The 57,541-nt window shown below is 39.0% G+C and carries 51 protein-coding genes, 1 tRNA gene, 8 pseudogenes and 1 other annotated feature; of the genes and pseudogenes, 26 read left to right on the forward strand and 34 right to left on the reverse strand.

Annotation, left to right across the window (positions count from 1 at the left end; translation table 11 throughout):
• From FTU83_RS08160 to FTU83_RS08170, 3 genes are all read left to right on the forward strand, one after another.
• The coding region (locus FTU83_RS08160) for an FAD-dependent oxidoreductase (RefSeq protein WP_180106080.1) at positions 1–443 on the forward strand (443 nt) is incomplete at its 5' end.
• Between the two features lie 266 nt (positions 444–709).
• Positions 710–952, forward strand: coding sequence for a hypothetical protein (locus FTU83_RS08165; protein WP_180106079.1), 243 nt, complete (start codon positions 710–712; stop codon positions 950–952).
• 236 nt (positions 953–1,188) lie between these two features.
• Positions 1,189–1,383, forward strand: a complete 195-nt coding sequence (locus tag FTU83_RS08170; protein ID WP_180106078.1) for a hypothetical protein — start codon at positions 1,189–1,191, stop codon at positions 1,381–1,383.
• A 69-nt stretch (positions 1,384–1,452) separates the two neighbouring features.
• Here the strand turns inward: FTU83_RS08170 and FTU83_RS08175 are convergent, their stop codons facing one another.
• A complete protein-coding gene (locus FTU83_RS08175) occupies positions 1,453–2,100 on the reverse strand; it encodes a LysE family transporter (protein WP_180003124.1) in 648 nt (215 codons plus the stop codon).
• A 146-nt stretch (positions 2,101–2,246) separates the two neighbouring features.
• Positions 2,247–2,819 carry an FxsA family protein gene (locus FTU83_RS08180; protein WP_180106077.1) on the reverse strand — a complete coding sequence of 191 codons (573 nt, stop codon included), beginning with the start codon at positions 2,817–2,819 and terminating at the stop codon, positions 2,247–2,249.
• A 132-nt stretch (positions 2,820–2,951) separates the two neighbouring features.
• Here FTU83_RS08180 and ruvC point away from each other — a divergent pair, with 132 nt between their 5' ends.
• Entirely contained in the window at positions 2,952–3,497 is a 546-nt protein-coding gene (ruvC, locus tag FTU83_RS08185; RefSeq protein ID WP_078189034.1) for a crossover junction endodeoxyribonuclease RuvC, read from the forward strand.
• Positions 3,498–3,567: 70 nt separating this feature from the next.
• Here the strand turns inward: ruvC and FTU83_RS08190 are convergent, their stop codons facing one another.
• Both FTU83_RS08190 and FTU83_RS08195 read right to left on the reverse strand, forming a co-directional pair.
• On the reverse strand, positions 3,568–3,843 hold the full coding sequence (locus tag FTU83_RS08190) for an acylphosphatase (protein ID WP_078192889.1): 276 nt from the start codon (positions 3,841–3,843) through the stop codon (positions 3,568–3,570).
• Between the two features lies 1 nt (position 3,844).
• Complete coding sequence (locus tag FTU83_RS08195) at positions 3,845–5,332, reverse strand: NAD(P)H-hydrate dehydratase (protein ID WP_180106076.1); 1,488 nt, start codon at positions 5,330–5,332, stop codon at positions 3,845–3,847.
• Positions 5,333–5,352: 20 nt separating this feature from the next.
• Here FTU83_RS08195 and queG point away from each other — a divergent pair, with 20 nt between their 5' ends.
• Both queG and bioB read left to right on the forward strand, forming a co-directional pair.
• Positions 5,353–6,447 (forward strand): tRNA epoxyqueuosine(34) reductase QueG, encoded by a 1,095-nt coding sequence (gene queG, locus FTU83_RS08200; protein ID WP_180106075.1) that lies wholly within the window; start codon positions 5,353–5,355, stop codon positions 6,445–6,447.
• 277 nt (positions 6,448–6,724) lie between these two features.
• Positions 6,725–7,717: a biotin synthase BioB gene (gene bioB, locus FTU83_RS08205; RefSeq protein WP_180106074.1), complete on the forward strand. Its 993-nt coding sequence runs from the start codon at positions 6,725–6,727 to the stop codon at positions 7,715–7,717.
• A 130-nt stretch (positions 7,718–7,847) separates the two neighbouring features.
• On the opposite strand, the gene FTU83_RS08210 is transcribed toward bioB, so the two are convergent.
• Both FTU83_RS08210 and FTU83_RS08215 read right to left on the reverse strand, forming a co-directional pair.
• Positions 7,848–8,072: a hypothetical protein gene (locus FTU83_RS08210; RefSeq protein WP_180106073.1), complete on the reverse strand. Its 225-nt coding sequence runs from the start codon at positions 8,070–8,072 to the stop codon at positions 7,848–7,850.
• A 532-nt stretch (positions 8,073–8,604) separates the two neighbouring features.
• Positions 8,605–10,809 (reverse strand): OsmC domain/YcaO domain-containing protein, encoded by a 2,205-nt coding sequence (locus FTU83_RS08215; protein ID WP_180106072.1) that lies wholly within the window; start codon positions 10,807–10,809, stop codon positions 8,605–8,607.
• A gap of 368 nt (positions 10,810–11,177) precedes the next feature.
• On the opposite strand from FTU83_RS08215, the gene FTU83_RS08220 reads away from it, so the two are divergent.
• Both FTU83_RS08220 and FTU83_RS08225 read left to right on the forward strand, forming a co-directional pair.
• Positions 11,178–11,254: transfer RNA gene (locus FTU83_RS08220), tRNA-Ile, on the forward strand.
• Between the two features lie 194 nt (positions 11,255–11,448).
• A complete protein-coding gene (locus tag FTU83_RS08225; RefSeq protein WP_180106071.1) occupies positions 11,449–12,666 on the forward strand; it encodes a tyrosine-type recombinase/integrase in 1,218 nt (405 codons plus the stop codon).
• Between the two features lie 99 nt (positions 12,667–12,765).
• Here FTU83_RS08225 and FTU83_RS08230 read toward each other — a convergent pair whose 3' ends face one another.
• Positions 12,766–16,815: a hypothetical protein gene (locus tag FTU83_RS08230; protein ID WP_180106070.1), complete on the reverse strand. Its 4,050-nt coding sequence runs from the start codon at positions 16,813–16,815 to the stop codon at positions 12,766–12,768.
• A 1,891-nt stretch (positions 16,816–18,706) separates the two neighbouring features.
• Here FTU83_RS08230 and FTU83_RS08235 point away from each other — a divergent pair.
• Entirely contained in the window at positions 18,707–19,705 is a 999-nt protein-coding gene (locus FTU83_RS08235; protein ID WP_180106069.1) for a hypothetical protein, read from the forward strand.
• Positions 19,706–19,736: 31 nt separating this feature from the next.
• On the opposite strand, the gene FTU83_RS08240 is transcribed toward FTU83_RS08235, so the two are convergent.
• Positions 19,737–20,075 (reverse strand): helix-turn-helix transcriptional regulator, encoded by a 339-nt coding sequence (locus FTU83_RS08240; protein ID WP_180034666.1) that lies wholly within the window; start codon positions 20,073–20,075, stop codon positions 19,737–19,739.
• 127 nt (positions 20,076–20,202) lie between these two features.
• Here FTU83_RS08240 and FTU83_RS08245 point away from each other — a divergent pair, with 127 nt between their 5' ends.
• The 16 genes and pseudogenes from FTU83_RS08245 (at position 20,203) to FTU83_RS08315 (ending at position 36,296) form a co-directional block, all read left to right on the forward strand.
• Positions 20,203–20,925 (forward strand): hypothetical protein, encoded by a 723-nt coding sequence (locus FTU83_RS08245; protein WP_180106068.1) that lies wholly within the window; start codon positions 20,203–20,205, stop codon positions 20,923–20,925.
• Positions 20,926–21,180: 255 nt separating this feature from the next.
• Positions 21,181–21,807 (forward strand): hypothetical protein, encoded by a 627-nt coding sequence (locus FTU83_RS08250; protein ID WP_227591811.1) that lies wholly within the window; start codon positions 21,181–21,183, stop codon positions 21,805–21,807.
• A gap of 11 nt (positions 21,808–21,818) precedes the next feature.
• Positions 21,819–22,316, forward strand: coding sequence for a hypothetical protein (locus FTU83_RS08255; RefSeq protein ID WP_180081522.1), 498 nt, complete (start codon positions 21,819–21,821; stop codon positions 22,314–22,316).
• 54 nt (positions 22,317–22,370) lie between these two features.
• Positions 22,371–22,928 (forward strand): hypothetical protein, encoded by a 558-nt coding sequence (locus tag FTU83_RS08260; protein WP_180034662.1) that lies wholly within the window; start codon positions 22,371–22,373, stop codon positions 22,926–22,928.
• Between the two features lie 909 nt (positions 22,929–23,837).
• Positions 23,838–25,406: a type I restriction-modification system subunit M gene (locus FTU83_RS08265; protein ID WP_180124313.1), complete on the forward strand. Its 1,569-nt coding sequence runs from the start codon at positions 23,838–23,840 to the stop codon at positions 25,404–25,406.
• Positions 25,406–25,909 (forward strand): annotated as a pseudogene (locus FTU83_RS17675) (restriction endonuclease subunit S); the annotation flags it as partial. The gene FTU83_RS08265 and the pseudogene FTU83_RS17675, both read left to right, overlap by 1 nt.
• A pseudogene (locus FTU83_RS17680) lies at positions 25,886–26,638 on the forward strand (restriction endonuclease subunit S); the annotation flags it as partial. The pseudogenes FTU83_RS17675 and FTU83_RS17680, both read left to right, overlap by 24 nt.
• A 61-nt stretch (positions 26,639–26,699) precedes the next feature.
• Positions 26,700–27,551 carry a hypothetical protein gene (locus tag FTU83_RS08275; protein ID WP_180106065.1) on the forward strand — a complete coding sequence of 284 codons (852 nt, stop codon included), beginning with the start codon at positions 26,700–26,702 and terminating at the stop codon, positions 27,549–27,551.
• Between the two features lie 30 nt (positions 27,552–27,581).
• Entirely contained in the window at positions 27,582–27,950 is a 369-nt protein-coding gene (locus FTU83_RS08280) for a DUF4431 domain-containing protein (protein WP_180034658.1), read from the forward strand.
• 16 nt (positions 27,951–27,966) lie between these two features.
• Complete coding sequence (locus FTU83_RS08285; protein ID WP_180106064.1) at positions 27,967–29,100, forward strand: PD-(D/E)XK nuclease family protein; 1,134 nt, start codon at positions 27,967–27,969, stop codon at positions 29,098–29,100.
• A 32-nt stretch (positions 29,101–29,132) separates the two neighbouring features.
• Complete coding sequence (locus FTU83_RS08290) at positions 29,133–32,009, forward strand: type I restriction endonuclease subunit R (protein ID WP_180106063.1); 2,877 nt, start codon at positions 29,133–29,135, stop codon at positions 32,007–32,009.
• Positions 32,010–32,144: 135 nt separating this feature from the next.
• Positions 32,145–33,005, forward strand: coding sequence for a hypothetical protein (locus tag FTU83_RS08295; protein ID WP_180106062.1), 861 nt, complete (start codon positions 32,145–32,147; stop codon positions 33,003–33,005).
• Positions 33,006–33,124: 119 nt separating this feature from the next.
• On the forward strand, positions 33,125–33,340 hold the full coding sequence (locus FTU83_RS17685; protein WP_373686447.1) for a helix-turn-helix transcriptional regulator: 216 nt from the start codon (positions 33,125–33,127) through the stop codon (positions 33,338–33,340).
• Positions 33,327–34,367, forward strand: a complete 1,041-nt coding sequence (locus FTU83_RS08305) for an AAA family ATPase (protein WP_180106060.1) — start codon at positions 33,327–33,329, stop codon at positions 34,365–34,367. Before FTU83_RS17685 ends, FTU83_RS08305 begins: the two co-directional genes overlap by 14 nt.
• Before the next feature lie 853 nt (positions 34,368–35,220).
• Positions 35,221–35,541 carry a hypothetical protein gene (locus tag FTU83_RS08310; RefSeq protein WP_180003135.1) on the forward strand — a complete coding sequence of 107 codons (321 nt, stop codon included), beginning with the start codon at positions 35,221–35,223 and terminating at the stop codon, positions 35,539–35,541.
• Positions 35,510–36,296, forward strand: a pseudogene (locus FTU83_RS08315) (integrase core domain-containing protein). The gene FTU83_RS08310 and the pseudogene FTU83_RS08315 overlap by 32 nt, the downstream one beginning before the upstream one ends.
• Positions 35,785–35,898, forward strand: a sequence feature (AL1L pseudoknot). It overlaps the preceding pseudogene by 114 nt.
• A 38-nt stretch (positions 36,297–36,334) precedes the next feature.
• Here FTU83_RS08315 and FTU83_RS08320 read toward each other — a convergent pair.
• The 22 genes and pseudogenes from FTU83_RS08320 to FTU83_RS08425 all read right to left on the reverse strand — a co-directional run.
• Positions 36,335–36,742, reverse strand: a pseudogene (locus FTU83_RS08320) (helix-turn-helix domain-containing protein); the annotation flags it as partial.
• A gap of 85 nt (positions 36,743–36,827) precedes the next feature.
• Positions 36,828–36,953 (reverse strand): annotated as a pseudogene (locus tag FTU83_RS08325) (transposase); the annotation flags it as partial.
• Positions 36,954–36,987: 34 nt separating this feature from the next.
• Positions 36,988–37,422, reverse strand: coding sequence for a hypothetical protein (locus tag FTU83_RS08330; RefSeq protein WP_005090826.1), 435 nt, complete (start codon positions 37,420–37,422; stop codon positions 36,988–36,990).
• Positions 37,423–37,439: 17 nt separating this feature from the next.
• The gene (locus tag FTU83_RS08335; protein WP_227515218.1) at positions 37,440–37,802 is read right to left on the reverse strand and encodes a hypothetical protein; all 363 of its coding nucleotides are present in this window, start codon (positions 37,800–37,802) and stop codon (positions 37,440–37,442) included.
• A gap of 57 nt (positions 37,803–37,859) precedes the next feature.
• Positions 37,860–39,092 carry a beta-ketoacyl-ACP synthase gene (locus FTU83_RS08340; RefSeq protein WP_180003137.1) on the reverse strand — a complete coding sequence of 411 codons (1,233 nt, stop codon included), beginning with the start codon at positions 39,090–39,092 and terminating at the stop codon, positions 37,860–37,862.
• The gene (locus FTU83_RS08345; protein WP_180003138.1) at positions 39,092–39,817 is read right to left on the reverse strand and encodes a 3-ketoacyl-ACP reductase FabG2; all 726 of its coding nucleotides are present in this window, start codon (positions 39,815–39,817) and stop codon (positions 39,092–39,094) included. Before FTU83_RS08345 ends, FTU83_RS08340 begins: the two co-directional genes overlap by 1 nt.
• Positions 39,814–40,251 (reverse strand): 3-hydroxylacyl-ACP dehydratase, encoded by a 438-nt coding sequence (locus FTU83_RS08350; RefSeq protein WP_180003139.1) that lies wholly within the window; start codon positions 40,249–40,251, stop codon positions 39,814–39,816. Before FTU83_RS08350 ends, FTU83_RS08345 begins: the two co-directional genes overlap by 4 nt.
• Positions 40,248–41,444 (reverse strand): beta-ketoacyl-[acyl-carrier-protein] synthase family protein, encoded by a 1,197-nt coding sequence (locus FTU83_RS08355; RefSeq protein ID WP_168369540.1) that lies wholly within the window; start codon positions 41,442–41,444, stop codon positions 40,248–40,250. Before FTU83_RS08355 ends, FTU83_RS08350 begins: the two co-directional genes overlap by 4 nt.
• Complete coding sequence (locus tag FTU83_RS08360; protein WP_168369541.1) at positions 41,437–41,994, reverse strand: DUF3261 domain-containing protein; 558 nt, start codon at positions 41,992–41,994, stop codon at positions 41,437–41,439. The genes FTU83_RS08355 and FTU83_RS08360 overlap by 8 nt, the downstream gene beginning before the upstream one ends.
• Entirely contained in the window at positions 41,984–43,285 is a 1,302-nt protein-coding gene (locus FTU83_RS08365) for an NAD(P)/FAD-dependent oxidoreductase (protein ID WP_168369542.1), read from the reverse strand. The genes FTU83_RS08360 and FTU83_RS08365 overlap by 11 nt, the downstream gene beginning before the upstream one ends.
• Positions 43,286–43,303: 18 nt before the next feature.
• Positions 43,304–45,628, reverse strand: coding sequence for an MMPL family transporter (locus FTU83_RS08370; protein WP_180003140.1), 2,325 nt, complete (start codon positions 45,626–45,628; stop codon positions 43,304–43,306).
• A complete protein-coding gene (locus FTU83_RS08375; protein ID WP_168369544.1) occupies positions 45,603–46,244 on the reverse strand; it encodes an outer membrane lipoprotein carrier protein LolA in 642 nt (213 codons plus the stop codon). Before FTU83_RS08375 ends, FTU83_RS08370 begins: the two co-directional genes overlap by 26 nt.
• A gap of 7 nt (positions 46,245–46,251) precedes the next feature.
• Entirely contained in the window at positions 46,252–46,671 is a 420-nt protein-coding gene (locus tag FTU83_RS08380) for a thioesterase family protein (protein ID WP_005012597.1), read from the reverse strand.
• Positions 46,672–46,680: 9 nt separating this feature from the next.
• On the reverse strand, positions 46,681–48,213 hold the full coding sequence (hutH, locus tag FTU83_RS08385; RefSeq protein WP_168369545.1) for a histidine ammonia-lyase: 1,533 nt from the start codon (positions 48,211–48,213) through the stop codon (positions 46,681–46,683).
• Between the two features lie 5 nt (positions 48,214–48,218).
• Positions 48,219–49,133: an acyltransferase gene (locus tag FTU83_RS08390; protein WP_168369546.1), complete on the reverse strand. Its 915-nt coding sequence runs from the start codon at positions 49,131–49,133 to the stop codon at positions 48,219–48,221.
• A gap of 17 nt (positions 49,134–49,150) precedes the next feature.
• On the reverse strand, positions 49,151–49,885 hold the full coding sequence (locus FTU83_RS08395) for a glycosyltransferase family 2 protein (protein WP_168369547.1): 735 nt from the start codon (positions 49,883–49,885) through the stop codon (positions 49,151–49,153).
• A gap of 14 nt (positions 49,886–49,899) precedes the next feature.
• On the reverse strand, positions 49,900–51,561 hold the full coding sequence (locus FTU83_RS08400; RefSeq protein WP_180007370.1) for an AMP-binding protein: 1,662 nt from the start codon (positions 51,559–51,561) through the stop codon (positions 49,900–49,902).
• Positions 51,562–51,639: 78 nt separating this feature from the next.
• Positions 51,640–52,194 (reverse strand): septation protein IspZ, encoded by a 555-nt coding sequence (locus FTU83_RS08405; protein WP_005090850.1) that lies wholly within the window; start codon positions 52,192–52,194, stop codon positions 51,640–51,642.
• Positions 52,191–52,439, reverse strand: a complete 249-nt coding sequence (locus FTU83_RS08410; RefSeq protein ID WP_005090852.1) for an acyl carrier protein — start codon at positions 52,437–52,439, stop codon at positions 52,191–52,193. Before FTU83_RS08410 ends, FTU83_RS08405 begins: the two co-directional genes overlap by 4 nt.
• A 9-nt stretch (positions 52,440–52,448) precedes the next feature.
• Positions 52,449–52,709, reverse strand: coding sequence for a phosphopantetheine-binding protein (locus FTU83_RS08415; RefSeq protein WP_005090854.1), 261 nt, complete (start codon positions 52,707–52,709; stop codon positions 52,449–52,451).
• Positions 52,693–53,505, reverse strand: a complete 813-nt coding sequence (locus tag FTU83_RS08420; RefSeq protein WP_005090856.1) for a 1-acyl-sn-glycerol-3-phosphate acyltransferase — start codon at positions 53,503–53,505, stop codon at positions 52,693–52,695. Before FTU83_RS08420 ends, FTU83_RS08415 begins: the two co-directional genes overlap by 17 nt.
• Positions 53,499–54,119, reverse strand: a complete 621-nt coding sequence (locus FTU83_RS08425; protein ID WP_180007391.1) for a beta-ketoacyl synthase chain length factor — start codon at positions 54,117–54,119, stop codon at positions 53,499–53,501. The genes FTU83_RS08420 and FTU83_RS08425 overlap by 7 nt, the downstream gene beginning before the upstream one ends.
• 205 nt (positions 54,120–54,324) lie before the next feature.
• Between FTU83_RS08425 and FTU83_RS08430 the strand changes: the two are divergent.
• Positions 54,325–55,188: pseudogene (locus FTU83_RS08430) on the forward strand (IS3 family transposase); the annotation flags it as partial.
• On the opposite strand, the pseudogene FTU83_RS08435 reads toward FTU83_RS08430, so the two are convergent.
• The 4 genes and pseudogenes from FTU83_RS08435 to FTU83_RS08450 form a co-directional block, all read right to left on the reverse strand.
• Positions 55,187–55,564: pseudogene (locus FTU83_RS08435) on the reverse strand (transposase); the annotation flags it as partial. The pseudogenes FTU83_RS08430 and FTU83_RS08435 sit on opposite strands and share 2 nt — an antisense overlap.
• Positions 55,565–55,727: 163 nt before the next feature.
• The gene (locus tag FTU83_RS08440; protein WP_180003145.1) at positions 55,728–56,393 is read right to left on the reverse strand and encodes a flagellar biosynthesis protein; all 666 of its coding nucleotides are present in this window, start codon (positions 56,391–56,393) and stop codon (positions 55,728–55,730) included.
• Positions 56,394–56,528: 135 nt separating this feature from the next.
• Positions 56,529–57,014: pseudogene (locus FTU83_RS08445) on the reverse strand (IS3 family transposase); the annotation flags it as partial.
• 79 nt (positions 57,015–57,093) lie between these two features.
• Positions 57,094–57,541: group II intron maturase-specific domain-containing protein (locus FTU83_RS08450; RefSeq protein WP_180106059.1), on the reverse strand; the 448-nt coding region annotated here is incomplete at its 5' end.

Genomic DNA, 57,541 nt, shown 5'->3' on the forward strand with positions numbered 1-57,541 from the left:
CAGGTATTGTGGAACATGTAACGCTAGTTGAGTTTGATACTAAGCTTCGTGCTGACCAAGTGCTTCAAGACAAGTTAAACAGCTTACCGAATACCACTGTGATCATGAATGCATTGTCTACAGAAGTAGTTGGTGATGGTTCACAAGTGACTGCACTGAACTATAAAGACCGTGCAACAGATGAAATCAAAACGATTGAATTGGCAGGTATCTTTGTACAAATTGGTTTGTTACCAAACACGGATTTCTTAAAAGAAACAGCTGTAGAACTTTCAAACCGTGGTGAGATCGTAATTAACGAGCGCAATGAAACCAATGTAAAAGGTGTATTTGCTGCCGGTGACTGTACAACAGTACCGTACAAACAAATCATTATTGCGACAGGTGAAGGCGCGAAAGCATCATTATCTGCTTTTGATTACATCATCCGTTCTGGTCAATAATTCAGTTTAGACAGAACAGCAAAAGCCAGTTTTCGAACTGGCTTTTTTTATGACTGAATATTCATGTCTTGTTTCATTTATAAATTAGCAATAAAACAAATATTTAACTCTATGACGCTTTTCACTTACACAATAATGAGCAAAACAAACCGTTTAAAACTTGTACAGTAGCTTATTTGCACATTAAGATAAAACAATCATCACGGATTGATGGTTGACAATAACAACAAGAATGTTGGTCAAATTCGACTAAATGGAGAAACGCAATGCACTATCAATATCACTGTGCTTGTTGCAATAAAGTATTGGTTTCAAGCGATAAAGAATGTTCCGAATGTGGCTCGCATAATATCCGTAGCCCATATGGCTTTTGGATATTTTGCATACTCAGTTGTTTGGCTGTTGCCATTCTATTTAAGAGTGTCCAAGTGTATTTGCAACAGCACGATACTGAAGCGACAACCCAACTCAACATCTTTGAAGTACTCAAGCAGGATGATAAAAATTAAGCTTTTTTGACAACAGCCAAATACAGCCCTATGAACAAGCTGGCAATGTGTAAAATTTTAGCCAAGCTGAATCTAAGCGCTTTTATCAAGTTACTTTAAAGTCATTCAAAGCGAGAAATTAAAATGATGAAAGCCTGAATGATTTCAGGCTTTTTTATGCGCTTGCATCGCCCTGCTCACTTATCTTCACAAGGAAAATTCTTTAAACTATGGCAATAGCAATGAGGTTCTAGACGATGGTGCAGTTAATTAAAAAAGGTGGTTTACGTGAGCGCGCCAATCGTAGCAGATCATACAAAGGCTCTGAAAATACCGAAACCAGACTCAAACCGAACCGTTATCGTGATCATGCTGAAACTACCGACGTTGCACAAGATCCATCAAATACAACACCATCCAAAGACCAAGATCAAACCAATCCAGAGCAATAAAATTGGCACATAAAAAAAGCCAAGTTCTAATACTTGGCTTTCGCTTTGCTGACAGCAATATGTTTGCAGCTATTGAAGATTGAACATTCTAATTGCGTCGAACCACAGCCAAATCGCAAAAATTAAAAATAACGCCCCTGAAACCACATCAATATAACTACCCGAACGTTGGTAGAGTGCTTTAATTTTAGGCAAAGACATAATCATCATAAACAGACTAAACACAATAAAAGTTTGAATCGGAATGATGACAGCAAGCTGTGCTTTTAGGTTACTACTGGCTGATGAACTCAACGCCAGTGAGAACACACTACTAAAATAGATCAGTGTTTTCGGATTGGCTAAATTCGTAAATAAACCTAATAAGAAATAATTTTCAGTATTCTGCTGACTTAAGGCCTGCCCATCTTCTAAATTGGCTGTTTGATTTAAACTTTTAAGCCCACCACTAAACATCGCCCAACCCATTTTCGCCAAGAAAAATCCACCAACAGCCATTAAAACTTGTTGTATCCATGGAAATTGCTCAACCAGAACCGTAAAGCCCAATAAGGTTAAAACGACCCACACCACAATCCCGACAGAGATCCCCGCAATAATTTTTAAGGTATTTGCACGCGTTGTTGATGCTGCACTTTTAGCAATTAATAATACGTCTGGACCTGGACTCAACTGCGCAACAAAATGTAGCGCACAGATGGTGAATAACAGTGACATGCAAGCTGATTCATTTGAATTAAAACGTGAAGATTATATCGCCTGTTCAATTTTTTTGTTGGCAACACAAGGTTTATTTTTAGGCCGTATCAAAATTTACGCAAAAAAAAAGCCGAATACACATTCGGCCTTTCATACTGAGTTAATTATTTTTTATTGACATCTTTCAGTTCAATTTGTTTCGCATCTGGCGTCACTTCACGAGCTTCACCATCAATAACGGATGAATCACGACCTGATTGCTGATTTTGCATATCTTGCATTTGACGCATCATATCTGCAAATGGGTTCTGACCTTGAGCACCGCCCATGCCTCCCATATCGCCCATCATGCCACCCATCATTTTTTCCATCATGGCTTGCTGACGCTTCATCATTGTTTTCATCATGACTGCTTTCATGGCATTTTGTACAGGTGGAATCAAAATAAGTAATGCCATAATATCTGAGATTAGACCCGGTAACAGCAATAAGAAACCAGCCAAAATTTTTGGTAAATTTCCAGTTAAAGCTGGATCATTACTTATTTGACCTGCTTGCATTTGCTGCATTTGAGGCATCAGACCTGATGAATATTTACGGATAATATTCATCCCTATAAAGAAGGCCGCCACGAACCAGAAAAAGACATACCACATGCTGCCGACGAGGTCGCCCACACCGATCCAGACAAACACTTCCAGGATCAAGCCTGCTAAAATCAGAAGAAATAATTTCATGAAAATTAAACAAATCTCAGTAAATTAATTTAAGGTGTTGCGTTCAACTGCTCAATCACTATCAAGCTTTTTTGACACGCTTATGTAACAATATGGGCATTATTTTATTTTTAAAGGGCAAATAGGGCAAACATGTCATTAATTATCGGTATTGACCCTGGGTCTCGCCTAACTGGTTACGGCATCATCGAGAAGGATGGCTCTAAACTACGTTTTGTCGATGCTGGCACCATTCGTACCGAAACAACAGAAATGCCTGAACGCTTAAAACGTATCTTTGCTGGTATTGATCGCATCGTAAAGTTTCACGGGCCTACTGAAGCTGCTGTTGAACAAGTCTTTATGGCTCAAAACCCTGACTCAGCCCTAAAACTAGGTCAAGCACGCGGTGCTGCCATTGCCGCTTTAACCAATTTAGATTTACAAGTCGCTGAATATACTGCACGTCAAATCAAACAATCTGTGGTCGGCTATGGGGCTGCTGATAAAGAGCAAGTCCAAATGATGGTTATGCGCATTCTGAACCTAAGCATCAAACCCCAGCAGGATGCAGCCGATGCTTTGGCTGCCGCAATTTGTCATGCGCATGCGTCTGGTAGTATGAGTAAAATGGCTGTACTGAATGCCTTAGGTGGTATGGCTCGCGGCCGAAGTCGTGTAAGCACTCGACGTCGGTAAATAATCGTCAAATCATATAGTTCAGTAATTCATTCTGTTTTCAAAAGCCCACCTAATCTAGTGATCAAATTTAGCGAATCATTTTAAAACCGCTATAGTCTAATTCATGCATTGGAATTTCTTGCTGATCGATTTTAGTTACGTCTGCTCGTAAAGGCCCCACCAGACTGTGTTTCAGTATTTTATGAATGGCGTCTTCAGTTCCTATAATCAGTGCTTCAACTTCGCCCGTCGCTAGATTTTTCACATAGCCATTTAAACCAAGTGCAATCGCTTGCTGTTCAAACCAACGACGATAGCCAACGCCCTGCACTTTACCTTGAATTCGCAATTTAACTGCATGCATTTTAGTCTTCAACTCCTGAATGATTAACCACATGATAAACCGCTTGGGCCATATCCTGTGCCTGCAAACCACGCATCCCCGACTTCGCCAATACATCACCTGCTAAAGCATGCAGGCTTACGATTTCATGCAGATGTATTTGCTGATGGAATTGTGCTTTTAAACTTGCAATCATCCCTGCAAGCACATCTCCCATACCGCCTGTACCCATTCCTGCATTACCTGCGGTGCAAATCCAAAGCTGATCTTCAAGTATTAAGCTGCCTGCCCCTTTAAGCACCCATTGACCTTCAAATTTTTCTTTTAATTGTTGAATTGCTTGTACACGATCTGCTTCAACTTCAGCAGTAGTAATATCCAATAATTTTGCAGCTTCACCCGGATGTGGCGTTGCATAGGTTCGTGCATTCAAATTTTTAGGTGCTTCAGCTAGAAACCATAAGGCATCTGCATCCAAAACAATTTCCAAGGTTGACTGCTGAATCAATGGAAACCATGACTGAAACTGCTGTTGTGCCCAATCGTCACGACCAAGCCCCATGCCAAAGCTAATCGCATCGACTTGATCGATCAGTTGCCGAATCGCTTCTGTAGTTAATGCATTGATATCGCGTAGCATAATATTCGGTGCGCGCGCCAAAATAGCGGTGTGATGTCGTGCATCACAAACAACCGTAACCTTACCTGCACCTGCATGAAATGCTGCCTCAGCAGCCATAATCACCGCCCCACCCATTTCAGCATGCCCACCAACCACCAAAACATGGCCATAACTGCCTTTATGACCAAAAGCTTGACGTGCAGGTAAAGTGATTTTCTGTGGCGACAAATACGCAAGTGGTTCAAGCTCAGCATCAGTCGGTATGCATGCTATCACCGAAACTTCACCTGCATATTCCTTCGCTTGACCTGTAAATAGCCCTGCTTTTAGACCCAATGCCGTAAAGGTATAATCGGCTTGAAATGCGATGGGTAAAGGCTGCCCTGTATTGGCAGGTAAACCGCTTGGAATATCAATCGCAACTTTGAGTCCCGTGCATGCATTCAATCGTTGAATAATGGCTTGCCATTCGCTAGAAAGTTCACGATTGAGCCCTATACCAAATAATGCGTCGATATAAACGTCATAGTCATGCTGAAAATCAAAATGTGTATAGATCTTGAGCTTGTGATCTATCGCTTCTTGTACAGCAGAATGTAAATCTTTCGATGCTCCAATTTCAGCGGCGTAAATATCGACTTGAAAGCCTGCTTGCTGTAGGTATTGCGCTGTAAGATAGCCATCTCCTGCGTTATTGCCCTGTCCACAACATACAGCGATATTTTTTAAATTTTGCTGCTTTAACCTTGGAATGAGTTGCTGAGCAATCGACCATGCGACCTGCTGCATCAGACCATAACTGCTATTGTGCTGAGCAAACCAACGCTGCTCCCAAGCTTGAATACTTTGGCTAAGATAAACAGGGCTATGGTAAACTTGCAGACGCATTGTTTTTCCTTGTTATGATTATGGCCGCTTCAACTCCTGCACAAAAAATTCCTGTCGATCAATATGATCCAGAAACCATAAAAGCATGGATTAAAGCACAAGCCTTAAATTTAGGTTTTTCTGATTGTGTCATCGCAAAGCCAGATGCTCAAGAGGAACTCCCTCGTTTTAAAGAATATTTAGAACGTGGTTATCATGGCGATATGAAATTCCTAGAGGAAAACCTTGAAAAACGTGCCAATCCTGCACTTTTAGTCCCCGGCACCCGCAGTATCATTTGTGTCCGCATGGATTATTTGGTCGAAACCCCAAAACCACGTTATGTTCCTGATGAGCCAAATGCAGCCATCATTGCACGCTATGCACGAGGTCGTGACTACCACAAAGTCATGCGCGGTCGTCTAAAAACCTTGTCGAATATTATCCGTGAAAAAATTGGAGATTTTGAATCTAGACCCTTTGCCGACTCTGCCCCAGTGTTTGAAAAATCCTTAGCTGAAAATGCAGGCATGGGCTGGACAGGCAAACACACCTTACTGATCCATAAAAAATCAGGCTCATTTTTTGTATTAGGTGAGCTGTTTACATCACTCGATTTGCCTTTTGATTCTCCGACAACCAAACATTGTGGTTCATGCACAGCCTGTATTGATATCTGTCCAACTCAGGCCATCGTTGAACCCTATATGTTAGATGCACGTAAATGCATTGCCTACTTAACCATCGAATACAAAGGCATCATTCCTGAAGAATTACGCCGTGGCATTGGCAACCGTGTGTTTGGTTGTGATGACTGTCAGCTCATCTGTCCATGGAATAGCTTTGCGCATAAAACTCAAATTGAGGACTTTTATCCACGTCATGGCCTCGACCAAGTGAGTTTATTAGATCTTTGGCAATGGGATGAAGCCACTTTTTTAAGCTGTACTGAAGGCAGTCCTATCCGACGAACAGGCTATCAAAGCTTTATGCGAAATATCGCGATAGGCTTAGGCAATGCACCATACAGTTCAAATATTGTTCAATCATTAAAAAATTCTCGCGAAAAACATGACGCGATTGTGCAAGTTCATATTGATTGGGCAATTGCAGAACAAAACTCAAAAATGCTTTAAGGACTTTTATTCTCTATTTTCCAGATCCTTACTAAGTTTTCATTTAAGCTAAAACTTAGTGACGTAATCCAAGAAAATTAATTTTTTAGCTCAAAATAAACATTGCAGCGATTGTGCTGTCATTTAGCATAACTTTGCAAGCATCTTAAATATCAAAAGTTCTTTGAAAAAGTCATTTCAATGCATTTTAGCTAAATTGCAATGTTACAAAATAGTCTTGGAAGTCTGCAAATTTTACGTATGATGATCTGCATTAGGCAGAAAATATGGATCATTTATGAGCTACCGAAATGACTGGACACATCCAGAAATACAAGAGTTGTATCAACAACCATTGATGGATTTATTATTCCAAGCACAGACCATTCACCGTGAATATTTCCAAGCCAATCATATTCAAGTCAGCACCTTACTTTCGATTAAAACTGGTAAGTGCCCTGAAGACTGTAAATATTGCTCACAGTCCGCACATTATGACTCTGGATTAGAGGCTGAAAAACGTCTGGCTGTGGAAAAAGTCATTAATGAAGCGAAAGCTGCGCTTGCCTCAGGTTCTTCGCGTTTTTGTATGGGCGCTGCATGGCGCAATCCACATGAACGGGACATGCCCTATGTGTTAGAAATGGTGCGTGAAGTCAAAGCGCTTGGACTTGAAACCTGTATGACCCTTGGCATGCTGAATCAGTCTCAAGCAGAGCGCTTACATGAGGCGGGCTTAGATTATTACAACCATAACCTCGATACTTCTCGTGAGTATTATCCCAATGTCATTAGCACGCGTAGCTATGATGACCGTTTAACGACGCTAGACTATGTTCGCCAATCTGGAATGAAAATCTGTAGCGGCGGAATTGTGGGCTTAGGTGAAAGCCGTGATGACCGTATCGCCTTTTTGATGGAGTTGGCAACGCTGCCGATTCATCCTGAATCCGTGCCGATTAATCTCCTTGTCCCTATTCAAGGTACCCCACTTGCAGAGGTTGAGAAACTTGATGTGATCGAATGGATTCGCACCATTGCAGTCGCACGGATCATTATGCCAAAAAGCTATATTCGACTCTCTGCAGGTCGTGAATCCCTGAGTGATTCAGAACAAGCTTTGGCATTTATGGCTGGTGCAAATTCACTATTCTCCGGTGAAAAACTGCTGACCACACCAAACGCAGGCGAAGGCAAAGATCAGCTTTTATTTAGCAAACTCGGTTTAGTGGCTGAACAACCCAAACCAAGTGCTGCACAGCTTTCAATTGATGCCATGCAAATGGCTTAAAAACTAAGCCCCGAAGTTCGGGGCTTAGTTCAATTGAATGATCAGTGATAGGTTTAAATGTGCAATACAAGAGATGGTGCGAATAAATAAATGAATGGTTGAATCACGATGAGTATGGAAAATATATCGATTACTTAGCGAAGTTATGTGCTGTTATTAAAATTCCATAGCCTGCATTTAAATAATCCCCTTCACGAATAATATCTTGACCATTGGCATGTTGAACCACCAATTGCTGCTGAATCGCATCATAATGAAAAGATTCAAAGCAATCTTGATGTTGTAATAACCATGCAATGGTATCTGCCATATTGGCATCGACGGTATAACGCTCGGCTTGAAAATCTTTATTCATATCTGCATAAAAACTGTGAATGTATTTCTATTTTAATGATTTCAATATTGACCGGCATTAAAAAAGTGAGCTTTCGCTCACTTTTTTTGGCTGAGACTGCATTACTTTGTCACACCGCACTTACGACATTCCTTGTGCGAACCGATTTCTTCCATTTGCTCGTATTCGTAAATATGCATGCAAAATAGTTTTCTGAATAATTGAAGCATGTTGTTAAAACTCCCGTTTATTTATTAATGTGCTTCTGAATATTTCGTCCTGAAATATTATGAACATGCCTAAACACGCCATAGCTAATTTATTATCATATTTTTCCAATGAGTCAAATATCTTTACTTTAAAATGACACAATTTCGGATAATCGGTTATTTTTAAGCCTACCTTATATTCATCTGAGTTCTAAGGGTTTTTATTAATATCAGCATCACAGATATAGATTAATTTTCAGCAAATTTCGCACAAAAAAACTCCCCCTTAGGAGAGTTTTTTCAAATAGATGATCACATGAGTAACGTTATTCACAAGCCCAGATTTAAACGTTCTGACTGGCAAACTTCGCACGTGCAGCATGCAATTTTTTATAGCTATCAATCAGACGTAAATGACGATCTAAACCTTCAAGTTGCATATTGGTTTCAGTTAAACCGTAGAAGCGAAGACTGCCATCCATTGAACCAATCACTGCATCCATACGTTCGTCACCAAACATACGACGGAAATTATGTTCATAGTCATTGAGATCTAAGTCATCGTCCAATTCAACTTCTAAAACCACATTCATGCATTGATAGAACAAACCACGTTCAACTGTATTAGTGTTGTACTGAAGGAAGGTTTCGACCAACTCTTTTGCTTCTTCAAATTCTTGTAAGGCAATATAGATCAGTAGTTTGAGCTCAAGAACCGTTAATTGACCCCATACGGTATTGTCATCAAACTCAATCCCGATGAGCGTCACAATATCCGTGTAGTCATCCACTTCAAGCTCTTCTAAGCGCTCAACCAGTGACACTAACTCGTCTTCATCTAGACGATGAATGTTTAAAATATCTTCACGGAAGTCCAAAGCTTTGTTGGTGTTATCCCAAACCAAGTCTTCAACCAAATACACTTCAGAATAACCCGGAACTAAAATACGACATGCCGTAGCACCAAGATGCTGGTAGACCACCATATACACTTCTTTGCCCATGTCTTCTAGAATCGCAAACATCGCTGCAGCTTCTTCCGCATTGGCATTTTCACCTTCAGATGTGAAATCCCACTCTACAAAATCATAGTCTGATTGTGCGCTAAAGAATTTCCAAGATACCAAACCACTTGAGTCAATAAAGTGTTCTACAAAGTTATTTGGCTCAGTGACTGCATTCGAGCTAAACGTTGGTTTTGGTAGATCGTTTAGACCTTCAAAGCTTCGGCCTTGTAGAAGCTCGGTTAAGCTACGCTCTAAAGCCACTTCGAGTTTAGGGTGCGCACCAAAAGATGCAAAAACCCCACCAGTACGTGGGTTCATTAAGGTTACACACATCACAGGGTACCGACCACCAAGTGAAGCATCTTTTACCAATACAGGAAAACCTTGTTCTTCAAGCCCTTTAATACCTGCAACAATACTTGGATATTTGGCTAAAACCTCTTCAGGAACATCTGGTAATGCCAATTCACCTTCCAAAATCTCACGTTTTACTGCACGTTCAAAGATTTCAGATAAGCATTGAACCTGCGCTTCTGCCAAGGTATTCCCTGCACTCATCCCGTTTGACAAGTATAAATTTTCAATCAAGTTTGATGGGAAATACACTGTTTCACCATCTGACTGACGGACAAAAGGAAGAGAGCAAATACCGCGTGCTGTATTTCCTGAATTGGTGTCATATAGATGTGTGCCTAATAACTCATTTTCTGGGTTATAAATTTCACGCGTATAGTCATCTAAGATTTCAGTAGGTAACTCGCCTTCTGGGCCGGGTTGGAACCATTTTTCATCTGGGTAATGCACAAAGTCAGCATTGGCAATCTCTTCACCCCAGAACTGGTCGTTATAGAAGAAGTTGCAATTGAGACGTTCAATAAATTCACCCAAAGCCGAGGCTAAGGCACTTTCTTTGGTTGAACCCTTACCATTGGTAAAACACATTGGTGATTGTGCATCACGAATATGTAGTGACCAAACATTCGGCACGATGTTACGCCAAGACGCGATTTCAATCTTCATGCCTAAACCAGCCAAAATACCTGACATATTGGCAATAGTTTCTTCTAAAGGCAGATCTTTACCCGGAATAAATGTGGTACTTTCTGACGCTAAATTTGGCATAAGTAAAGCTTGTGCATCTGCATCAATGCTTTCTACTTCTTCAATGACAAACTCAGGACCAGTCTGAATCACTTTTTTAACCGTACAGCGGTCAATTGAACGCAAAATGCCTTGACGGTCTTTTTCTGAAATATCCGCAGGTAGTTCGACTTGGATTTTGAAAATTTGCTTATAGCGGTTTTCAGGATCAACAATATTGTTTTGAGATAGGCGAATATTCTCTGTCGGAATGTCTCGTGCTGCACAATACACTTTTACAAAATAAGCTGCACATAATGCTGATGACGCTAAAAAGTAGTCGAATGGTCCGGGAGCAGAACCATCACCTTTATAGCGAATAGGTTGGTCGGCAATTACCGTGAAGTCATCAAATTTGGCTTCTTGTCGAAGGTTATCGAGATAATTAACCTTAATTTCCATGTGGGCACCTAAATATTCTTATGTGTCAGTGCAACACATAAAAATGAAAACATAAGCCGAATAACTGTAGGACATTGACTTAAAAATGTGAGGCCAGTACCAATCTAAGCGCTTTTGGGCACGGTACTGACAAGAATGGGCATTATTATAAGGTTATTTTGACTGTTTGATAACTTTTGTCGTGATTTACATCACGATAGGATTCGACACTTTGTGCATTTTGGTCGAATCCAAGCTCAACTGCTGCAACTACAGCCAATTTGTTGTGTTAGTGTGCAGCCGTGAAGAAAAAGGCTTGTCTTTTAAAAAAATCTTCGCTAGTATGCTTTGCGTCTGAACTTGTTGATAAATAACACATTCAGAATATAGGGCCTATAGCTCAGTTGGTTAGAGCAGCGGACTCATAATCCGTTGGTCCACAGTTCAAGTCTGTGTGGGCCCACCAATTTTTTGTAATCATATGCACAGCTTTGCAATGATTTCACATATAAACCCATGAATTATAATGATTCATGGGTTTTTTATTTATACTTTTTGCACAACTATGTTTGGCTATGCACAGCTTTATTTGGCCCTCTTGTGTATCCAATCTTGTATCCGATACTCTTTCTGCATTACTCGGATACAAGGTATTTAGCTATGAAAAGAACTGCCCTAAATGGCATCAAACAGATAAAAGACTCGCATTTATATAATCTTGAATCTGAGGATAAGGAGTATCGCATTTCATGTGATGCTGGACTTTATTTTCGTGTATCACCAAAAGGAAAAAAGTCTTGGCAAGTCCGCTTTAAGGATGAAGTTGGGAAGTGGAAATGGCATAGTATTGGAAGTTATCCGCAGTTATCGCTTGTAGCAGCTAAACTTGAAGCTTCAACTATTTTTCTCAAGTTACAGCAAAATGAAAAAGTATTAACAAAAAAAGAAATTGAATTGCAAAGGATTGAGGAGCAACAACTTAATTTAAAAAGCTTGATGTATGACTGGCTTGATACTAAGAAAACAACTTGGGCTGTAATAACAATAAAGAAAGAAACTCAATCGATTGAAAAACGTATCTTATCTGTTTTTGGTGAATTGGATTTCACCAAAATTTCACCTCAACAATGGCTGACATTTTTTCAGGATATGCTTAGAAGTGAAAGTATTTACAATCGTGTAAAGAAACTAGTTTCACATTGTCGCAATGCCTATGATCTTGCAAAGTTTCATGGACAAATAGAGTCGAACCCTTTGGATGGAATTTTGAAGTATCTTGATAAAGGCAGTAAAGGGAATATGAAGCATGTCAGTCTTCAGGAATTGCCCGAGTTGGTGCAGTCTATTCGAGGCTATAGAAATTCGCATACAGCAATTGCTTTGGAATTACTCGTTATTCTTTTCCCACGACCACAAGAGTTGCGCTATGCAAAATGGCAAGATTTTGACTTTGAGAAAAAGATCTGGATAAAGCCTGCCGAAACCATGAAATGTGGTATTAGCCATGTTGTACCTTTACCTAAACAGGCAATAGAACTGTTATTTAAATTAAAAGAAATTAGGACAGTATCGGATTTTTTATTTCCTAGTAGAGATAGCCTTATACAGCCAATGAGTGAAGCAACTTTAAATAATGCTTTGAAAAATCTTGGTTATCGAGGCCGTCAAAGTCCACATGGATTTCGACATATTGCTAGCACTGCTTTAAATAACCAATTTAGTGATAAAGAACAGGTAATAGAAGCTTGTTTGGCGCATAAAAAACATGGTGTAAAAGCTGTTTATGATAAATCCACCCATTTAGATGAACGAATTGAAATTATGCAATGGTGGGCTAATCATTTAGAAGAAATATGTTCGACTAAAAGAATTATATAGTTTGGTTTAGGGGAGGTATTCATACTAGCTCAAACTAAATCTGACAGATACGTTACTAAACTACGATATCTTGTCAAATTTAGTTTGAATAACTGTAAACTAGATTGATATATCCAAAACAAAAATATCAATAAGACCATTTAATTCGATTGGCAGTTGATTTTCTAAGTGTAATTTAAGCTCTTGAGCTGAGCTAATCCCGTGCTTAGTACGATTAGCTACTTTTTCATTCTTGCCAAACCATAATACAAAATAAATTCCTTGCTGTTCAGCATCTGGATGGATCGAATATCTCTCAGCTAGTTGCGTTGATGCGGCATTATATAATTCTTTGTGCCATTGGCCTTTGGATTCTAGTACTAGAAGTTTTCTATGGTTATCAATTACTTTAGCAAAAGTTATGTCACATCGATTAGCATGTTGCATCTGATGTTCTAAAGTTACAACAATCCCCTTTCTTGAAAGTCTTAATTTCAATCTATCTGCAACAATTTTGGTAGCATCAACCTCATTTAAATGAATATATTCTGAAATAGTCGATTCATCATATTGCTTATGATAAAAAAGTGAAGGTGATGTTGTATCTCCTCCACGGAGATCATTTTGATAAAACTCTAACTCTTCTAAAATTAATGCTCTTAAACCCTCCACTGTAATCACACTATCATTATCTAAAAAATTAACGATTTCTTCTGAGGATGGAGCCTTAAAATTAACTAAAGCAAGGTTTCGAATAAGGGTTGAACGTATACTCTTTAAATCTAATAGCATGCCTTCAAACCTTGAATCTGCAATTAAGTTATTCACAATTGATAAAGTAGTTTCAGAAATATGCTTGGTAAAGTTCCAAATTAAGTTACTTAAAAATCTGTAAGCTGTTTCATTTGGTGGATCTCCCATACCCCAAGAATCGGGTAAATCAACCTTTGGCCACTGTTCTACAAACTCATCTAAAATCCACCATATTTTAGTCGGTGTTAATGCTGGCCAAAATGGATGATCACCATGACGAAGACCTTCACTTCTATCATTTAAAATAAATATGATTTTTTCTTGTAACTTTAAATAATTCCAATAAGGCTCTATTTCCATTTCATCAAGAAAGAAAAATGCCCTAACAAACCAGAATATTACTTTCGAATTTATACTTTCTGAATCAGCAGTATGAGTTGTTAGTTGTTCATTTAATTGTTCACAACGTAATACAATTAATTTATTTAATTCATTTCGATCGCAAAATTGTGCACTTAAATCGAATAGTGTTTTTGTAGTTTCTATACTGATATCTTGGTATTGATGCAGCCATTCAAGAGGTAAAGTTGCTTGAAACTCTTTAAATGTATCACTGTAACGTAACCAACTGACTTGTGTATGTTGACAGCCGCTATATGTAAGCTGAGGTTCAATATAATCTTTTATAAATTGTAGTCGACTCTTAGAATCTGGAAAAAGGATTCGGTCAACTTCATTCTTTAGTGCGTCTCGTTCTTCATTAGAAACAGCACTATAATGCATATCAATACCAGTGCGTAATGCCTTGAGCAGCTCTAACTGAACACCTTCAATACTTCCATGCTCTCTGAAGATTTGAATACATGCAGCGTATAATATAACCTCTGAGTGATAACTAATAGAAGAACATTGAGCTTTCGCAAGCTCACTTAAACTAGGAACGTGAGACTGTATAAATGGTAAACAGTTTTTTAGAGCATTCCTTACTAAGTTTTCATCACCAAACTCTATTTCTATTCTTTCAGGCTTATTTAAAATATGTGTTGCAAATCCAATCAAGCAATTCCAATGCTTTCCACTTTCTACAAATTCACGATTTTGTTTTATATAAAGAATATTTTCATTTCTAATCTGTTGTCTTTTGAACTTTCCATTTTTTATACGACGTCTATTCACTATTCTTTGTGTTTCCAAATAGCTTTTTTTAGCAGCTAAATTTTTTTTAGTCCATGCCTTTAAAAATTCATTCTTTTCTCTCGCCTGAATCTTTGCATATCTGCGTAATTCATATATAGGTTCATTTCTATTTGTTGCATGAAAATGATGAGTCTGAACAAAATAAGACCATAAATTTGTATTATTATTTTTAAAAGCCCAATCTAAAATGAAGTAATAGTCTTGTAACCTCAAGTTCAAACCAGAATGGGTATAAGATGATAACGTTTTCCAACTTACTTGATGTATATCTTCAATTGAAGTTATACCATCAAATGCTAACCTGATAAGGTTTTGGCGTAGGTTATCATCGTTTTGTAATACTTTTACAGCAACGCTATCTTCTTCACGCTTTCCACCATGGAAATTTAGATTTTTTAACCAAAACCATATTTTTTGTGGATCATAAGAATTTTTTTCTAGTTCAAAATAACGATCAAGAAGCACTCCGATAATTTTACTTATTCCATTTCGACAATAACAATCATATTGTTCTTTCTTACACGTACAATTAAGATCATGAGATAATTTATCTAGAAGATTTACAACTAGTTCGTAATTAAGATTGGTAATGAAATTTTTAATAAAATAACGTTGACCTATAGTTATCTCTCTTCCAACATTTTCATTTGGATATAAGAAAGTACATTTTTCTAAAAATTTTAAAATTACTTCAAAAGAAAAGGATTTGATATTAATTCTTTCTATCAAATGCGCAACAATATTTAAGGATGATTTTGTGCCTTGTTCTATAAGTCGATTAATGGTCTGTGTTGCTTCATAATTTACTATTTCTGTTAATCTTATTCCTGCTAATTCTCTTATATAATTATCAATGGCCTCGTTCATTAGAATTTCTTCCAATTCAGGTAACAAAGATTCAAGAATTATAGATTTTTCTATTAATTCTAAAACTAACCCACGCAACAAGCCTTTATCTGATTCTGCTAATATGTACTTAACAGTGGTTACGGAATCATTGTCAAAAAATCCTGAAATAGAAAAAGTTCTCCACATATCACTTCTACGGAAATATGGATCCTCTTCAACAAGACATATTAATTTTTCTAATAAATATTTTTTTGATGATGGTAGGAGCTGAGAAGGATCTCCGTTGGCTAATACTGCATAAGGATCAATATTAATTAATGTCTCTTGTATAGATTTATCACCTAAAGCTGCCATCCAAGCCACAAGACCTCTTAACTCATCCCGTACAATTCCATTAGGTGCAATTATTGAAAGACATTGATGCAGTGAAATATTGTTACGATCGGCATTAATTTTTTTAACTAAATAATTAGCAGCTGTAAATTCAGCAATAATTTTATGACTTGGCTGATGTATACTCTCATTTTCTGCTAACTGAAAAAGCCTGCTAGATAATACTGATGAATATAGATCTGTATTATCTAATCTAATTAATGAGTCTATTCGGGGGTACAATGTATCTGAACCATTTACATTAGTACTTACACCCTCTGAGCCAGATAACAGTAATTTGGCAAATATTTCTTCAGTACTTTCTATTTTTTTTACTAATGGTAATTCATTTCTTACATTGAAAGTACTATTTGTCTCTCTTGCCAAAGCCTTAACTGCTTGATTAAAGATAGATTTTCGATCGGAAAATACTCTATTGCTTTCAATATAGGCATCTGCAAAAATCTTTAAAAATTGAGGATTTGAAAGTAATTGTTCTAAATTATATTTCTTTACTTCAGATACAAATATTTGGAAGTTTTCTTCAGCTTTATAATTTTCAAAAATTAGTTGTTGTTCGGATTCATTAAATGGAAATAAACGAAAAACTCTAGGTTCGATTTCAAAAATATCTCTAACTAAACTAGTATAAGACTCTTCCCATTCACTTGACCTACTGGAAATAATTAATTTTGTTGGCTCTAAGTCAGCAGCCTTTCCAAGTAAATTATTGACAGCTGATTGATCTATTCTTACTAACTCATCTAGCGCATCAATAATTAAAATTGAATGTTTATCATGATTATTTCTACTGTTAAATATATTAGCTGTTTTCTTTTTTATACTTAAGTGACTCGAAAAATTCTCTAAAAGTGATGACTTACCTGCACCAGGCTCAGCTAAAATAATGATTATTTGAAATGCTTCTATAACCTCTAGTTCAGTGTATTCTTTTTCATGATCATAAAGCTTTCTTGGTAGATAGAAGTTAGGGGTCATATCAAATAGTTAAAAAATATCAATAAGATCCTTTTTACATTGAAACTTTTTTTGTGTCCATCGTGATATATCATTTTAAAAATAATTTTAGCTTAGATTTTTACAATAAATTGATTTTTACTAAATTGCTTTAGTTTGACTTAAAAGACAAGGCTCGTCCCTAAGGGATCGAGCCTAATGCATTTGTTAACGCTCTTTGTTGAGCAGATGATTACGCCTGTACTGGCGGTTCAATTTTTTCATGCCGACTTAGGCCATATTCCATTTCATATTTCTACTGCTAGGCAATAGTTTTATGCTTGTCTAATCTGGAAGGACAAGCCACGATTTTTTCATGCTGGTGTAGCATTATCCCGATTTAGGTCTCAGGCAAACCCGTATAAATATATTTTCATCAGTGACCAAACTTCAGAATACTTACACTGTACCAATCTCGGCCTAGTCAAGGAGACCAATCCCCGACTGAGAAACACGACCAGTGTTTCATTAACCTTTCTTTTCTACATATTGTCCAACATGCTCACGCATGTGCCGACTCAAGTTTTCGCAATGAGCATCCCGACTGAAAAAATCGAAATGTTTTAGGATTCGCTTTAAGCTAGCTATCTCATTTTATCCAACCGACCTAAAAAACAGAGTGTTTTTAAAAATTACTAATGTTTAAAACATCACTAATAATTAAATATTATTTAGGTCGGGAATTACAATTTCCACAATTCATCTTGAACTAAAGTACCTCAAGTTTAATTGTTTTATATGCGCTACTCACCATCGCTCCCACACTGAAAAAAATACAGCAGACTTTTAACCAATTTAAGCCTTTTTATTCAGTGCTTCCCAAGTTATTTCAAAGTGTCTTAATGTGCAGACCGCTTATCCTCTCGCCTGTATACATGCTTCCTGTTTCCCCCGACCGTAGTTCCTTAAAAATATCGGGATATGATGTATACATAACTTTGTAAAGGGTAAAACTCTTACACTCCAATCAGCATCTATCGATTAATGCCGTTACACGTTTAAGCTATCCAACGACCCATTCAGCTTGCGCAGAATGGTGCCAGCTTTTCCAGCGTTAGCCTCAAAGCCCTAGTACCTTACGGCACTCTCAGCAGCCATCGTGATTGGAAATGAGCATACTTTTCCAAGTAAAAAACTTGTTCGATCAAGCATACACATTCAGCTATTAACGGAGACTATCGTACATCCTGTACTGCTCCTGACTGTATCACTTTGAACAGGATTTCAATGATCTGCTAATGAATTAGCTTCACATCTAATTTGGCTATTTCTAACCAAATGACCATTTCACGAATAAATTCGCTTATAGGCTTCCGTTTCCTTGTCGCCCAACCACTTTTATTTGCTTGGAACTCTTAAAAGTGAATTGGATAGAAGAAGAGTATTTCAACTCTTCAGCCCCCATTGCAGCGTACCGAGCGAGATTTCTCCAGCAGTCCGCTACATCGGCAGTATGAAGATGGTTAGTCTTATACTCAGGGCAATATGTATCAAAGTTTTTGAATGGTGGTCAGCCATTCAAACAACTTCAAAAAAGAAAGTTGGAATGGATGGTCAATCCACAATTCGATTGATATGCAGTCATATTATCAGAGTCAATTTATTATATCAATAATATTGATATAATATTTAAACAAGTATAAGATTTGCTGATCAAGTTTCGTAATGCGCACTAGGAACTACTTTATTGTCACCTTACAACGTGAGGTGACAGTGCTAGCGCAATTTGATCAATGCTGATTGCTGACACGCTCAGCAAAATGGGAAATGTAGAGAAAATTATTGTTGATGAACAATTCAAAAATGGATGAAGAAATTTGGATTTAAGTGGATTGTTGATTGACATGAAAAGTGCATAGTTGGATGACATAAAATGATTGATTACAGCCCCCACACAAAATACACCGCACAAAAAATTCAAGATAAGGTCACAAGAGGATCATATTTTTACTGCAAATTTATAGTGCAAACTGAGTTAGGTAAAATTGATATTGAAAAAATTATTCATAAATTAACCGAACGATACGCATTAAATTTAACCAGTCGGCAAAGAACCTATCGATTAAAACAAGGATTACCTGTTGCTGATCTCATTGTTCAAGACATTCTTTATAAAGATGAGTGGTTATTTATCTTGTTGATCAAAACTCCTAATAGCCATCGTCACAGCAAAGAAACCATAGGCAAAGTGACTTCAACAACTAGTTCAGCATATACATCAAAAGATAAAATTGCTGAACTTGAACCTGTTATCTGGGACAAAATTACAGTCGGGCAAGAATTAACTTTTATCCGTCATTACTATAAAGACAATGAACAGTTTAATTTCATATTGAATAAACCCTATTTAAGCTTGGATTTTGGAAAATATGAGGCTGAATTAGTACGGTTAAGCCATAAAAAGTATGCTGAACATCAAACTAAGTTTTACCGTAAAAGTAATAAGAATTTCTCATGGACGTGGCGATTTAAGAAAACTGAAGTAGAGAAACAAAAAAAAGAATTAACCCAAATTCTCAATCGAGTGATTTCACAGAAAGATCAGACCAAAGCGCTCAATGATCTTCTTGCATGGCAGCATTATTTCAAAGTTTATGCAGTATTCAGAGGCAATCGACAGCAGGCGGGACGTTTATATACTTTCGGGAAACTGTTCTTTTTCAGTCGGAAAAGACAACGGTGGGATCAGGCGCAAATGCCGGTGATGGACTTAACAATCATCGCGCGGTATGAAACCTATGCGGATTCTTATACTGAGTATTGTATGCGTAGATATTTTTATGAATCGTTTGAAGTTGAACTTCCACGAGAGATTTCAACAACGGAAAATTGGCAGTTAATCAATGAATACATTGAAATGCAGGATTTATGAAAAAGTATCAAATATGCTTATATTTCAAATATTATATATTTGTTTTTTTGATATTTAGGGCTGTTTGATTAATAAAATCTAATACTTCCTTCTGCTGTAATTCAGTTAAAAAATGGAGTTTTGTAACAAGTTCTGCCATTAAATTATCTTCAATAAAGAAGTAAGCTACGGGTACTTCTAAAACTTCAGCTATTTTTATAGCCATCAGAAGATCAGGTGCATACTTTCCTGTTTCATATTGATTCATTCGAGCACTAGCCGAAGCTTCATCAATGCCGGCAAGTATGCCTAATCGTTCTTGAGAAAGCTTCTTCGCTTTGCGAGCAACCTTTAAACGCATTGAAAATACATTGGATTTTTTGCTTTCCATATGTTTAATAATCAATTCAAAACTAAGATTCTCTTAGTTTTGAATTGATAAATTACTAAGGATTGCTTAGTATTATGATCAGCATAGCTATACTTTTATAATATTGATTAAACACTCAGAGGGTAAAATGAATAAGAATTTTTTATTTTTAGCGATTTCTTTCGTCTTAATTAACACAACAGGCTGTCAACATATCCAAACAGCAGCAGACAGTACGGTAGGTGCCATATCGAAAGGAGTAAACGCCTATGATGGCTGGGTAAGTAAAGGTACTCAACGCGTATGGGATGAAATGTCAAATACAGAAATACGAAACAAATTTTTAGTCCTTTCAAATAACTCTAATAATAATGTAATTGTTCTAAACCCATCATTGATCAATGATAAATTTAAATTAGAAAAACGTACAATGGGTTCAATTCATTTAGAAAAATATATTAATCATGAAGCAAACTTTAGCGAAGCTAATCGAAAAATTAACAATGGTATTTATATTTCAGAAAAAGATTTAGCCTCAAAAATGTTTATTGAACAAGCATTAGCAAAAGGACATCAAGTCCGTATGTATAAAAAGAACATTAATAAAGATTTGAACAATGGATTAGTACAATCCATTAGCGAGTTTAATGGTGCTGCTAATCGCTATGATGTCGACCCTGCCTTTGTAGAGTTTGATAAAAATGGTAGTCCTGTAGCGATTATGACGCGTTCATGGCAAACAATTTCAGCTATCGGTGTCGATAGCCGCATATACACTAATATTTATTTTGCTCAAGATGCTTTGCGTTGGTTTGAAAATAATTTTTCAAATCGTTATTTAGAAGACTCTTTGATTCGTGTATATAAATAGAAAAAACTTTTTATAAATAGATTATGTCATTGCTTTTTCTTTCTAGAGTGGCTTTGTTGTATAAATACATAAAACACTGATTTTATTATGTTTTAATTTAGGTTAAATTTTAATCAAAACCTTTAAAATCATATAATTATGCAACAAATCCTTCTAGAGTTAATAATCTTCTGCGGATTTTGAGTTAAACACCTTAACTTTTTAATATTTATAAGAGAATTTTTAATTATGCTTAAAATTAGATCGACATTATTAATGCTTACTTCAACTCTTTTAATAGTCAGTTGCTCAAAGGATAGTAATCCCCATGTTCAATCACAAAGTCAGAGTAACGAAAATAGAGCTATTGAGAAAGTAGCTGAAAAAATAGCCCCAGAAGATGATCCTACTTTAAAAGGTACACCTGTTTTAGGCTTTAAGTTAAGGGATTCGACCTTTGATTCAGTAAAGAAGCGATTAAATAATTATAAAATAAATGGTGAGTCCTATGCTGGAGGACCAGTTTTAGAAAATGATGGTACTGGTTTTGATATAGATGGTCTGCTATTTACTCAGTTTGGTTTTGATAAAAATCAAAATTTAGTTTATGTGGGGATGACACTAAGTGAAAATAACCATATGTCAAAAGAGACATACAAAAAAATTGTGAGTTATGTGCAGAAAAATAATTACAAAATTATTCGTGAAAAAGCACCTTTTGTTGGCGATCAAGAAACAGTATTTCTTACTCCAAACAATGAAATGATTACAGTTAGTGCTCCACATATGGGGGGCTTTAAAGTAAATATTGAATATGTTACTCAAGAATTTGAACAGCAAAGAACTCAAATAAATCAAGAAAGTCAACAGAAAAAAAACCAGTCAGAAGCGGCTAATTTTTAAGGAGTACATGTGTGAAAAAATCAATACTATTCACTGCATTTTTCATATTTTTTACTGTAAGAGCAGAGGCAACAACTCTTCAGCAGCAGATTAATAACCGTGTACAAGTATCTATAAAAAATTTGAATTTAGAAAGCAAAAAATATGCTATTGATTCAGACTATTTTAAGTTTTCTCTAAAATCTAAGGAAGTTACCACTGCTGATATTAATAACGATGGAATTAAAGATAGAATTATAGTGCTTAATTTTTGTGAAGAAACGACTTGTCATCCAACAACAATGAGTTCAGAAGTAGCCGTTTTTATTGGTAAAAAAGATCAAAAATTTAACTTCTTAGACTCAAAATATTTTGCTGTGACAGCGAGTATTCAAAAAGATAAGAAGGGAAATATTAACGTTCATCAATATGATTATTTTGAGGATGACGGACATTGCTGTCCTAGTCGTTTAACTAAATTTGATCTTACCGTTAAAGATGGGAAATTAATTTCTAGTAAAATAAATTAAATCTATTACATTCAGAATCTTATTTTAAATTAATGTGCTCTAGGATATTTTTTTATGTATCATTTTATTAATACGGCTTTAACATTGTGTGTAACAGTAGCATCTTCATCTGTAATGGCAGCCCCACAACTATTTAATGTAGAGCTAAAAGGTGCAACACGTGATCAAATTCGCTCAGCATTGCAAAATACCAATGTTAAAGTAGTTCGTGAAGACAACAACTACTGGATAGATAAATACAATTCCAATGCTGTATTAGAAGGTACTACAGAATTAAATTTTGGATATACATCCAATGGAAAATTTGCTTATGCAGAATATAAATTTCCCGTATTTATGGACTCAGGAAAAATTATAGAGGTTGCAAATTTTGTTTCATCAAAATATGGAAAACCGAGCCAACGCTCAGGAAATCCTAGTCTTGGAGAAGCAAGTTTTACCTGGAATTTTAAAAATGGTATGAGTATTACGGCATATCGTGGTTGGCCTGATACTACAACGTATTTGAATTACACAGATAAAATAAATTATTCAAAAATGAACACTGAAATAAAAGCTGAACAAAAACGACAACTTCAACAGAAAGTTCAACAACAGGGATCTGCATTTTAAATGAAGACTTATTGTTGAGTATGTTTCCTTATTTCCATATACACATTGGTGTTATTTTATGAACAATTAAGATTAACATAGCAGGTCTTGCACAGCTCGCTTAGCTTCATGATGTGATTTTAACTCTACTTAGTAATCAGTGAAATTAGCCTCTTTAGCAGGAACTTTGACCATTCATGATTAAGACTGAAAAGACGGATTCATTCAAACTGACTTATATATATTTCTTTCCAGTGGTTTTTTTCCCATTTTTGAATATTTATCAATTTAGAAATGATACCGATATTAAATCTTGGTTATTTAGAAATTTACTTGTCAGTTTTATAGTTATTTTGATCCCACTTTTTCTTACTTTAAGTAGGATTTGTTGCATAAAGATTGCATAATTATATGATTTTAAAGGTTTTGATTAAAATTCAACCTAAATTAAAACATAATAAAATCAGTGTTTTATGTATTTATGCAACAAAGCCCTTTAAGTATGATGATTACAGACTAATATAACTAGTCTGCTAGTATAGAGCCTTAAAATTTATTCTTTTTAAAATCCTTTTATTTTTTAGGGAGGAGCTTGCCAGTTTCAACGTCATATCTCAAAAACTGAGGATTGGAAATTAATTAATGCATATATTGATGCTGAATATGACCAACTTTAACAAATAATCTTATTATTTGTTTTACTTATTTTTCTTGGTTTAATTATCTATAGCTTTGATATAAGGCTTAATTTAACTTATGATGTATGAGTCCATTTATCACTTTTATATTAAAATAAAACCAATATAATCAATAATACTGATATGTATTTAGTACGACAAATCCTGTCTTCTTCCCTTCAAATTTGCTGAAAAATTTTTATTTATCGGTACACTAGTCATGTTTTATTCTTTTCATCGGACTTATATAACAATGACCCAAGCACAACTTCAACAACTACAAAAACAACTGTGGAATATTGCCAATGACCTCCGTGGCAAAATGGGTGCAGATGAATTCCGTGATTACATGCTGGGCTTTATTTTCTTTAAATATTTGTCTGAAAAGTCTGTTAATTTTGCCAATGAGCTGTTGGATGGCGAAGATATTACTTTCCTTGAGCTTGATGAAAGTAATAATGAGCATGTGCCATATATCGAAGAAATTAAAAAGAACTCGATTAATGAAGTGGGCTATGCCCTATCCCCTGAGCAATTGTTCCATACCATCGCGGAACGTGGTCGTCAGGGTGAATTCATCCTTGATGACATTACAGCGACTTTAAAAGCCATTGAACAAAGCACTTTAGGTTCTGACTCTGCCGATGACTTTGCCAATCTGTTTGAAGACCTCGATTTAAACTCGACCAAGCTAGGTAACACGGCGAATGACCGTAATGAACTGGTTGCCAAAATTCTCAGTCATTTAGACAAGATTGATTTTGATATTTCCAATACTGAGTCGGATGTATTGGGTGATGCGTATGAATATCTGATTGGTGAGTTTGCTTCAGGCGCAGGTAAAAAAGCTGGAGAATTTTATACGCCTCAAACGGTGTCTACCCTACTTGCCAAAATCGTCACCCAAGGCAAGGAGCGTTTACGTTCTGTTTATGATCCGACGTGTGGTTCGGGTTCGTTATTGCTTCGTGTAAAGCGTGAAGTGCAAGATGTCGATATGATTTACGGTCAGGAAATGAACCGTACCACGTACAACTTGGCACGAATGAACATGATTCTGCATGATGTGCATTTTGCCAAGTTCGACATCAAGCAGGAAAATACTTTAACCCGTCCGCAGCATTTAGATAAAAAGTTTGATGCGGTGGTGGCGAATCCGCCATTTTCTGCAAAATGGTCTGCCGATCCGTTATTTTTACAAGATGAACGCTTTGCCGCGTATGGCAAACTGGCGCCAAGTTCCAAAGCCGATATGGCTTTTGTGCAGCACATGCTGTATCAACTGGATGACAATGGCACGATGGCGGTGGTGTTACCGCATGGCGTATTGTTCCGTGGTTCGAGTGAGGGCGTGATTCGTCAGTATTTGATTGAGCAGATGAACGTGGTGGATGCCATTATTGGTTTACCTGCCAATATTTTCTATGGTACGTCTATTCCGACCTGTATTTTGGTGTTGAAAAAAAACCGTGAGCATAGCGGCAATATTTTGTTTATTGATGCCAGCAATGAGTTTGAAAAGCAGAAGAATCAAAACAAGTTATTGCCTGAGCATTTGGATAAGATTGTTGCGGCATTTGAAAAGCGTGAAAATATTGAAAAGTATGCGCATGTCGCAACTTTACAAGAAGTGAAAGATAACGATTACAACCTGAATATTCCTCGTTATGTGGATACCTTTGAAGCGGAAGCCGAGATTGATTTAGATGCGATTGCAAAACAGCTTCAAGCTTTGGAAGTAGACAGCCAAAAAACCGATGCCATCATTGCAGATTTTTGCAAAGAGCTAGGCATTGCTTCACCGTTTGCGGAGGTGAAGTAATGGCTGCGCCAAAATTAAGGTTTAAAGAGTTTGATGGGGATTGGACTTCTAATAAATTAAAACAATTAACAGATGTTTTAAAATGTGGAGTTGCTAGTACGCCAACTTATGTGGATGAAGGCGGCTACCCATTTTTATCAGCTCAAAATGTTTCTCGTGATGGTCTTATGGACTATTCCAAGGTGAATAATATTTCCACTGAGTTTTATAAAAAAATTAGTAAAACTAAACTCCTGAAGGGAGATATTTTGTATAGCCGAGTTGGTGCATCGTATGGGGTCGCATCCATTTTTGATAAAGATGAAGAATATGGTGTATACGTTAGTTTGACCCATATTCGAGCTAATAAAGATTTAGATAATATTTTTCTCAAATTGTTTTTAAACTCGCCTAAAGCAAGAGTACAAGCTGAGCGTGGAGTTTTTCAGGGTGGTGGCGTTCAAAACTTAAATGTTGGAGTTGTTGAGGAGTTTGAATTATCAATTCCATCTAAACCAGAACAAACCAAAATCGCCTCTTTTCTTTCCGCAGTGGATGAAAAGATTAGCCAACTCACCCAAAAACATGAGCTGCTGAGCCAGTATAAACAAGGCATGATGCAAAAGCTGTTTAGTCAGCAACTTCGTTTTAAAGCGGATGATGGGAGTGAGTTTGGGGAGTGGGAAATAACTTCAATTAAAGATGCTGTAAGTTTTATAAAAGATGGTACTCATGGCACTCATCAAGATGATCCAAGTTCCAATCTATTTTTATTAAGTGCTAAAAACTTACAAAATGGCAAAATTGTGATTGATGACAAAGATAGAAAGATCAATCAAAAAGAATTTGATTCAATTTATAAAAACTATAAATTGCAAGACGGCGACATTCTTTTGTCGGTAGTTGGTACGATTGGGCGTGTGGCAATATTTAAAGACTATTATGAGTCTTATGCTTTTCAACGTAGTGTGGCTTTTATGCGTTTCAAAAAGGCTTTACCTGAATTCATATTTCAATTGTTTTTGGCGAAAGACTTTCAAAATGAGTTATTAGTTCGACAAGTTGTATCAGCTCAGCCCGGTATTTATCTTGGTGATTTAAGTAAGATAGACATTAAATTACCTTGCCTAGAAGAACAAACCAAAATCGCTAATTTTTTATCTGTCATCGACCAAAAAATTGAAGTGGTGGCACAGCAAATTGAACAAGCGAAACAGTGGAAAAAAGGCTTGTTACAGCAGATGTTTGTTTAATTTTTTAAAGCCAAATCTTATAGGGAGGTTTGGCTTTTTTGTATTTTATAGAGGGTGGAAAATGAAAAAGCTATTCATAAATTTAATACTTTGTAGCAGTACATTATTTACTGTACCAATGGCAGTCGCAAATACAAAATTCTCAGTCGCTGAGATGACAAAGGTGCAATTAGATACTTTGAGCTTTAAAGAACTTATGCGCCAGTTTTACAGTGGTCAAATGACTCGTGGCTATATTGATGATGAAGAAATTAGTAAAATGCCATATGTTGCATTGGGGCAGGCTGGTGAAGATGAAAATACAACTGTCGCTCTCATGCACCCAGTGCTTGAATATAAAAATAATGCTAATCAAACACGTTATTTGGTCATGATCGAAAAAATTAAAGTAAGTGACGATGGGATTGTTGTGACGTGTCATGCCTGTACAGGTGAAGCTGATTTATTTAGCTTTAAAAAGCTAAATAGTGGTCAGTATCAGTTAGTCAGTCGAAGTAAAGAGGATGCTGAATTTTCAGGTAGTTGGGGGCGAGTTGGTATTGATTTAAATGAGATTTCTGAAAATATTAAACCTTTAGGGAAAAACTTAGTAGGTAGTATTTTCAAAAATGGATATACCAGCACTGGAACAACAGAAACATGGTGGGAAGCATTGCATCTTCCTGAAAATGATTTTATCAATAGCTACAGTATTGCAGATGCAGGAGCAGACAATAGCGGCAGCTATGATGAAGACTCCCCTTTACATTATGCTTATGAAGGGCTTATTGAAGTTGTGAATAATGGGGATGCTTATTTTCCTATTAAAGTGACTTATTCTGGTGAAAAACCTACAGAAGATTATGAGCATATCCGTAAGGTTAAATATAGTAAGCAGATTGAATTTAATCCTATCAAGAAAGAATATAAGTGATTGGTAATCATTAAATTTAGAGCGTTAATTATGAAAAAATTATGTATTTTCTTATTACTTATAGTACCTAGTTTAAGTTTTGCACAGACATTTTATTATGGTGAGCCTGCAACTATTTCAGGCAAATTGCTTCGAATTAAAAGCCTGCACCCAAATCAAGAGGCATTTGGAGGTAATCAGATTGCGGTGACTTTAAATCAGCAGATTAATGTTGATGGTGAAGAAGGTTTGGTTAAAACTAAACTCATTCAATTAGTTGATAATGATCCACGCTATTCCTCTTTGTTTAGAAAAGAAGGAAAATCGGTGCAAATTAAATGTAGTGAGTTATTTAGAAGTCATACAGGTCATCACACCACAAAAGTTTTATGTGTTGTGGATTCAGTAAAATATAAATAATAGAGATATTAAAAATATGGTAGAGCTTGAAGAACAACTTATTCAAAAATATGAAAATATCTTACTAAAAGCACAACAGTATAAAACTCCTGAAAGAGAGATGACAATTTTTGATACAGCCTTAAAAAGTCATCATGAAAATCCGATTACAGAACTGATTGCATTCTTTCTAGATCCAAATGAAAAACACAGCCTAAATTCAGGTTTTTATGATGGGTTTATCGAAGCTATCAAACAAAATGAAAAATATTCTGAGTTTGAATTTGGTGAAGTATTAGAGATCGTCACTCAACAAATCACAGATAAAGGAAAATTTATTGATCTATGGTTAGAAACGGATACAGCTTTAATCGTAGTAGAAGTTAAAGTTTATCACACACAAAATAACCCATTTAAAGAGTATTTAAGTTGGGCAAATAAAAAACTTAAAGATATCAATAAAATAAAACAAGAAACAGGTATTGAAAAGAAACTTGTTCCTTTAGTTTTTAGTCCAAATGGCTACACAAATATAGAAGGTTGGCTTGGGCTGTCATATTCAGATTTTACAACCCAATTAAAACAAACACTAGGAATGCAAATTATTAATAATCCTTTAAATAAATGGGGAGTTTTTGCACGAGATTTTTTACTACATTTAGATAGTTTTAATGAATCATTGGAAACAGATATGGAAAGCTTAAAATTTGTTATTGATAACATGCAAAAAATACAAGAACTCGTTGATCTACGAGAAAATGTTTATCAAGAAATCATTGACCATGTAAATAATGCCTTACAGATAGCTTTAGGCGAAGAATATGAGCCTTATGTAAGAAGACATACTTGGAATGGTACACCTGCTCTTAGATTCATTGGAAATAATTGGAAGGATTGGTCAGATACGGTTTTAAATCTACATATCAATACATCACCAATGGGTTGCAGTATCAATATGTATATTCAAAATCCAACAGATGAAATTATGAAAAACGTAAAAATACAGCTTAAGAAAAGCCCTTACCCTATCGAAAAAGAATGGTACGAAGGAAAAAATAATCAATACTGGGGAATATCTTGGAAATTTAACTTATTCGATCTACATGATGTAACAAAACTCATTGTGTTCACTCAAAAAATTTTAAATCGTGTCGAAACTGAGTGGAAATAATTCTTTATATCTAATGCGTATCAGAGCAAAAAATGACAGTACAAAGCGAAGCACAACTTGAAAATGAACTTATTACACAGCTCAATGGCTTGGGCTATGCCAATGTCACCATTAAAGATGAAGCCGCTTTACTGTCAAACCTAAAAGCACAAATTGAACGTGCCAATGCACTTCCTCCCCTATCAAATGCTGAATGGAAGCAAGTCATTAGCCATTTGAACACGGGCACAGTGTTTGAACGCGCCAAGAATCTGCGTGATCTGTTCCCAGTCAAATTTGATGATGGTACCAGTAAACATCTTTTTTTCCTGTCTGATGATCCAAGCAAAAATATTTATCAGGTCACCAATCAAATCACCATCGACCACCGCGACTATAATGGCAGAACCAGCCGTTTTGATGTGACTTTACTGGTCAATGGTTTGCCTTTGGTACAGATCGAGCTGAAAAAACGCGGTATGGAAATCGCCGAAGCCTTTAATCAAACGCAACGCTATATTCGTGAAGCCTATTGGGCTGGTCAAGGGCTGTTTGGCTTTATCCAGCTGTTTGTGATTAGTAATGGTGCCAATACTCGTTATTACTCCAACGGCACCACAGGCATCGAGTTTGCCTTTCCATGGGCGGATGTCAGCAACAAACACATCAATGAAATTGTCGACTTTGCCGAAGCTTTTTTCAATCAGCAGCATCTGACCCAAATGCTGACTCAGTACATGGTGCTGCTAGAAACCACCAAAAGCCTGATGGTGCTGCGTCCCTATCAGATTTATGCGGTACAGAAAATTGTGGAGCATGTGCAAAACTCCGATCAGAACGGCTATATCTGGCACACTACCGGTTCAGGCAAAACCCTGACCTCATTTAAAGCCAGTCAGATCATCATGCAAATGCCCGATGTTGAAAAGGTCTTGTTTGTGGTGGATCGTAACGACCTCGACACACAAACCTCACGTGAGTTTAATGCTTTTAAAGCCGACAGCGTGGACAGCACCGATAACACATCGACCTTGGTGAAACAGCTGGATCAACGCCACGACAAACTGATTGTGACCACCATCCAAAAACTCAATCGAGCTATCAGTACCGACCGTTATTTAGAATCGATTGATTATCTTAAAAATAAAAAAGTGGTCTTTATTTTTGATGAATGTCATCGCAGTCAATTTGGAGAGACTCATCAGAACATCAAAAAATTCTTCAGCAATGCACAAATGTTTGGTTTTACCGGTACGCCCATTTTTGAAAAGAATAGCCAAAGCAAAGCAGGTTTAAAACTCACCACAGACTACCTGTTTAATGAGTGTTTGCATAAATACGTGATTGTCGATGCCATCCGTGACCGTAACGTATTGCAGTTCCAGATTGATTATCGTGGCAAATACACCGCCAAAGGCATGGCGACCAATGAAAGTTATGAGCAAGATGTAGAAGGCATCGATACCAAAGAACTGTATGACAACCCGAAACGCTTAGAAATGATTGCCCGCTACATTGTCAATATTCACGATACCAAAACCCGTAATCGTGAATTTACCGCAATGTTCTGTGTCAGTTCGGTCGAAACACTGACCCAATATTACGACCTCTTTGAAAAGGTGCAGGCTGAAAAGCAAATTGAAGATGAAGCACAAGGTCGGATATTTAAACCGTTGACTATTGCCACCATCTTTTCCTATGCGGCAAATGAGGCTGTACCGACTGATGACTTAACTGGCTTGATTCACGAAGAAGCCGCAGATATTCCAAGTCAGGTCAATTCATCCAGTCGGGATAAGCTAGATCGATACATTGCCAATTACAACCGACAGTTTAAAACTAACTACAATTCAGGTGATCAATTTTATGCGTACTACCGCGACATTGCACAGCGCGTAAAAAACAGACAGATTGATATTCTAATCGTGGTCAATATGTTCCTCACGGGCTTTGACTCTAAGCCGTTAAATACCTTGTATGTCGATAAAAACCTAAAATATCATGGCTTGATTCAAGCATTCTCACGCACCAACCGTGTCTATAACGATAAAAAACCATTTGGCAATATCATCTGTTTCCGCAACCTAAAACGTGCAACCGATGAAGCATTAGCTCTGTTTTCTAACAAAGAAGCCAAGAAAGTAGTTTTAGTTCCAAGCTATGACGAAATCAAAAAAGATTATGAAGAAGCAGTAAGTAAGCTCTTGGCAATGACACCTGATTATCAGTCAGTCGATGATTTGGTAACTGAAGATCAGCAATTGGAGTTCATAAAAGCTTTTCGTGAAGTGATGCGTTTTAATGCTCAACTTCAAAGTTTTGTCGAGTACGAACAAGATCAGACGTCTTTAAGCAAACAAGACTTTGCTAATTTTGCATCGAAATATTCAGACCTTTGCCGCGATATTCGTAAAGTCACGAAGAAAGAAAAAGTATCTGTATTGGATGACGTGGATTTTCAACTTGATCTTCTTCATAGTGATCGTATCAATGTCGGCTATATTCTGACGCTGTTACAAATGGCAGTGAATGCGGATACAGATGAAAAGCGTAAACAATACGAAGCTCAGGTGCATGATTTGATTGGCGGTGATGTATCTCTACATGACAAGCAAGACCTAATTCAGAAATTCATTGAAGAAAACATGCCTAAGATGATCAACGGACAAAGCGTACAAGATACCTTTGCTCAGTTCTGGGATGTAGAAAAAGAAAATGCCTACCAACAGCTTTGTGAGCAAGAAAACCTTAAACCTGACGTAATGAAGAGTGTTCTAGACAACTATGAGTTCACCAAACGATTACCTCGACAAGAAGAATTGAAAGATTTGCCAAATTTTAAAGTTGGTTTGTTTAAGCGTGAAAGTGTGTTTAAAGATTTGTTCAATAAGACAAAGCAGTTTATTGAGCGATTTTATATTGGATTTTAATTTTGAATCATTTTTTTAAATAATTCATTTCTGCATGTGATAATTCATATTGTTTTTTAATTATGCTTATTGAATATCTATGCTTATTAATTTATGGCCAAATTTTAACTATTATTAAACAAGAGTGGATGCTTTATGAAAAATAATGTAATTGAGGATATGTTTAATCAATTTAAATCGAGCTATAGCAGTTTAAAAATTAATGATTACTTTATTGAAAAATATCCCAAAAACCCAGATATACTTTCAATTTATTTTGAAAAGATGGGAGCACAAAAACTAATAAGCTATAATGATAATTTGGAGAAATCTCATCATATATTAAAAAATTCAGAGTTTTTTAAATATTTTAAAGAGTGCAAACTCAGCGTATTAGACATCATTAAAATAATGACAGTGTATGAGTTTTCTGATAAGTACCACATTGATAATATTAAAAAAGAAGAAAGCTTAAGAGATCGAAACTTAATAAAAATAAAAGAAAGTTATAACGTCTTTATAGAAAGTACAAAAAATCTATATGATTTTGAGTTGTGGTATAATGAAAAATCAATTCAATCACTTAGTCAAGTTTTAAGCAAATTACCAATATTAGAAGAAATAGGGAGTGAGGATTTTAATTTTGAAAATATTGATGATGATTTTAACTCGCTATTAAATTTCAAAATTTTATTGGAGAAATACTATAAAGATTTGGAATTGTTAATAAAAAACAAAAGGAGCTTAAGATTGAATGAAAAAAATATTCGAGTTAACTACTTTATTAGGGAGTTAGTGAGTATTTATACAGTAAAAAATAAAATTAAAATTCCTAATAAAATAATCATCATATTATTGTCGGTATTATTTGATGTGAGGATGGAAGATGCTCAGTTGAAAAATATTATTAAAAATTCAAATAATCATTTTTCAAATACTAATTATACGATTCAGTATACAACAAAAGAAAATGGCACTTATGATATGGAATATATTAAAACCAAAAATTCCTTATAGCACTTTTTTATCTTTGTCAAGATTGTTTTGGCCTTAAATTTTACCGCCTTTAAGTCTAATGCTAGATGTCCTGCTTTGATCAATTATGTACATCTCTAAGCATAAATAGGACTTATAAAATGCTAATAAAAATTAATGATGTTTGTCGTATTCTTAAAATTAGCAGAAATACGTTATATCAATTACAAAAAAAAGATTCTTCATTCCCGAAACCAATTAAGTTTGGAGAAAAGAAACAAGCTCGAATATTCTATCGTGCAGATGAAATCCATACTTGGGTTATGAGTTTAAATTCCATTCCGTCTGAAATGGAGTTCAACAATGAAGGAAAATAAAAAAATTCATTTAACTCCCATGTCTGTGGTGAATAACAAAAAAATAGATTGGTTGTGGAGAGATTGGTTACCTCAAGGCAAATTGACTTTACTGGCCGGCCCTGCAGGAATAGGTAAAACAACATTAATGATAGATATTGCAGCATCAATTTCTAGAGGTGGAATGTTGCCTTTCGAAGAAAAGATATCCAAACAGAGTAATGTGCTCATTTACTCAACAGAAGACGATATTGAAACTACATTAAATCCTCGGCTTGTTGCTTGTGGTGCAAATATAAAAAATGTTTATTATATTTCAGGGATACAGGCTAGCGGTGACAAAGTCCAATATTTTGATCCGACCAAAGATTTTAAATTCCTTGAAGAAACAATGTTGGAAAAACCCAATATAAGATTAATTATTATTGATCCAATTGTTTCAGTTGTATCGGGAGATATGCATAAGTCCAATGAAGTTCGTAATTCACTTGCAGCATTTGTTGAACTGGCTCAAAAATATAATTGCGCAATCGTTGGTATAACTCACTTTTCGAAAAGTAATTTACAAACTTCACCAGTTGATAAAATTATTGGTTCTCAAGCTTTTACTGCTCTCGCGAGGATGGTTTGGGTGGTTGCCGAAAAAAAGGGAGAAAAGTTTTTAGCGAAAGCTAAAAGTAATATTTCAACTCTAGAAGGTGCGATTTTTTATGAGATTGAAAAAGTTATAATAGATAGCGACATTGAAACAACTCGTACACGGTGGACGAGATATGATGAAAATAGTAATTATGAAGAACTTATGTTGAGTAACTCAAATGAAAAGAATGCCTCAAAAGACTCCACTGTGTCTCGTGCACAGGCTTTAATTTTAGATTACTTAAATCAGGAAGATGTCATAGAGTCTAAAAAACTTGAGAAGCTAATTATCGATACAAATAAAATCAGCCAGAGTACATACAGAAGAGCACTTAAACTTTTACAAAGTGAAAGTAAAATTGAGACTATCAAGAAAAAAGAGTGGTATTGGAAATTAACTGCTGAATAAGTTGAGTATATTGCTTTAAGTTATTGATTTTTAATATTTTAAACTTATTCACTTGTTTCATATGAATAAGTTAAACTATATATTTATCAATTAGTTATTGAAATTATTCAAGTTATTCATCGTTTTAATGCCTATATTTACAAAAGATTACATATATTTTGCTATGTATCCGACTTTGTACCAATAAGTGATTTTAATTATAAAGTATTTAATTATCATCTACTTGGAATAAAGTCTGGTAACGTGTGGGCCCACCATATAAAACAACCCCTTACGTGCATTAATCGTGAGGGGTTTTTTGTTTCTTGATTCTGGTAAGCAAATGGTAAGCGAAATCAATCAACTTTATTAGAGAACAAATTTAGGTACCCCCTAGCTGTATCTTAAATTTGGATAGCGTAGTTAAAACTTTAATTTTTAAATCTTTGTACAACAAAGCCTTTCTACCACTGAATAAAAATGGCTCAATTTTTTGGTAGTGTTTCAAAAAGTATGCTGATGCTATTTTAATTACCAATCAAATGTCGTGAAGCCTTGAAAATAAGATGTTTTCCATCAGAATATTTTCTATAATTTTATTGACAACTGAAGCCAGCATAACTTTTAGAACTCCACCATTTTTTAAGCGTCTCGACTAATGTCACATTAAGATAAGGTTTTTTCATCAAGATATTTTTTAAACTCTTAGATTCTCAAATGAAGTGCAACAGAGATTAAATTACTAAAAGGAAGCAATATGAGCTAGCATGTTGAGATAAAGCATCACAGCACACTCCTTCTTCTATTAAAGCTTCTAACTTGTGCTGCAATCCTTTACCATACTCAATGCATTATTTTTATTATAAAAATCGATATGAGCATACTTTTACTAAGCACAACGGGACATCCTGAAGCAAATTTAGAATCTGCACGTTATTTTCTAGAAAATAAAAGCGATATTGAGAAAATTACAATACTTAGTACAGATTTTATGATGCAGTCTGGTAAAACAGAGCTTTTAATGCAAAGCCTCAAAGAAATTTTTAACAAGGAAATCGAAATTCTTGATCTTCCAAGTGGTCATGAAGAACATGATATGTTTGGAATTGAAAATGAACCGTACCGGGTTTGTCGGAGACTCAATATTCTGAGAGACTATTCCGATGAAAAAACCAAACTATACCCCCGAAATTAGAGAAAGAGCGGTTCAATTACTAATTGAATCTGAAAAAGATTATCCTTCTACTTGGGCAGCAATCACAGCTATTGCTCCTAAAATCGGTTGTACTCCTGAAACATTGCGTGTTTGGTATTTAAAGCATATGGATCAACTAAATCCTGCCAAAGTACAACAGATATCTGACCAAGAAAAAATGAAGCAAATGGAACGTGAAATTAAAGAATTAAAGCGTGCCAATGAAATTCTACGCAAAGCAGCCGCTTTTTTCGCCCAGGCGGAGCTCGACCGCCCTCACAAATAATGGTGGATTTTATCCATAATAAAGAGCTGTACGGAGTCGAGGCGATTTGTAGAATTTTACCGATCGCCCCTTCAACCTATTATCGGACTCTAGATCTCTGTGATGAGAAGCATTGCACGATCGAGGCATGCCAAAGAATGTGATTCATCATTCCGATAGAAGTGTTCAATATCTTTCTATTCGCTATACCAATCGTTTTGAAGCAGCAAATTTACGAGCATCAGTCGGTACAACGGGTGATTCATACGATAATGCTTTGGCTGAAACGGTGAATGGCTTATACAAAACAGAGGTGATTGAATATCTAAAAGCAGATTGGCAAGGTTTAGCACATGTACAACTTGCGACACTAAATTGGGTAGATTGGTTCAATAAAGAGCGTGTACATAGTGCACTAGGTTATGTATCGCCTTTTGAGTTTGAAGCAATGTACTATGATAAGGTTAACACGTTAGGTCAGGTGGCCTAACTTAAATAAAAAAGTCTCCGACAAACCCAGTACGGTTCAGTCGTGTTGTTGCGTCGAATTGTCGTGAAATCTACCTGCATTTGTTGGCCAGGTTGGGTTTGAAAACGAATGATCGGTTCCGGTTGAGCAGCTGGTTTTAATGTTGCAAGATATTCCCTCAAGATCCTGATCTTTCCTGGATATCCCAACCCTAAAATTTCCTGGTAGAGCACAACAGCAGGAATCCATTCAGGATGAGCTGCGTTTACACGTTGGAGTAAATAGGCTTTATATGGGTCAAGGATACTTATTCTAGGCTGTATACGCTGATACTGAGGTGTGGTGTTTTGCCGTAAATATTTACGTACGGTATTTCTGGACACCCCCAGTTCACGAGTAATAGCTTTAATAGATTTACCTTGCTGATGAAGTATTTGGATTGTCACTGCTTGCTCCAAAGTTAACATGTTGAGCAGTCCAAAATGACCGCTATATTAACCAAGGGGGGGCAGTTTTTAAATGCCATTAGGGGGTCATTTTTACACTGCCGCTAACAATGGTGACCGGCGCTTGATCGGCATGCAGCACCTGCTGTTGCAGCACCACCTCTTTTAAAGCATTGGCCAAAGGTTCCAGTTCCACACCGCAGCGACCAATCCAGTCAGATAAGGTCTTTCTCTTGTTTCTAGAAAGACCATGCTATCAGACCATATTAGAACTTTACTAAGTCACCTTTTAATGCCACCCCTGCTAATGCCGTACCTTTCGCACATTGGTAAGTCGTGGTGCTACGTGTTTCATTGGACTTATAGAAACTCACCAGATTGGTCACCGCATTGGCGCCTTTGGCTTTGGCTGTATTTTGAAATTGAATCAATGCCGAACGAAGTACATGATCACATGAACTTTCCGCAGATTTGGCAAAACCATTGGTCTTTTTATTGGTCACTAAGCCTTTTTCAATCACCTTACCGCCCGACTTGGTTCCCGCCAAATAAAATTTTACTGAACCATCCAAAACCCCATCAGCAACAGCACGGCTTACAGCTTCTTGGAAATTGAAATCATGCATTTGGTCAGCTGCATGTGCTGATGTAAATGCAGCTAGCCCCAGAATAGCTGTGAAGCCAAATTGCTTAATATTCATAGTAATTGCTCTCTTATTTAATTTAACGTTTTTGAAAGTTGTGTAAATACCGAATTATCTAAACGTGCCTTCCATGCCATCGCATTTTTATGAATTTTATTACCACGTTGATCGAGATTACGGCTACCTGTAATTTGTGAACTGACTTGATTACCTGAGATGAGATAGGTTACTTGTAAATAATGGCTACGACGGGTTAAACCCGCAACTACCTTTGTCTGATCTGCCTGTTCAACTACCCAACCAGTGCGCGCATTTTGCCCAACACCAAGTCGAATATTGTTCACAATATCAGCCGCAGTCGCATATTTTGCTGTCATTAATTGCCGCTGCGGATAATCAGAAATTTTTACAGTACTACAAGCTGTTAATCCCAGCATACTCACTGCTGATAAGATAGATAGTGTTTTTTTAAACCCCATTTTTTACCCTCTGTTTCAGTTATGGTCTATATTATTTTTGAAAATTAATGATGTATTAATGCCACCAAAGGCAAAATTATTCGTCATAATAATTTTTGCTGACATCGGGCGAATATCACCACAAATATAATCTAATTCCGCACACGCAGGGTCAATGTTATCTAAGTTTAAAGTTGGCACGAATTGATTACGTTGCATCATTTCAATGCTGAGCCATGCTTCAATTGCACCACATGCACCTAAAGTATGACCAAAATAGCTTTTTAATGAACTGATTGGCTTTTGACCCAATATACGCACAGTTGCTTGTGATTCAGCAATATCACCCTGATCAGTCGAAGTGCCATGTGCATTAACATAATCAATATCCGCAGCAGTAAGCTGTGCATCTTTCAGTGCCAATTGCATACAGCGTCCCATCATCTCAGAATCAGGTCGCGTCACATGCTGACCATCAGTATTGCTACCATAACCGATGATCTCAGCATAAATAGTCGCTCCACGTGCTTGAGCATGTTCATATTCTTCTAAAATCAAACAGCCTGCACCTTCACCAACAACCAAACCATCCCGATTTGCATCAAAGGGACGCGGAGTTTTCTCTGGATGATCATTTTGAACGCTGGTCGCTAACAGTACATCAAACACAGCTGAACCCGCAGCGCTGAGCTCTTCTGCTCCACCTGCAATCATCACAGTTTGCTTGCCGTATTTAATCGCTTCATAAGCTTGTCCAATGGCCATCGAACCGGAAGTACACGCACTTGAGGTCGGCAGCGTTAAACCTTTTAGCCCAAAATACACCGTCATATTGACCGCGCTGGTATGTGACATCATACGAATGTAGGTCGTGGCATTGAGTTGACTCATATCATGCTCAAGCAACATGGTACCAAACTCACGCACAGCATCCACACTGCCCGCAGAAGAACCAAAAGCCACGCCTGCATCGCCACTTCTTAAGATATCAGCATGGAGTAAACCTGCGTCTTCCAATGCTTTTTCAGCACATACCGTGGACATTAAGGCAACACGCCCCATACCACGAGTAACTTTACGGTTAAAATGCTTCGGTACAGTAAATGACTCAACTGGACCAGCTAATTTACTACGTAAATCAGGATAGATCTCCCAATCGGGCATATAGCGAATGCCACTTTTACCGAGTGTAAACTGCTCAAAAATTTGCTCTGCGGTTTCACCCAAAGAAGTAATCCCAGACATGCCTGTTACAACAACACGTTTCATTAGATCAGGCCTCCATTAATTGAAAGCACTTGGCGGGTGATATAACTGGCATCATCACTACATAAAAACTTTACCGCTTTAGCGACTTCTTCCACCTGCCCCATACGTTGCATCGGAATCATTTTCAAGGCATGTTCTTTGACTTCCTCTGTGACCATTTCGGTTTCTATCAAGCCCGGAGCCACACAGTTCACCGTAATTTTGCGTTTTGCCAACTCTAGTGCCAATGCTTTGGTCGCACCAATTAAGCCTGCTTTGGCAGCACTATAATTGACCTGACCACGGTTCCCCATAATTCCAGACACTGAAGATAATGTCACAATACGTCCACCCTTTTTAAAGCGGATCATTGGCATCATCAATGGTTTCAACACATTATAAAAACCGTTCAGAGAGGTCGAGACCACATCATCCCAGTCTTCATCAGTCAGTGCGGGGAAAGCACCATCACGGGTTAATCCTGCATTCAGCACTGCACCGTAAAAAGGACCATGCTGTGCTATATCTTGCTCTAAAATAGCGGCAATTTTTTCACGCTCATTCACATCGAACATCAGTACATGACTGGCCTGTCCAAGCGCTTGAATTTCCTGAGCCACCGCTTCGGCCTCAGACTGTCTTGAACGGGCATGGACCGTGACATCAAAGCCTGCCTTTGCCAACTCCAAAGCAATCGCTTTACCTATCCCACGACTCGAACCCGTGACTAAAATTCTTCTGTTCACACTAATTTTCCGATGATTTCATTCATATTTTCAGGCTCAAATACGCTCAACATGGCGCTGAACCGATGTTCTTGATATTCAATTTCACAATGAAACTGCCCCAAACCCTCGTGCAGATAACTTTGTTCTACTCGAATCCGCACGGTTGTGCCCAAACTAAAATAGGCACAAGGCAACTGCATTTTACGCGTTCCCAATAAAAAGCCAATTTTCGGTGGCCAACCCTTGGTTTGCCCTTTATAGCCTGCATAGGCACTAATGGTCTGCGCCATCAGCTCAATACTGCTCCATGTGGGCAAGCCATTTGGCTCACAAAACATCAAATCAGCTGTGATATGAAGTTCTGCAATCGCAAATGTATCATTGGCTTCAATCAAATGACTCACGAAAACCATCGGTTTCGCATGTGGAATAAACTGTACTGCGTCCATCATGACAAAACCGTCCCGAAAATTAAACTGATGTTGCTCCCACCAAAAGCAAAAGAATTACTCATCGCATAGCGAATCGGTGCAGCTAAATGCGGTGTAAACACATAATTTTGCCCAGCCAAAGCATCGTCCAATTCACCTGCATGATGCAGCGGCAACCAAGATTGATCTAATAAAACCTGCTGGCAAATAAAGGCTTCGATTGCACCCGCCGCCCCCAGACAATGTCCCGTTTTATGTTTGGTGCTACTAAGTGCAACTGGATAATCTGCAAAAACAGTCTGCACCGCCTTAATCTCCATCACATCATTTTGCGGTGTAGAAGTCCCATGCAAATTTAAATACCCAATATCGCCTGCTTCAAGCTGTGCCATATCTAAAGCTTTTTGCATCGCCTCCGCAGCCCCTCGTCCTTCTGGATGCGGTGCTGAAATATGCCATGCATCCATTGACTCACCACTCGACAGCAACATCACAGCTGCAGGTGCTTTGGACAGTAAAAATAGTCCTGCAGCTTCGCCAATATTGATGCCGTCACGGTTGGCACCACAGGGCTGACAAATTCCGCTCGATAAGCTTTCTAAACTATCAAAACCATTTAAAGTCAGCTTGCACAAGGTATCGACTCCACCGACTAAGACAGCATCGGCCAGATCTGCATTCAGCAGACGTTGCCCCGCCGCCAGCGCTTTAGCTGCCGAGGAGCAAGCGGTAGAAATGGTATAGGCAGGCCCTTCCCAGCCCAAATACTGTTGTAAGGCTTTCGCTAAACTGCCCATTTCTTGCTTTTGGTGCTGTACAGACTGCGGTACAGACTGTTGAAACTGGACTTTTAAGACAGGCTCATTATCTGCGATGCCTGAGGTTGACGTGCCGATAATCACAGCAAGACGTTGTTTAGCAAACTGTGCTGTATAAGCATGAATTTCAGTTTCAATGTGCGCCAAAGCCGTCAGGGCAAAGCGTAGATTCCGTGAATCTGCACTGCTCAAGCTTTCAGGCACTGCTTGAACCAAGGCTTGATCCGATGCACCGACCCAGACCGAACGCCCCGCGATCAAATCCTCTCGTTGTGACAAAGTATTTTCTGTGCTTGTTAAGGCATGCTGAAGCTCAGTGGCATTTTGCCCCAAAGCCGACAGCGCCACACTGAACTGAATACCCATGGCTGAAACATGCTGTAGATTTTTAGTCATGATGGTCACCTTGATCATCTTCTAAAGTATTGCTCACCGTGCTGATCACCATTTGATAAGGCACTTGCAGATTATCCAGTTCAATTGCTCCTTCATTTTGCTGAATTTTCAACACGGGTTGCTGCTGTATATAAATGGTATCGTCTTTCTGCACGACAGCATTTTGAGCAGTATGTAAGGCAGCAAAATTTGGATAAGTGGCATACAGAATATCACGCACCACATAATCAAAAGGCAACCGTTTCATTGGATCAATCCGCTGTTCAACTTCGACCTTTTGACCATCAAAACTGAGTTTAAACAACTGTTGCCCTGTGAGGCTGAGCGCTAACATATCAAGCGACTGCCCCCGTTGTTGCTGATACAGTAAAAAGCTGAAACTCTGGGTTTTCCACTGCACTTCGATTTGATCTTGACGTTGATAATTTTGCGCAGCCCACTGCGGGGTCGCGAGTCCCTGCGCCTTGGGAATCCAGCTTTGGCAGGCACTACAGAGCAGAGCACTGGCTAAAACCCAACTGACGGTTTTCAAACGCAGCTTAAGTTTCATCAGTCAACGACTCTTTTTGCGGTTGTTCTTCTCGGCAATATTCGGCCAAAGTGCTCAAGCGTTGCTTGGCATTACGATGAATCGGGTTGCTTGCATCCCACGCATAACCTGCCAGTAAGGAAGCAATCATACGGCGGATTTTTTCATCCTGATGAGTGGAGAACACCACATCCTGAAACTCCCCCGAATACCATGACTCGACATAGGCACGAAATACTTGAATGCCTTTACGTAGTGGCTTTTCATATTGCTCCATCCAGTCTACTGCCTGACCTTGCAGCACTTGCTCGACCAATGGTACGGCTAGACTGGACGATTTCAAAGCAATAGTCACTCCCGAAGAAAAGACAGGATCAAGGAACTCACCGGCATTGCCCAGTAGTGCATAGTTGTTGGAAGCCAAATGTTTCACATCGGCAGAGTAGCCCACCAAAGTACGGACAGAAGTATCATGTTTGGCGTGACGCAGTACATGTGACAAACTGGCATCATCGGCTAAAATACGTTTCTGCAAGGCCTCAAGGTCATAATCTGCACTGCCGTCATAACCATATTTTTCAAAGAAATCTTGCTCCGCCACGATGCCAAATGAAGAGCGCCCATCAGCAAAGGGAATCAGCCAATACCACGCACGATGATCTTTTTCATGCACAGTAATTAAAATTTTCTCACGGTCAAACTCAGGGTCATCCAACAAACCATCTTCAATATGGGTAAAGACTGCACGGCGCACAGGAAAGTCCGACGGGCTTTCTAAGTCGAGAAACTTCGGCAAAATACGGCCAAAACCACTGGCATCTAACAGGAACTTGCCTTGAATTTGGTAGCTGTTGCCTTGCTCATCTTTGACCGTCAAAATCGGCTGTGTGGATGTGACATCGACGGCCAAGACTTCATGGCCAAAACGGATGTCCGCGCCCATTTTTTCGGCTTGCTGTGCCAAAAGCTGGTCAAAGTTGGCACGTCGGACCTGCCATGTAGTGCCTGGGCCTTCACTAAATTTTTGGGTAAAGTCATAAAAACTACGCTGTCTGCCTCTTAAAAAAGCCGCGCCATTTTTAAACTGAAAGGCATATTCGTCGGCATGTGCACGCACCGTTTCCAATAAACCCGCTTCTTCTAAAAACACCATACACTGCGGCAATAAAGACTCGCCGATGGAAAAACGCGGAAAATATTGCTTTTCAATGACCGTGACTTGGTAACCTTTTTGGCGCAACAAAGCTGCAGCCGAGCTGCCTGATGGTCCCGCCCCAATAATTAAAACATCTGTCTGTTGCATGGTGCTCATTGCACTGTACCCTTTGACTCAGCTCTTTGGCTGATATTGTTGAACCACCACATGTTTTGCATCGGAGGATGTAAAAAGTGTGGCATAAATAAATGAAAAAATAACGCCCAGCAACACTGTTAAGCCAAAACTGTGAATGGCATAGGTATGACTAAAGGACAGCAAACCAAAACTAAAAAACGTCGACATCATGCACAGGAATAAAGCCATCCCCACCACCTGCGGATGATCATGTCCGTGGCGGTAGAAAATCGCATAGTCCACCCCAATCCCAATGATTAGGAAGGTACCCATAATGCTGAATAAATTAATCTCGACACCCAGCCATGCTTGAATCGCAAACGTGGTCATTAAGGCCATGCTGACAGGCAACACCAAAGGCAGAATGGATTTTTTGCCATATAGTGTCCCTAAGCCAATGGCTAAAATCACCAAAGCGCTGAGTAATAGCCACTGTGCCTGCTCACGGTGCTGTTTAAACAATTCAGACAGTTGATGAACGGGACGTAACAGTTGTACATCAGCATTCTCAAGCTGCTGTACGGCTTTGACATCATGCACATTTTGCAGCATCACCAAACGTTGTGTCGGACTCATCTGCAGAAAATGCAGAGGATGATCTTTAATGACTGCTTCGGTCAACAACGGTTGGTCTTTTAAATGGGCTTGCCAGTTTAAAACATCCGCTGCGTTGAGCTGTAGCGCTTGCGCATATTTCACTAAAGCTGGCTTGGGAATCGCCTGCAACATCGCGATATTGTGCTTCTGCTGCTCAAGCGAGGGAATCCACTGCCCTAAAGCTTGTACAGCATCCAACTTGCCAGCCTGTTGTAAGGGCGCAAGCTCTGCCAGTAGTTGCTGTTCGCGCTGCTCCAACTCTGCTGGGGTTCTGCCCTGTACCACAAAGTATTCACTGCTTTGCTGTTGCATAAAACGCGAACGAATATATTGATCTTCCTGCTTTAAGGTGGCATCCATACTTTGTAAATTACGGATGTCATCATTGCTTTTCAGCAAGGCGAGACTACTACCCATCACCAGTAGAATCAGTGCAATCATGCCATAACGCAGCGTATTTCGACTCTGCACATAACTGCGTGCTTTGCCAATAAAGCCCAAAGCACGTATCGCAGGTTCCGCATTCAGCGCAGGCAAACGTGGCAACAATAAAATACTGGTCACCCATGCGGCGCTCAGTCCAACCATGGAAAAGACCGCAATCTGCTTAAAACCCGGAAATGGGGTAAAACTCAGCACTACATAAGCCAACAATGTAGTCATCAAACCCACAAATAGGCTTGGCAATAATGGTTTTAAAACTGCAAATCCATCCACCTGTCGGTGCTGAGACTGCATGGCCATAAAGTAAAATGAAAAATCGACACAAACCCCTATCAGACTGGCGCCAAAGACCAGTGTCATCAGGTGAATTTCACCGAAAACCCAATACGTCACCGCAAAGGCCACCAGACTGCCGGTACCTACTGCAACCATTTCCGTCAGCATCGGGCGTATCGAACGGAAGCCAAACCAGACCAGTAGTAATATTCCGATGGTCGAACCCACGCCAATAGTCGAGATTTCCTCTTTGGCAGAATTGGTGCCAAACTGTGCAAACAATAACGTGCCTGTCCAGTGCGGTTTAACCTGCAACTGGTTGAGCTGCCGATTGATATTCTGAATAAATGCAGCAGTCTGCTCTTGGTAGGCAATGTTATAGGGACTGCTATTGAGCTGAAGCACCATCAGGCGCGAGATGCCCTGCTCATCACGAATGGTCGCAAAGCCCTGCTCTAAATTGATATCGGCATTATTTTGTAAGGCACTTAAACCCACTGCATAACGGGGAAACAGCAGCAAGGGATCTTGCTTGAGAATTTCAGCCGTGATTGGCATGCCCGGACTCATCAGTTGTAATAAGCCTTGCTCTGTCAGTGCGACATCATCCTGCTTCTGCACAATCTGTTGATCTGTCTTGGATAACAACCCCGCCTTATGTTGATACAGCGCTTGGGCAAATTGATCAGGATCAAGCTGCGGACGAACGGGTAAAAACAGCTGACTTTGGTCGGCTTGGGTTTTGAGTACTTGCGTTGCCTGTTCTAATTGCTGATCTGTTTTGGCATCCAACACCACAAAAACTTTGTCATTTAACTGCCGACTGACATATTGCTGTGCTTGTTCCAGATGAGCATCTTGATGGGCCTCAGGCAACAAAGCAAAAATATTGGTCTCAATCTTAATGCCTTTATTCAGCCAAGCCACGCCCAGTGCCAAAGCAATGACACACAACAGCAACAACCACAGGGCGCTAAATTTATTTTGCCAATTGGAAAAGCGCATTTTCCGCAGCCGTTAAAGTTTGAGGTTGAGCCGTTTGCTGGCTAAAACGAATGATGGTGCGATTATTGGCTTGTTCCAAAATCGTAATACGGTCCACATAACGCTGACCTTGCGCATCGACTTGGACAAAAAGCTTTTTAAATAGACTGCTTTTCGGCGTTAAGCTGACATTCCACTGCGTCGGACTGTAATTGGCAGACACCACGTTAAAGTTTTTAGCGAGTGCCGCTTCATTGCCCGACATCAACTGCAAAAACATCGTCGCTACAGAGCCATAAGGAGTCTTATCGACTTCAATTTGACTGGACGTGCGCTGCGTCTTTTGTACCAGCTTACGCGGTGTCACCACCAAATCGGCTTTGACTGGACTTTGAATCTGCCACAGCACCCCTTGGTTTTTGCTGAACAGCACCGTGCCTTTGGACACATAGGTTTTATTCAGAGCGGCCAGTTTTTTCTGCTGCTCAAATTGGGCACGCACCACAGGCGTTGCACCGAGCTGAGCAAACACCTGTTTCAATTCAGTATTTTGTGCATTCACTGCGGGAGCAAGCACAGTCATCATACTGGCTGTACACGCAACCAAAATCGGCTTAAAAAATTTGTATCGAATCATGCTTGCATTACTCCGCTTTAAATTCAGGCCATGCATTTAAACAGTCCAGCAACACCTGTGGTGACTGGAAGCACATTTCACGTTTTTCAATATGTACCGCCACTTGCGAGGTATAACCCTTGGTCAGCTTTCTGCCTGAAACTGCATCGAAAATCAGATATTCGATTTTTAAGCGATTTTCCCATTCTTTCAAAACGGCGCGCACACGAATTTTTTGCTCAAACTCAATGCCTTGTACATAACGCACATGACTTTCAATCACTGGCCATGCATAGCCCGAGTCACGCATTTGGTTATAGTTATAGTGAAATTGATCCAGCAATTTGCAGCGTGCAATTTCAAAATATTTTAAATAATGCCCGTGCCACACCACATTCATGGTGTCGACATCATGAAAAGGCACTTCAATGATTACATCAGCATGCATGCTCATTTCCTATGAATATTGAACAGCAATGCTGTCTAACAGTTCTAAATCCTCAAAGCGATGAACCAATGCCTGAAGCTCTTGTTGCAAAGGACGATCTTCCACTACATAGGTGAAGCTCTGAAGCACCCAGTGTTGAAATGCTGTTAAAACAGGGCTGAGTTCTGTATCTACCCCTTTGAGTTTGACCGCCTGAACCGCTGCACAGCTGAGTGCCGCAATCACTTGTTCAGTCAGGGTAATCACTCGACTGGCATCACGCGCAGCAATGGTACCCATACTGACTTTGTCTTGATTATGACATTCGGTTGAGCGTGAGAAAATCGACGCAGCGAGGGTTTGTTTCAAGGCTTCTGCTGTCCATGCCGAAACCCCAATTTGCACCGCTTTAAAGCCATGATTCAACGGCAAACGCTCAGGGCTTGAACCGGTTAAATTGCGCGGCAAACCATTGTTCATTTTATAGTCGACCAACTGCGCAAACTGACGATCCATCAAGTCAGCAATATTCGCGATCATAATTTTCAGGCTGTCCATGGCTTGGGCAATATGTCCGCCATAGAAATGTCCACCATGCAGTACCCGCAGGTTCACTGGGTCAATCAATGGGTTGTCGTTACTTGAATTCAGCTCATTTTCAATAAACTGACGCAGCCAGACTTTAGAATCTTCAAACACCCCAATCACATGCGGTGCACAGCGCAGTGAATAACGGTCTTGCAGGCGCGAACTTTGGTGTTCGGTCTGCACGTCACTGTTTAACCAGTCACGTAACTGAGCTGCAATATGTTGTTGTCCCGGATGTGGTTTCTGCGCAAACAAGACTTCATCAAAATGGCTTGGATTCCCTTCTAAAGCCAAAACATTCAGGGCGGTAATCAAAGTACTGGCAAAAGAAATCTGTTCGGCTTTTTTATAATTCAAACAGGCAATCGCGGTCATAACCGCTGTACCATTCATCAGGGCTAAACCTTCTTTAGGACGCATCACCAAAGGCTCCAAACCTTTTTCGGCATACACTTGTGCAATCGGTACGATCTGGTCTTGATAGTACACATCGCGCTCACCGACCAAGGCCCCAGCAATATAAGACAAAGGCGTCAAGTCACCACTGGCACCCACCGAACCTTCTGAGGGAATCACCGGAATGACATCTTCATTCAGCATCCAGACCAAACGCTGTAACAAGGCATGCGAAACACCCGAATAGCCGCGCGCCAATGAACATAAACGCACCACCACGACAGCACGTGCGGTAATTAAGTCTAAGTTTTGTCCCATGCCACAGCCATGAAAACGCGACAAATGTAGTGGTAGCTCATGCACTTGATGGGCCGGAATTTCAACCAAGCACGAGTCTCCATAGCCCGTGGTCACGCCATAAATGACGCCTTCGTCTTGCAACAGCTGATCGAGGAAATCTGCGCCACGTTGAATCAATGCTGTCCATTCAGCAGAGGCAGGCAATGCCACCTGTTTTTCTTTACGCGCTACAGCCACAACATCTTCAATACTGAGCGGAGTTTCCCCAACAATTAACACAAGACTTATCCTTTATTCCAAAAATTATAAAAATTAAACCATTGAAAGGGCGCGCGTATGCAATGCTGTTCCAAAAGTTCCACATACTGTCGTGTGGTCTGCTGCATGGCCTGTAAACGCTCTTTACGTGGCCAATTTAACTGCTCCGCCACTGGGTGAATATGCACTTCAAAATGTGTATCAACTCGATAGCAAAACACTGCCAGCACAGGAGCTTTCAACAAACTGGCCAAAATCCATGCACCTTGTGGCCACAGCGCCTGCTCACCTAAAAACGCAACCGATTGTACCCGATCTGACTGCACAGGTACGCGGTCTGCAGCCACAATCACCCATTCACCTTGATCCAACCTATCCTGTAAAATCAGTGCTGTTTCAATTCCCAACTCATCCACCGAAACCAAATTGACATCGGCATGTTCATTCAGCTTTTTTAAAAACTCATTGAATTTGGTGGCATGTTTTTGATAGACCAACACATTAATTCTCTGCGGATGCTCTGCTTTGACGGCACGAAGCAATTCAATATTGCCAAAGTGTGACACCACAATCACCGCACCTTTTTGATAGTGCGAACGAAAATGCGCATGACCATGCAGCTTTAAGTTCTGCTCAGGAATATGCCCGAGCCAGCCCTCAATTTTATCTAAAATACATTCGCCAAATTGCATCAAATGCGTATAGCTATGCCAAAGCTGCGGCTCAGCCTGAAACGGTGACTGTGCACCTGCAAAATGATGCAGTTTTTTTAAGTACAACAGAGAAGCCTGACGCGCGGTATTGGAAAAGAGCCAGTACCATAAAATCACAAAGTACAAGATGACCCGACACAGCCAGCGCCCACCCAAACGGTAGAAACCCAGCATCAGCATCAGCGGCAACATCCCGCCCCGCTCTTTCACGGCGCTCCATTTCTGCATATGCTTCTCTGACCGCCTTAGCCTTTAACTTTCTGATAAATCAGTTTGGGGAACCGCAGCAGCATGCCACCTAACAAGCGACTATGCGCGCGCGCCATGCCCAAATTGTCACGCCAAACATCAAAATGTGAAATGCCACCTTCAGGGTAAACGACATGCGTGGGCAAATTGATAAACGGCACATTATCCCATTTCAAACGCACCAAAATTTCCGAGTCAAAGCCCATCCGCGGTTGAAACTTGGCTGTATTTAGAATGTTCACCGTCTGCGCCAAAGGATAAACACGAAAGCCACACATGCTGTCTTTAATGTCAAAAGACAGACTGTTAATCCACACCCAAATATGGGTTGCATAACGTCCATAGAGACGTTTTTTTGGAACAGTCGCATCAAAGATCGGCTGACCAATAATCATGGCTTCGGGATGCTGGATAGAGGTGTCTAAAAAGCGTTGCACATCCTGCCAATCATGTTGTCCATCCGCATCCAGTTGCAAAGCATGGCTATAGCCACATTGAAAGGCATGCTTGAGACCCGTGATCACCGCCTGCCCCTTCCCTTGATTGTGGGTATGTTCAACCAAATCGACCCTTGGGTAGTCCTGCTCAAGCTGATGTAACACTGTTGTACAATCAGCATCACTGCCATCATTCACCATAATAATGGGTAACTCAAAAGCGCTTAAATGTGACAGTAACGCAGCCAAATAATGCGGATGGTTATACACAGGAATCACAAAGCAGTGTTTCATTTTTGTCTCTCGGCTTAAACGTCTACAGGGACAGCAAACAGCAAACGTCCTGATGCCAATATTTTGTCATGATTTTTCAGCTCAAAACTGATCTTATGTGCTTTACGGCTGAGCACCAGTTCCAGCGTTTGATAGGGTTGGATCAGTCCTTGAAATTTTAACTGCTCAAAACCATTGCACCACAGTAAATCTGCCCAGTTTTGTTTGGCAAAATGTTGAATAAATCCAATTTGCCCTACGCCCGGATAAATCGGGAAGTTCGGAAAATGCCCTTTAAAGCATTCCAGCTCAGGCACAAACTCCAAAGCATAAGTGATCTGCATATCCTGTGACTGCTGTGTCAATACCACAGGCAGAGTCATCGGCTGAAAGAGTGATTTTAAATACTGTTTGTTCAGCTTCGATTGTGCATTTTGTGGCATTTGCGTTAAAAACCGCCACTGCCGCGGAATCGCGATACTTTCCAATTTCAGTTGTAAGTGTTTTTTCAGCTGTGCGGTAAAGGCAGCTTTACCCTTTTCAATGAGCAGCGCCCTTGCATCATCCGTTAACACTGCCACCACCGCCAACATCTGACGCTGTTCTTTTTCATGAATTAAAACATGGCACTGCTGTATTTCTGCCAACTCAGCGATTTTTGCTTCAATCGCATCGAGACTTAACCGCTTTTCTTCGAGTTTGACAATGCGGTCCAAACGCCCCAACAACTGAAACGAACTTTTGGGATTATCTGCATCCATAACCTGCACTTTATCTCCCGTCAGAATCCAATCCTCGCTATAGGCATGGTTGGTTTTAACGGCTAACTCTTGCTGCTCGGCGCAGTTAATTTCGACATTGGCAAAGGGTGTCCATAGTGCATCATCCGCCTGACGGTGAGCAATCCCGCCTGTTTCAGAACTACCAAACACTTCAGTAATCGGACGGTTCAGCAAAGGACGCACGCCTGCATCCAACTTTCCACCAGAGGAATAGACCCGATGGCAGTCTTGCAACACTACATCTGTGGTCCAGCGCTTCAACAATGCAGGACTTGAAATCAGGTAATTGGGCAGTTGCAGATGGGCAATTTTCTTTTGAAGATCGACCACATCTTCAGGGAAAGCCTGTTGTTTTTGATAGAAACTGCGTCCACTGGCTAAGGGCCACAACAACTTAAACAACAAACCATAAATATGTTGATGACTCACCGTGGCAATCGCAACTGCCCGCTCAGGCAAATCAAAACTGGCTTCCAAACCACAGACTTCATTGAACAATTGTTGCAAGGTGCGCGGAATCTTTTTCGGCTGCCCTGTTGAACCCGAAGTATAGAAATACAGCTGTGCCTGATTGAGAAAGGCAGCATCAAATTGAAGCTCAAAGGTTGACGCGGCTGTCGACGGCAAACGTTTTAAAAAATAAATCTGCTGTTCAGCCAATTCTTTTTCTAAGTCGCTGACCCGATGCGGCGGCAACAGCACTTGCTTAGCTGCTTGCAAGGCTGCAAACAACAATACCAAAAACTCATAACTGTCTTGTTCCCAAAGCGCCCATACTGGCTGTTCCAACTGCTGAATTTGCGTAGCCTGCTCAGCTACATCCAACCAAAAAGTGTGAAAGGACACAAAACTTGAGTCCGCCTGAATACACAAGGGACGCGATGAATGGAGATGGTGTTGAAAATGACAAGACATAAAATTTGTTTTTAAAAACCGTATTTCTAATCGCTATAGTTCGAGGCCACTGTTTCAGTTGCCCTGACGGAAATGCTGTTATTTCTGTGCCTGATGCAGTCGTTGCTGGCGTTTACGCAACACAAACTCACCCAGTAACAGTCCACCCATCAAGACATAAGAGATCAAGCCGTTATACATCACCCAAATTTTCATCGGTGCAAAGAAAACAGTGATCAGGGCAATGACCGCATTGATGCAAAAAAAACCACACCAAACTTTGGTCACTTGACGGGTCCATTCGACTCCTTCTTCTGGCAGATTAGGCTCTGCCAAACGTGCAAAACGCTCAATCATTGAAGGCGGTCGAATCAAGGTGCTGGCAAAAATAAACAGCGCCCCAAGACTCATAAAGACAGGATAGAGTTTAAGCCACGCATGATCTTTTAAAATCAAACTCAGCCCGCCACATAAAATGGCAAAACCTGTCAATGGCCACAGCAGGGCATTGCCCTTACTCAAGAGACGTAAAATGCCCAGTACAATCAATACCGCACTGACCCAGACATACTGTCCATGTGCCAAAGCATAAGCGACAAAAAAAGGATAGAGGATCAAACCGATCCCTGCTACCCCTTTTAAGATGTTGTTCATGCAACTGACATATTCTGAATCACGACCACCACATCTTGAATGGTGCGCACATTTTTAAAATCTTCAGGGTTGACTTGTTTGCCTGTCAACTCTTTAATTTTTACCACCAAATCAATGGCATCAATACTGTCAACATCGAGGTCTGAAGCTAGGTTTGACTCTAATTGCACATCTTCAGGCGCAATTTCAAACAACTCTTCCATCCATTCACGTAATTTTTCTAACACGGTTTCTTGTGCAAGCATAGCAACCTCTTATGCTGTTTTCTGTGCTTCAACCAAAGCCACTAAGCTTTGAATTGATTTAAAATGTTCTTTGGTTTCTGCAGACTCTGCATTCAAATGAATGCCATAACGTTTTTTCAATGCCAAGCCTAATTCAAGGGCATCAATCGAGTCCAAACCTAGACCATCGCCAAACAAAGGCGCGTCTGTATCAATGTCTTCAATACTGATGTCTTCAAGGGCAAGGACATCAATAATCATTTGCTTTAATTCATCAGCAAGATTCGTCATTTAGGGATAACTCTTGGTTAAAAAACCATTGTAATTGTTGATTTAATTGACGTACATTTTTTGGATTAACCGTTACGTCATCCAATACGTCTTCCACTTGGATCGCATCCAAGACTTTTACATGGATATGAAAAGGCTGTTCTGGAATGTGATACCATTTTTCGTTTTTGGTGAGTGTCGAGGGCGTACAGCTAATTAGCACAGGCCGAATCGGTACCCCTGCCCTTAGTGCAATATTGGCTGCGCCGCGCTGAAACTCGTTCAACTGCTCACCTTTTGCTGTTCTTGTTCCCTCAGGAAAGATCAACAAGGACGCGGCATGATCCTGCTGCAATTTGTGTACACAGTCCTGAATAAATTGTTCAGAACCCGCATTTAAAATATAGCCCGCACTTTGCACAGGACCTTTGGTAAATGGATTTGACCACAGTGCCTGCTTAACGACACAGTTTGCTTGCTCCATTAAACCAATTAAAACCACCACGTCAATCAGTGTCGGATGATTGGCAATCACCAACTCCTGTTGACTGTTTTTTAATTTCTCTAAACCTTCAACCGTATAAGTCATAATGCCCAGTTTCACCATCATTTCGGTGAAACCTTTAAAACTGTGTTTAATCACCTTTTGAGTGCGCTGTTTTCGGACATCCAGATCAGACGAACTCAGCTTAACCAGAGGGGCAACCAAACCGCCAATCGCCACACCGCCTAAGCCAAAGCTGGCAAAGCTAAATCCTGTCGCCCCAACCCGCCATGCATAGTTGGCTTTTTGCTTGATTCGATTTAATTTCAGCATTTCGTCCACGCTTCAGATTCAGTTTGCTCAGGATTAGTCCAAAACGTGTTAAATGCTAAAGCTTGCTGATAGGCTGGCGTTGCATTCGTATGCTTTGGCATCAATATCAAATTTGCAGGCGCTAATGAAATCATCGCTGCCATCGCAAAAGCAGAAAATGGCTGATGCTCGATATACATTTCAGGCAAGGCTTCATCATAATACACCAGCAAAACCTGACAGGCTTCTGGCCTTGTTTTTAACCATGCATAAGCTTCAATCAACCCATCATTCCACGAACCTGCCAAACTGGTCGCAGGTGTCGCATCCTGACATAAAATAGAATATAAGCCTGAAATTGCATTATGTACCGAGGTTGAAAATTGAGTCGGTGAAGGCGTTTGCCCTCTCAAGACATCTTCTAATATATTCAGCGTTTTGGCTTCATCACCATATTGCGACACCCAAACAATATAATCGACTTTGTGTGTATTTAAAGTCTGTATTGCACTATTCATAGCCAGCTTTGCTAGGCGCGATAAGCGCCGGCGTTGCATCGCAGGAATGTGTTGTATAGCTGATAACACTTGATCAATCGAACTTAGATTTAAGTGGGACACGTGGAGTTGCATCATCATGATCAGTAATTAAAAAATTGACAATTATCAGGTGTGTAATTATAACACCGAGTTAAATTTTTCACAAAAAATAACAAAACCATGTTGTTTTCAAAAATAAAACTGTGAAATCCATTCAATTATCAATTGCTGTATGCTGAAAAAACAGGAGGTTTTAACTTGGTAAACTATACATACTCATCAGGAGTTTACCATGAGCTAGAAACACAAGACGTATACGGTAGAACTTAAATCTGAAGCCATCAAAGCATTAGAAGCCAATCAAGGCAATGTATCCGAAACAGTTAGAGAACTCGGCATTTCCATGCAGACCCTTTCGCATTGGAACAATAAGGCAAAGGCAGGGACTTTAGCTGGTACTAAACAGTATTCACCTGACCTAAACGCTTTGCTCGAAGAAAATAAGCAACTTAAACAAACAGCTTAAATCCGCTGAAATGGAACGTAAATTTCTAAAAAAGGCAGCAGCGTACTTTGCCAAAGTACGTCAGTAAGGTACGCCTATATGAAATCGCAAAAACACTGATTGCCGATTATTTTGATGGCACGATTACTTCATGTATTAGTTTCACACTTTTATAATTGGCTAAAACGAGGTGTGAATAAACGATTAGTTCAGCGAAATCAACAAACAAATTTGGTCAAAATAGCGCACAAATAAACGAAACAGAGCTATGACTATATTCGCTTAACCAAGCATTTACAGGCTCAGGTCGTAAAAATTAGTACATATGCAGTATGTCAGATAAAAAAGTTAAATCAGCTGCATTGTAAGTACCACAAACGTTTCAAAAGAACGACGAACAGTGACCATAACTGAGCGATCTATCCAAATTTGCTTGAGCAACAATTCTCAATGATTAAACCAAACCAAGCGTGATTGAGTGATATTACGTATATATGGACGACTGAAGGCTTGTTGTACTTAATAGTTGTAAAAGACGTTTACACGAAACAAGTGGTTGGCTACAGCTTAAATGAGCGTATGACAGCCAAGCTTGTTTGTGATGCATCGAATATGGCTATTCACAATCAAAAACCAGCTAAGGACCTCATTGTACATTCACAAACTTCATGCCTGTAGAGTCTACGAGTAGATGAAGCCCATCACTGTTTTTCTGATAACTAATTGCAATATCAATATGCTTTTGTCTTCTACAAAGCATACTGTAATCTGGTGCTGTCCAATCCGCAAAGTTTAATTAAGTTTTGAACAAAGCCAGTAACCCTGTGTAAAGTGAGTCTAAATAGAGATTTGATCATCAAATACATTGAATCGCTATGTCGGAGTAAGTTTTACTTAGACCTTATTTGCCTTGCGGTTCTGCATGCCATTGTGTTTTTGGATCGAACCAAATGTCAATATTCCCACGATTAAAGAGTGCTTGGTTATATGCTGACCAATTGGTTGTGCGGTAGATTTTGTATGTAAGCTTCTTCATTTGAAAATTATATTGCTGAAAAAGCCTTTACAGATAGGTTTGTGCAACAAAGCCTATGTGAAGTTGAATGTAGACTGGGAAATCTAACAGATAGATAAAATGATAAAGCTCTTCTAAAAGAGCTTTATTCTAAGAGTCTATAATTTGGATCTAAAATGATTTATTAGGGGGTAACTCTAGGCAAAGATAAAATTAATTTAGCTTCATAGTCATTCAAAACATTATCAATATTTTCAATCCATTTTGTACCATTGGCTACCTGTGCTGATCTAACAACTTTGCTGTAAACGTGAATAGGTTCAGCTGGCGATTTCTTCGTATTGAAGATATCGGTATCAATTTCAGAATGGATTTTAATAGATGCAAATCCTGGCTGGAACCAAGACCAGAATTTATTAATTTTAATATTCAAAACTAGGTCTGCATTCGCCCGATTGGCAGCATTATCTTCAAGAACTTCATAGCCTGATTTCTTAAGTGCTAGAGTTGTACGTTTCTTTAATAATTCAGAAACCGTTTCTTTCTCTAAAAGAATATCACCTAAAGCTTTTCCATAACCGTTACGCTTTCGAGCTACAGCTTTTGCTTTTTCTTCAGCCGTAGCCTTTGCTAAACCACCTTTTAAAGATGGGATATCAGCAGTTGGTGGTTTATCTTGAAAAGACCTTTCATCTTCAACAAGTGCAATAATCACTTTTTTAGAATTACTGGCCTCTTGTGTAGAAACTTGATTAGAGGTTGGAACTTGGATAAGTCCACGAGATGTTGCACATCCTGAAAGTGTAGTGATTAACAACCCAAAAGTTAGTATAAGAAAAAAATGTTTCACAAAAATCCCTCAATATTTATATAGTTAGGTAAAACTTCATAAATATAAAGAAATAGCGCAAAGATTGAAAGATAATTATTCGTATTAGTGGGAAAGTGAACCGTACCGGGTTTGTCGGAGATTTTTTTATTTAAGTTAGGCCACCTGACCTAACGGGTTAATCTTATCATAGTACCTTGCTTCAAACTCAAAAGGCGATACATAACCCAGTGCACTGTGTACACGCTCTTTATTGAACCAATCTACCCAGTTTAGTGTCGCAAGTTGTACATCTGCTAAACCTTGCCAATCTGCTTTTAAATATTCAATCACCTCTGTTTTGTATAAGCCATTCACCGTTTCAGCCAGAGCATTATCGTATGAATCACCAGTTGTACCGACTGATGCTCGTAAATTTGCAGCTTCTAAACGATTGGTATAGCGAATAGAAAGATATTGAACACCTCTATCGGAATGATGAATCACATTCTTTGGCATGCCTCGATCGTGCAAGGCTTGCTCTAATGCATCGAGCACCATATCTGTATTCATCCGTGTCGATACTTTCCATCCAACAATTGCTCGTGAGAACACATCAATAATAAAGGCGGTATAGACCCAGCCTGAATGAGTTTGAATATACGGGTGAGTAGACCAAGGGAATTTCACCCTTAGCCCCTCGCAGAACCGGACATGAACCTCTCAGCTCATCCGGCTCCCATTATCCAACCGATGGTAAACATCCCATTTTCCAGTGCACAAAGGCATTTGGAAAATCACGCGCAAGTCGCCCTAAGGCATATCTAGCCCGTCTTTTATGACGGGCCAAGTTTTTATACTTACGCCTCATCCAGCGTATAAGATAAGCATTCATGTGTTGCCAGATCGCTGACATTGCTGAACCATGGAATCGACCATAGTATTGCTGCCAACCTTGAAGAATTGGATTGAATATTGCAGATAAATCACTTAATTCGCGATTACACATCAGATGTAGATGCCATTTCCGAATAGTCTGTCGCATTGCTTTAAGTGCATCACGACTGACTGCAGGAGAGAAATTTACATAAACTCTTTTATACTTGTCCACAGCCTTACGGGGCCTAAACGTGTACCCGAGAAAAGTAAATTGAACATCGGGATATGCTTTACGACGATTAATATCTTGG

The sequence above is a fragment of the Acinetobacter sp. YH12152 genome (genome assembly GCF_013418285.1).
In the GTDB taxonomy this organism is placed as follows: domain Bacteria; phylum Pseudomonadota; class Gammaproteobacteria; order Pseudomonadales; family Moraxellaceae; genus Acinetobacter; species Acinetobacter amyesii.

What these genes read in the sequence shown, in the direction of transcription:
- FTU83_RS08375 (WP_168369544.1), bottom strand. Translation starts at nt 46,244, where the DNA reads ATGATTCGATACAAATTTTTTAAGCCGATTTTGGTTGCGTGTACAGCC.
- FTU83_RS08225 (WP_180106071.1), top strand. Translation starts at nt 11,449, where the DNA reads ATGAAAAGAACTGCCCTAAATGGCATCAAACAGATAAAAGACTCGCAT.
- FTU83_RS08420 (WP_005090856.1), bottom strand. Translation starts at nt 53,505, where the DNA reads ATGCTGAAATTAAATCGAATCAAGCAAAAAGCCAACTATGCATGGCGG.
- FTU83_RS08350 (WP_180003139.1), bottom strand. Translation starts at nt 40,251, where the DNA reads ATGATGGACGCAGTACAGTTTATTCCACATGCGAAACCGATGGTTTTC.
- FTU83_RS08280 (WP_180034658.1), top strand. Translation starts at nt 27,582, where the DNA reads ATGAAAAAATTATGTATTTTCTTATTACTTATAGTACCTAGTTTAAGT.
- FTU83_RS08310 (WP_180003135.1), top strand. Translation starts at nt 35,221, where the DNA reads ATGAGCATACTTTTACTAAGCACAACGGGACATCCTGAAGCAAATTTA.
- queG (WP_180106075.1), top strand. Translation starts at nt 5,353, where the DNA reads ATGGCCGCTTCAACTCCTGCACAAAAAATTCCTGTCGATCAATATGAT.
- FTU83_RS08380 (WP_005012597.1), bottom strand. Translation starts at nt 46,671, where the DNA reads ATGCATGCTGATGTAATCATTGAAGTGCCTTTTCATGATGTCGACACC.
- FTU83_RS08210 (WP_180106073.1), bottom strand. Translation starts at nt 8,072, where the DNA reads ATGAATAAAGATTTTCAAGCCGAGCGTTATACCGTCGATGCCAATATG.
- FTU83_RS08340 (WP_180003137.1), bottom strand. Translation starts at nt 39,092, where the DNA reads ATGAAACGTGTTGTTGTAACAGGCATGTCTGGGATTACTTCTTTGGGT.
- FTU83_RS08390 (WP_168369546.1), bottom strand. Translation starts at nt 49,133, where the DNA reads ATGCAGAAATGGAGCGCCGTGAAAGAGCGGGGCGGGATGTTGCCGCTG.
- FTU83_RS08330 (WP_005090826.1), bottom strand. Translation starts at nt 37,422, where the DNA reads ATGAATATTAAGCAATTTGGCTTCACAGCTATTCTGGGGCTAGCTGCA.
- FTU83_RS08355 (WP_168369540.1), bottom strand. Translation starts at nt 41,444, where the DNA reads ATGACTAAAAATCTACAGCATGTTTCAGCCATGGGTATTCAGTTCAGT.
- FTU83_RS08425 (WP_180007391.1), bottom strand. Translation starts at nt 54,119, where the DNA reads ATGATGCAACTCCACGTGTCCCACTTAAATCTAAGTTCGATTGATCAA.
- FTU83_RS08410 (WP_005090852.1), bottom strand. Translation starts at nt 52,439, where the DNA reads ATGCTTGCACAAGAAACCGTGTTAGAAAAATTACGTGAATGGATGGAA.
- FTU83_RS08260 (WP_180034662.1), top strand. Translation starts at nt 22,371, where the DNA reads ATGTATCATTTTATTAATACGGCTTTAACATTGTGTGTAACAGTAGCA.
- FTU83_RS08240 (WP_180034666.1), bottom strand. Translation starts at nt 20,075, where the DNA reads ATGGAAAGCAAAAAATCCAATGTATTTTCAATGCGTTTAAAGGTTGCT.
- FTU83_RS08400 (WP_180007370.1), bottom strand. Translation starts at nt 51,561, where the DNA reads ATGTCTTGTCATTTTCAACACCATCTCCATTCATCGCGTCCCTTGTGT.
- FTU83_RS17685 (WP_373686447.1), top strand. Translation starts at nt 33,125, where the DNA reads ATGCTAATAAAAATTAATGATGTTTGTCGTATTCTTAAAATTAGCAGA.
- FTU83_RS08245 (WP_180106068.1), top strand. Translation starts at nt 20,203, where the DNA reads ATGAATAAGAATTTTTTATTTTTAGCGATTTCTTTCGTCTTAATTAAC.
- FTU83_RS08370 (WP_180003140.1), bottom strand. Translation starts at nt 45,628, where the DNA reads ATGCGCTTTTCCAATTGGCAAAATAAATTTAGCGCCCTGTGGTTGTTG.
- FTU83_RS08405 (WP_005090850.1), bottom strand. Translation starts at nt 52,194, where the DNA reads ATGAACAACATCTTAAAAGGGGTAGCAGGGATCGGTTTGATCCTCTAT.
- FTU83_RS08290 (WP_180106063.1), top strand. Translation starts at nt 29,133, where the DNA reads ATGACAGTACAAAGCGAAGCACAACTTGAAAATGAACTTATTACACAG.
- FTU83_RS08295 (WP_180106062.1), top strand. Translation starts at nt 32,145, where the DNA reads ATGAAAAATAATGTAATTGAGGATATGTTTAATCAATTTAAATCGAGC.
- FTU83_RS08170 (WP_180106078.1), top strand. Translation starts at nt 1,189, where the DNA reads ATGGTGCAGTTAATTAAAAAAGGTGGTTTACGTGAGCGCGCCAATCGT.
- FTU83_RS08195 (WP_180106076.1), bottom strand. Translation starts at nt 5,332, where the DNA reads ATGCGTCTGCAAGTTTACCATAGCCCTGTTTATCTTAGCCAAAGTATT.
- FTU83_RS08180 (WP_180106077.1), bottom strand. Translation starts at nt 2,819, where the DNA reads ATGAAATTATTTCTTCTGATTTTAGCAGGCTTGATCCTGGAAGTGTTT.
- FTU83_RS08360 (WP_168369541.1), bottom strand. Translation starts at nt 41,994, where the DNA reads ATGAAACTTAAGCTGCGTTTGAAAACCGTCAGTTGGGTTTTAGCCAGT.
- FTU83_RS08230 (WP_180106070.1), bottom strand. Translation starts at nt 16,815, where the DNA reads ATGACCCCTAACTTCTATCTACCAAGAAAGCTTTATGATCATGAAAAA.
- FTU83_RS08395 (WP_168369547.1), bottom strand. Translation starts at nt 49,885, where the DNA reads ATGAAACACTGCTTTGTGATTCCTGTGTATAACCATCCGCATTATTTG.
- FTU83_RS08215 (WP_180106072.1), bottom strand. Translation starts at nt 10,809, where the DNA reads ATGGAAATTAAGGTTAATTATCTCGATAACCTTCGACAAGAAGCCAAA.
- FTU83_RS08165 (WP_180106079.1), top strand. Translation starts at nt 710, where the DNA reads ATGCACTATCAATATCACTGTGCTTGTTGCAATAAAGTATTGGTTTCA.
- FTU83_RS08250 (WP_227591811.1), top strand. Translation starts at nt 21,181, where the DNA reads ATGCTTACTTCAACTCTTTTAATAGTCAGTTGCTCAAAGGATAGTAAT.
- FTU83_RS08415 (WP_005090854.1), bottom strand. Translation starts at nt 52,709, where the DNA reads ATGACGAATCTTGCTGATGAATTAAAGCAAATGATTATTGATGTCCTT.
- ruvC (WP_078189034.1), top strand. Translation starts at nt 2,952, where the DNA reads ATGTCATTAATTATCGGTATTGACCCTGGGTCTCGCCTAACTGGTTAC.
- FTU83_RS08285 (WP_180106064.1), top strand. Translation starts at nt 27,967, where the DNA reads ATGGTAGAGCTTGAAGAACAACTTATTCAAAAATATGAAAATATCTTA.
- FTU83_RS08175 (WP_180003124.1), bottom strand. Translation starts at nt 2,100, where the DNA reads ATGTCACTGTTATTCACCATCTGTGCGCTACATTTTGTTGCGCAGTTG.
- FTU83_RS08305 (WP_180106060.1), top strand. Translation starts at nt 33,327, where the DNA reads ATGAAGGAAAATAAAAAAATTCATTTAACTCCCATGTCTGTGGTGAAT.
- FTU83_RS08275 (WP_180106065.1), top strand. Translation starts at nt 26,700, where the DNA reads ATGAAAAAGCTATTCATAAATTTAATACTTTGTAGCAGTACATTATTT.
- FTU83_RS08265 (WP_180124313.1), top strand. Translation starts at nt 23,838, where the DNA reads ATGACCCAAGCACAACTTCAACAACTACAAAAACAACTGTGGAATATT.
- FTU83_RS08235 (WP_180106069.1), top strand. Translation starts at nt 18,707, where the DNA reads ATGATTGATTACAGCCCCCACACAAAATACACCGCACAAAAAATTCAA.
- FTU83_RS08335 (WP_227515218.1), bottom strand. Translation starts at nt 37,802, where the DNA reads ATGCTGGGATTAACAGCTTGTAGTACTGTAAAAATTTCTGATTATCCG.
- FTU83_RS08365 (WP_168369542.1), bottom strand. Translation starts at nt 43,285, where the DNA reads ATGAGCACCATGCAACAGACAGATGTTTTAATTATTGGGGCGGGACCA.
- FTU83_RS08190 (WP_078192889.1), bottom strand. Translation starts at nt 3,843, where the DNA reads ATGCATGCAGTTAAATTGCGAATTCAAGGTAAAGTGCAGGGCGTTGGC.
- bioB (WP_180106074.1), top strand. Translation starts at nt 6,725, where the DNA reads ATGAGCTACCGAAATGACTGGACACATCCAGAAATACAAGAGTTGTAT.